Consider the following 47,242-nt stretch of genomic DNA (forward strand, 5'->3'; position numbering starts at 1 on the left):
ACCGCCGTCCGCCACGTCCTCGACGACCAGGGCCGACAGCCCGGAAAACACCGTCCCCACAAGGGAGTTGACATCCACCACAAGACCATGATCAAGGACGGCTACTCAACGTCACCACCGACTACGGGCCAGAGCCGAAGACCGTACAGACCCGAGGTAGGAGGCGACGAGGACGACGGCGATGCCCGCGGCGGAGGCGATCTCGAAGACGAGGCCGGTCTTCGCGGAGATGCTCACCCCGCGGAGCGGGATGTAGAGCGCCACCGCGGTGGCCAGGACCAGCAGGAGCACCTTGAACACCACGTGGTCGGTGTGGAGCCCGATCTGCTGGAGGAACGAGTTGAAGTAGAGCACCGCGCCGAGCACGCCGCCCGCGGCGAAGCCGATGTAGCCGATGATCAGTGCCCAGCCGGTCACAAAGGCCGCGACCGGTCCGAGGCCATTGCCGGCATAGGTGCCGAGCGAACCCGAAGAAACGGTTCTTCGGGCTTGCAGCGAGATCACCGCGGCGATCAGGTAGACGATGGCGCCGCCGACGATCGCCACCCAGAAGGTGCCCTTGCCCGCTACGAGGAAGAGGGAGCCGGGCACGCTCGCCACGGCGACGCTGGGGGCTGCCGCGGCCAGGCCCTGGGAGAAGACGCCGAGTCCCGAGACGGCGTCGCGCGGCAGCCCTGCCGCGCCGTCCGCCGGGGGCGTCGGCGCCGGTGCGGTGTCGCCGTCGATGACGGCTCTGTCAGTGGTCATGGTGATGGGGATGCCTTTCGAATCAAACCGGGGAATGGGCGGGTCCGGTCCCGCCACAGCGCGTCGGGGCGCGAGGGAGCGCACCGGGGCGGGACGGACTACTCGCACGAGCGCAGGGCAGGGGGCACGGATGCGCGCCACCGTTGCGGGCCTGGACGGGCCGCCGCGTCAGGGGTGTTGGCGGGGCGCCGGGCAGGCCGAGCCGGCGGGGAGGGGAGCCTCGTAGGGGACGGGAGGGAGCGGCATGTTCGCTCGGCGGCGGACCACCGGCGCTCGGAACTGCATGAGGAGGGCGGGCCGGGCCCGGGACCGCGGGGGCAGCCCGACGGCCCCTCACTGCGGCACAGGAGGAGGCACCGAGCGCGTCAGAGGCCGACGGGCACGGTGTCAGGTGGCAGTGTCAAGGGCTTACGACGGCGGAACCGCGTCCGCGCCCGGGGCGCGCACCGGTCGTTGCCGGAGCCACGGTTCGAGTCAGTGACAACAGAACGCGCTGGCAACGTGCGCCAGGTCGATATGGCGTCGTCGGGTGAAGTTGAGCTGCGCGTTCATGCAATGCACCTCACCAGACAACCGAAGTGCGGGTCAAGACGTCGCAGACAGCGTTCACGTTGCGGACACAAGATACGATCTCCGCACAGCCGGGCGGTGATCGGCCCATTCCGGATCCCGCCCGTCATCCGTCCACGGAGAAGAGCGGCCGGGCAGCCGTGGCGCGGTGGGCCCGGGCTTCGACCCGGTCGAGTTCGGCGACAGCCGTACGCGGCACGTCGCGGGCCTGCGCCGGGCAGCCGTCGGCGATCAGTGCTGCGCCGTGGCCGCGCCTCGGCCCGAGCCGACCGGCTCACCCGGCCCCGGGACTCCTGCCGCGCCCCGAGGTCCTCGATCGTGAACCAGGCGACCGCCATCCCGGCTTCGACCGCGGCCTGGCCGAGCGCCTCGGTGAAGTGGCTCTTCCCGGTGCCGGTGGTGAGGGCGATCGACTGCAACATCTTCGTGCGGTCCTGCCGTGTGAGATGAGGGTCGTCGCAAGGACGCATCCGTTGTTCGGGAAGTTGCTGCTGGAGAAGTTGTTCAAGCGGTGGAACGATGTGTTGCTGCCGGTGGTCGACCTGCCGGACGGTTCGCCGGGCATGATCCGGTCGGACGTCGCCGACGTCATGGGGCCTGGAACGGAGGCGGTCGGGGGCGGCATGGTGCTGGATGCGGCCGGGCTGCGGGAGTTCTGTCGACTCGCGCACCAGCTGGCAACCTCACGCAGCAGGACGATGCGATCACGTCAGGGCGAGTAGGTGCGCCTCGTCCTGATCGCGCCGACGTTTCGAGAGAGGCGAACCCACTCGCGTGCCATGAGAGTGGCGACCCGCCCCAACTTTCCCTCGGCCTGGGCGATGTGCCGAGTCCGGAGGGCCGCCGGCAGGACCTTCCCGAAGCCGCCCGCGGCCAGGCCCTCGTGCTGCCGGCCCCCATCGAAGCTGCCACCAACAGGTGGCGGTGTCGGTTGTAGTGCTGTGCGTATTCGTTGACGACGAGGTGGGACCTCCCGCATGACCCGCAGGTCGGGCAGCCGCCCGTAGACGCTGTGCTCCTGAGCGCGGGCCATCGCCGGCGCGCGTGCTCGCCCGGCAACCCTCGACCCGCTGGAGCACCGGATGGCCGACGCAGCAGGAGTAGTCGGCGCGTCCGGCCATGGCCCGGCCGACCTTGTCGGGCCGCCACGCCTGCCCGGCCTGCCGTCCGACACGATCACCGCGAACCGCCTGGGCCGACAGCACACCACCGCGCGGGTACGGGGAGAGCGAGCCGCCCTGTCGGCCGGGGAGGGCAGATCGCGTCCAGCACCCCGGCACCGAACCCTCCTTCCCGATGGATCTCGTCGCGCACGGTGTGAAGCCCCCGTCCCAGGGCGAATTGCAGGGGCCGGAACTCCACACCTGACGTCCGGTGCGGCGGACCTCGAAGAAGCGACGTCGGGGGGTGGCGAACCGGGCGGTGGGGGCTCCAGGCCGTGGTCAGGAAAGCGATCATGCCTGCCCTGCGGAGATGGTCGCGTCGTGGCGGACAACAGAGGCGCACTGGGCGACCCGGCGTCCCGGCGTCCCGGCGTCCCGGCGTCCCGGCGTCCCGGCGTCCCGGCGTCCCGGCGTCCCGGCGTCCCGGCGTCCCGTCAGATCGTGCCCGGGCGGTCGGGCCTGCGTTCCCCGCCAGGCTGCAGCGTGTAGCGCCGGCACAGTTCGATGAAGCGGTTGACGACCGGCGAGCGGGTGGAGCCGGGAAGCCAGGAGACGACCAGGGTCGTGGTCGGAGCAGGTGACACAAACGGTCGTACCCGCACCCCCGGAGGGCAGTGGCGGGCGGCCCGGTGCTCGTCCAGCACCGCAATGCCAACCCCGTGGGCGACCTCGCGCAGGATGTGCTCCGCCTCGGGCTGCTCCACGACGACGTTCTGCGGCATGTCGCCCCAGATCTGCCGTCTGATCTCGTCGTAGTAGGCGTGCCCCTGCGATCGCGGCCAGTGCACCAGGGGCAGATCGACGATGTCGGCGCAGCTGACGTGTTCCCTGGCCGCCAGGGGATGGTTCTCGGGGAACGCGACCACGAGTTCCTCGGTCGCGATCACCATGGAGTCCACAGCCCGGTCGCGCACGATGGACCGGGCGAACGCGATGTCCGCCTCCCCCGCCTCCAGCAGTTCCAGATTGCGGCTGGTCCAGGCCGAGGTCAGCAGGAGCTGGACGCCCGGGTACTCGCTCCGGAACTGCTCGACGATCTCGTGCATGTTCAGATCGGCTCCGGAACGGGTGTAGGCGACCCGCAGGGTGCCGGTAGGCCGCTCGACAGCCGCCCGTACCCGCTTCGTGCACAGGTCCACCTGGGCGAGGACCAGCTCGCCCTGCTCACGCAGCACCTCGCCGGGCGTGGTCAGGGAGATCGGCTTGGTGCTGCGGTCGAAGAGATCCACTCCCAGTTCGTGTTCGAGAACCCTGATCTGCTGGGACAGCCCCGGCTGCGAAATGTGCAGCTTGGCGGCCGCCCGTCCGAAGTGCTGCAGCCTGGCGAGGGCCAGGAAGTACTCCAGTCTTCTCAAGTCCATCGAAACCCCACTGTTCAGCCGCCTTGTGAAATCACCGTGACCCTGCCCGCAACCCCTCGGGCGAAGCACGGAAAGCAGCCGCCGGGCGGGACCTGGTCCGCCCGCTCGGACGGCCGCCATGTGAGGATCGGGCCTACAGCCGGGCCGCGGTCTGCTGGGCGCTGTCGTCGTCCGGACCGTTCCCTCCTTCGAGGCGGTGCTGCTCACCATGGTCGACGCTCTGCTGGAGAGCCGTACCCCCCGTTTCCTTGAGGAAGAAGAATATGACCAGGCCGGCGATGAGAGCGATGGACGAGGCGTAGACGGCGGGTGAGACCAGCAGACCGGTCAGGGACACCAGCCACGCGGCGACGAAGGGCGCGGTTCCCGCGAACACCGTGTAGGCGAGGTTGTAGCTCATCGAGTTGCAGCTGTAGCGGACGGTTGTCGGGAACAGTTCGGCCGACAGCACCGGCACGACACCCGACACCGGGGCGATGCACAGGCAGAACAGGATCTGGCCGAACAGCACGCCCGCCAGGTTGCCCGTCTGGATCAGGAAGAACGCCGGCACGCCGAGGACCACCAGTGCGGTCAGGCCCGTCATGATGACCGGCCTGCGGCCGAACCGGTCGGCGGCGCGGCCCGCCAGGAGCACCGAGGCACAGAAGATGACGATGGCGGTGCCGTTCATGAACAGGGAGACGTCCCTGCCGATGCCCAGCTCGGTCTCCGTGTAGGTGACCATGTACGAGTTCAGGATGTAGTAGGAGGACGCGGTGACCGCCGCGCCGCAGAAGACCAGGAGCATCTTGCGCCACTGGGTGCGGATACCGGTCAGCAGCGGGTTGCGCGGCGCGACGCCGGCCGCCTTCATGTCGGTGAACACCTCCGGCTCCGCGAGCCGCAGCCGCAGGTACAGGCCGACCAGTCCGAGGGGAGCGCCGAGCAGGAACGGGATCCGCCAGCCCCATGAGGTGAAGGCGTTGTCGTCGAGCAGCAGAGAGACGCTGAGGATGACGATGGCGGCGATCACGGTGGGGATGGCCGAGGAGACCGTGACGGTGCTGACGTAAGAGGCTCGTTTGTGCTGCGGGGCCGATTCGGCGAGGTAGGAGGTGGCGCCGGCGAACTCGCCTCCGTTGGAGACGCTCTGCAGACAGCGACAGATCAGCAGCAGCACGGGCGAGAGCAGGCCGACGCTGGTATAGGTGGGGAGCAGACCGATCGCGGTGGTCGCCGCGGCCATCAGGAGAATGGCGGCCGTCAGGGCCCTGGTGCGGCCGAGCTTGTCCCCGAAGTACCCGAAGACGAAACCGCCGAGGGGGCGGAAGAGGAAGCCGAGGGCGAAGACGACGAAGGTGCTCAGCAGCGCGGCGGCGGGGTCGCTCGCGGGGAAGAACTGGCTGGCGATGGTCGGGGCGAGCAGGCCGTAGATGGCGAAGTCGTAGTACTCGGTGAGGGTTCCGACGGCGCCTCCGAGGATCGCGCGACGGTTGCCGGGACGGCCTGGCGAAGTCACTGCGGTAGCGGTCATGGTTGGTCCTTCTGGTCGCCGAAGCGGCGACGGCGTCGCTGGGCCCGTGGTGGCGCCTTCCGAATGGGGAACGGTTCGTGCGGGTGTCACATGGGGGGGGTCTGCGAGGGCCTGGTGTCCCGGACCGTGCTGGTCCGGGGCACCAGGCCCTGGAACGTCGGGTCAGCGGGCCGCCGGGACCCCTTCACGCAGGTCCGCGCGGGCCGTGGCGGTGGCGGACCAGTCGATGACGAGGTCCTCGCCGCTGCCGGTGATCACGACGCCGTACACCTCCCGCGCGTGCCCGACGGTCTCCCACCGGGCCCGCACGTCGTCCAGGACGCGCTTGGGATCACGGTCGAGGGGATCGCCGTAACCACCGCCGGAGCACTCCACCCCGCGGACCGCCTGACCGGTGTCGAGGGTGACCACGGCGTTGTTGGGCAGCAGGGTCTCGGTGCCGTCGGTATCGATCAGCCAGCCGGCGGCCAGGGCGCCGTCCTGCCCGCCGAGGACACCCCGCGGCGGGACCAGCTGTCCATCGCACGGGTAGATGACCGAGACACCGTCTTCCTTCGATTCGAAGGCCAGGTCGACGGTGCAGCCGCCGCGGTGCCGACCGGCGCCGCCGGAGTCGGCCATCATCCTGATGTGCCGGTACTGGATCGGCATCTTCAGCTCGTCGATCTCAACGGAGTCCCGGTAGGTCAGGCCGGCCGTGCTGGGCACGTTCCAGGTCAGCCAGCCGTCCGCCGTGGCGCTGCCCGGGCCACCGGCGGCGCCCATCAGCAGCTGATTGACAAACCGGTCGCCGGTACGGGAGTCGTGGCCGGAGACCACCGCGTGCGGCACGCCCATGCCGATCGGGCCCTCGGCGATCCCGAAGGGCTCGCCGAGCTGGGCGAAGGCGGCGCCTACACAGTTGGTGAGCCGGTCGGCGACGTTGGTGGTGGCGACCGAGCAGCTGTGCGGGAACTCGGGGATACCGACGGCGGCGCCCTTCTTCAGCTTGACCTCGACGCGCCGGAAGGCGCCGGAGTTCTTCGGCACCTGCCCGGACAGCCCGTGGAAGATGCCGCTGTACACGGCGGCGAGCGTGGTCGCCTTGGTGAGGTTGAGCCCGCAGTCGACGTTGGGGACGTTGTCGGTCAGGTCGACGACGATCCGGCCCGCTTGCGGGTCGATGTCGATGTCGACCTGGAACTCCAGCCCGTCGGGCAGGTACGGCTGGAACGGATCGTGCTTGCCGGTGTTGTGCAACCGGGCCTGGGGCAGCTGCTCGATCGTCTTGTGCATGAGGTCTTCGGAGTAGTCGAACCAGCTCCGGATGAACTGCTTGACCTGCTCCTTGCCGTACTTGGCGCACAGCTCCTTGAGCCGGCGCTCGGCGATGCGCGCGGCGCCGAGGGAGGCGAGGAAGTCGCCATGCCACTGCTGCGGCACCCGGATGCGCGCCATGCACATCCGCACGATGTCCTCGATGGTCGTGTAGTCGCGCTGGACGCGGACCGCGGGGAAGATCAAGGAGCCTTCCTCGTACACATCCTTGGCGCCGGCGAAGTAGGTGGTGGGCAGCGAGTTGCCGGTGTCGGCCTGGTGCGCCTTGGCCACCGCGGTGAACAGGTGTTCGCCGTCGATGAAGACGGGCACCAGCACGGAGTGATCGGCAGCGTGGGAGTTGCCCCCGTAGGGGTTGTTGTCCAGGTAGGCGTCGCCCTCGGCGAGGTCCGGGTGGGCGGCGAGCACCTCCTCCGCCTGGAGCTGCACGCCGAAGATGTGCACCGGCAGGCCCTCCGCCGCGGCGAGCAGCTGGTTGTCCGCGGTGGCGATGGCGCAGGAGAAGTCCCGTCCGCTGTTGATGACCGCGGAGCGCGCGGAGCGCAGCAGTGTGGTGGTCATCTCGCGCACGATGCCGTCCAGGCGGTTGGCGAGGATGGCGGTCAGGATCGGGTCGAACCCGCCGCCGTCGGCTGCGCGCGTGGTGTCGTCGGCCGTCATCAGTTGCCCCTCTGCGAGGTGGTCACGTGCAGGATGTAGTTGCCGGAGGCGCTGACCTCGGTGGACATGCCGGGGTAGACGACCAGGGTGGTGGTCGGCTCCTGGATGATCGCGGGGCCGGCCACGAACTGGCCCGGGCGCAGATCCCGCGGCAGGTACACAGGGGTCTGCGTGTGGCCGTCCCGGCCGAAGTAGCACTGCCGCGTCCTGGAGGCGGTGCCTTCGGTACGGGGCACCGCCGGGACCTGGGAGTGGGCGGTCTGCAGGTCGGCGGTGAGCCGTGCCTTCCAGCTGATGAACTCCAGGTCCGCCGACTCGTCGTAGAAGGCGAAGAGGCGCTCGTGCTCGGCGTCGAACGCCTTGCGGAGCCGGGTGATGTCCTCGTCGTCGCGGAACTCGTGGGTGGGCAGCGCGGTGACGATGTCCCAGACCTGCGCCTCGTAGCGGGCCTCGGTGAAGTACTCGATGACGTAGTCGTCCTCGCCGAGTCCGACCCGGCCGGCGAAGGCGACGAGCTTCTCGCGCAGCCGCTCCAGTGCCTGGTTGACTCCGTCATGGTCGAAGGTGGAGCCGCGGGTGATCAACGGTGCGGACTCCTCCTTGACGATGTCCGCGAAGTGCATGCCGGCCGCCGAGAGGGCGCCCGCGGTCTTGGGCAGGATCACTCGGCTGCTGCCCAGTTCCGCGCCGATCTGCATGATGTTGATGCCGGCGGCCCCGCCGCCGGCGACGACGGTGCTCTCCTTGGGGTCCAGGCCCTGGGAGATGGTCATGTCGTAGACGGCCTTGACCATGTGGTCGGTGGCCAGGGTGAGGATGCCCCAAGCCGTCTCCTCGACGGCGCGGCCCAGCTTCTCGGCGACCAGGCCGACGGCCCGGCGGGCCGCCTCGGTGTCCAGGTCCATCCGGCCGCCGAGGAAGAAGTCCGGGTCGAAGAAGCCCAGGACGCACGCGGCGTCGGAGAGCGTGGCGGCGGTGCCGCCGCGGCCGTAGCAGGCGGGGCCGGGTTCGGAGCCGGCGGACTGGGGGCCGACGCGGAGCAGACCGCCGTCGTCGACCCAGGCGATGGATCCGCCGCCGGAGCCGATGGAGCGGATGTCGACGGAGGAGATGCCAAGGAGGTCGCCCTCCCACTCGCCACCGAGCCAGGTCTCGCGGGTGTAGACGAGGTTGGAGTCGTGGGAGAGGCCGACATCGAAGGTGGTGCCGCCGGTGTCGCACACGATGGTGTCGCCGCCGAGGCCCTCGGCCAGGGAGAAGTTGACGGCAGCGACGGGCGCCATCGCCGGGCCGGACTTCGCGGCGTTGATCGGCGCGGCGATCATCTCCTCGACGGTCATGACACCGCCGATGCTGGAGGAGATCAGCAGCTGGCCGGTGTAGCCGAAGGCGCGCAGATCTGCCTCCAGGCCGCGGAAGTGGCTCTGCATCAGCGGCTTGAGGGAGGCGTCGATGGCGGCGGCCGAGGCGCGGCGGTACTCGCGGACGATGGGCGCGATCTGGTGCGCGAGGGTGTAGGGGACCCCGGGGAGGATCTCCTCGGCCAGTTCACCGATGCGCAGTTCGTGGGCGGGCTCGACGACCGACCAGAGCAGGGAGACCGCGACGGCCTCGTAGTCCTCCTCGCGCAGCCGGTACAGGATCTCGCGCACGGCCTGCTCGTCCAGGGGCGTGGTGACGCGGCCCTCCGAGCTGATCCGCTCGGGCACCTCGAAGGTGCGCCGGCGGGGGATGTAGGGCTCGGGGTACTCGGTGCCGTAGTCGAAGACGTCGCGTTTGCCGCCCTCCTTCAGCACCAGGATGTCGGGGAAACCCTCGGTGGTGAGCAGGGCGGTCTTGGCCACCCTGCGGGTCACGATCGCGTTGGTGGCCCGCGTGGTCCCGTAGATGAACAGGTCCGTGTGGGCGATGAGGCTCTGGGCGGTCGTCCCGAGGTCGGTGGCTATTCCCTCCAGGGCTTCGCGCATTCCGTCGAAGACCTGACCGTGGGTGGTGAGCGCCTTGCCGACGTAGTGGTTGTTCTCCTCGTCGCGTACGACGACATCGATGAAGGTGCCGCCGGTGTCGGCGGAGACGGAGTATCGCATGAGTGCCTTTCGGATGAGCGGCAGCGGGGAGGAGGCGTCCGCTGAAGCCGGGTCCGGCACGTCCGCCAGGACCTCGGCGGGGGCCGGGGCCGGGCGGGCGCCGGTCAGCGAGAGCCGCTGTGGAGTCGTCGGGTGACCTCCGCCAGCGCCCGGTCGACGGCGGTGAGTGTGCGCTCCACGTCCTCGTCGGTGTGGGCAGCGGAGACATACCACAGACCGGTCTCCCGGGCGTGGACGCCGCCGCGGAGGATCTCCTCGGAGAGCAGGCGGAGCGGTTCGGTACGGCCGGCCAGCGCGTCCGCGTAGGTGCGCAGCGGCGTCGGCGCGTCCCAGTGGAGCCTGATCAGGGCGCCCGCGCGCAGGGCCTGGAGCGGCGCTCCGTGCCGGGCTGCGAGTTCCTCGAAGCCGTCGGCGAGCCGACCGGTCAGCTCTTCGAGAAGGGGGTAGAGGGTGTCCCGTCCGTTCTCCAGGGTGTCGAGCGTGGCGTTGGCCGCCACGACCGACAGCGCGTTGCCGTTGTAGGTGCCGGCGTGTCCGATGCGCTCGGCAACCCGCATGACCTCGGCGCGTCCGGCCACCGCGCTGATCGGGTGACCGGAGCCGAGGGCCTTGGCCAGGACGGTGAGGTCGGGGGTGACCCCGGTGCGCTGCTGGGCGCCGCCGGGGCCCAGCCGGAACCCGGTGACGACCTCGTCGAAGACGAGCAGACAGCCGTACCGGTCGCAGAGCCGGCGGGCGGTGGCGAGGTAGCCGTCGTCGGCCCAGAGGTTGCCGCCGTTGACGGCGACGGGCTCCATGATGACCGCGGCGATCTCGTCGCCGTGCCGCTCCAGCAGGGCGGCCAGGGCCTCCGGGTCGTTCCACGGGCAGATCAGCAGTTCGGGGCCCACGAGCTGGTGATCCGCGGCGAGGACCGGGCGGGGTGCCGGGCCCGAACCTGCGGCGCTGCCGGGCCCGTTGGCGGTGACCGGGTCGATCCAGCCGTGGTAGTGGCCCTCGAACTTGACGGTCCTGCGGCGGCCGGTGGCGGCGCGGGCGATGCGCAGCGCCGCCTGGGCGGCCTCGCTGCCGGTGACGTTGAGCAGGACCGACTCGGCGCTGGGCACCATCCGCACGATGCGTTCGGCCAGTTCGGCCTCCGCCTCGTGCTGGCCGCCGTACAGGACCCCGACGTCGACCTGTTTACGGACGGCTTCCGTCACCTGGGGCGGCTGGTGTCCGAGGAGCATCGGGCCGTATCCGGCGACGTAGTCGACGTACTCGTTGCCGTCGACGTCGGTGATCCGGCTCCCGGACGCGGAGACGAAGGTGAGCGGGGTGGGCCGCAGCACGGCCCGGCGGGAGGAGTTGACACCGAGGGGGATGAGCTTTTGGGCGCGTCTGAGATATGCCTCGGAGCCGGCGAAGGAGGGTTCGGTCACAGGTCGGCTCCGGCGGTCAGTTCACCCAGGGTGGCGTCGCCGTCCCAGGCGGAGATCGGGGGGAAGGCGTCGGCGGCGGTCACCACGTCGATGACGGTGACGGCGCCGGAGCCGACGGCCTCGCGCAGGGCGGGGGCGAGGGCGTCCGCGGAGTCGACCCGCACGCCCCGGGCGCCACATGCCTCGGCGATGGCGGCGTGGTCGATCTGCGTGATGTCGATGGCGCTGGTGTGCTCGGCGAACTGATACAGCTCGGAGTGCTTCTGGTAGCCGAGGATGGCGTTGTTCAGCACGATCACGGTGAGCGGCAGGTTCATCCGCACGGCGGTCTCGATCTCGGACCAGCAGTGCGCGAAGCCGCCGTCGCCGGCGATGGCGACCACGGGGCTGTCGGGGCTCGCGGCCTTGGCGCCGATGGCCATGGGCACGCCCCAGCCGAGTCCGGCCAGGCCCCGGGGGGACAGGAAACGCTGGCCGGCGCCGCGGGCGCGCAGGTAATTGGCCATCCAGACGGAGCTGTAACTGGCGTCCGCCACCACGATGGTCTCCGGCGTCAGCAGGGCGTCGAGCTCCTTCATGATCCGCTCGGGCCGGATCGGCGAGCCGTCCGCGGTGGCCCGGGGCTCGATGGCCTGCCGGTGCCGTTCCTTGGCCTCGGCGATCTGCGCGATCACCTGGTCACGGGCGGCCTCACGGGTGTCGAGGGAGCGGGACTTCAGCTCGTCCACGATCGCACGCAGGGTGAGCTTGGCGTCGCCGACCAGGCGTACGGCCTCGTAGTTGCGGCCCACCTCGACGGGGTCCATGTCGATGTGGACGTACGTCGCGGTCGGCGGGAACAGGCGCCAGGCGTCAGTGGCGTTCTCGTTGGTCCGGGTCCCCACGAAAACGATGAGGTCGGCGTCTTCGACCAGGGGGCGGGCGTGATGCGTCGCCGCGTAGGCTCCCATGGCGTAGCCGATCACGCCGATGGAGAGGGGGTCGGTCTCGTCCACCGAGCCCTTGCCCATGGGCGTGGTCGCCACCGGCAACCCGACGAGCTGCTGGAGCTCGCCGAGTTCGGCGACGGCCCCGGAGACGTGGACGCCTCCGCCGGCCACCACCAGGGGCCGCTGGGCACCGGCGATCAGGTCGGCGACCTCCTTGATGCGGTCGGGGGCGGGCTGGTAGCGGTCGAGAGGGAAAGTTCCGTAGGAGGCGGTGCGGGTGCCGGTCCCGGAGAGCGGGGCGGCGAGCACGTCCTTGGGGAGAAGGAGTACGACGGGGCCGGGTCGGCCGGAGGTCGCCTCGGTGACGGCCGCGTCCACGTAGTCGTCCACGCGCGCGGGGTCGTCGATGCGGTGGATCGCCTTGGCGCAGGACGCGAACAGCTTGACGTGGTCCAGCTCCTGGAAGGCGTTGCGGTCCCGGGCCGCCTGCGGGACCTCCTGGACGATGGCGATCAGCGGTACGGACGCCTTGAGCGCCTCGGCCATCGGCGGCACCAGCAGGGTCGCGGCGGGGCCGTTCTGCGCGGCCACAACACCAATACGGTTCGACACCCGCGCGTAGCCGTCCGCCATCGCCCCGCCGGCGTTCTCGGTGCGGTAGACGATCTGGCGGATCGATTCTTCAGGAGCGGCCAGGAAGAACAGCGATGGCAGGCTCTGACCGAACACATCACTGACGCGGTGACGCCTCAGCGCCGCCGCCAACCCTCGTGCGACCGTGCTTCCCATCTGCTGGCTCCTCTGTTCGCCGACTGTTCACGGAGTGCATCACGCACGAGATTCACCGGTCCAATAGATGAAATGTTTTCTTTCATAACCAGCACTTATCGAGTGCGGGGCCGCAGCAGGGCCACCTGTGAGGTGTGAAGGGACCGGATCGATCAGGTGAATATCGGATCTCGCTCCCGACCACCGGGCACCCCCGCTCACCTCGCGCGGAACAAGACACGGGGCTCCGTCGGCCCGACTCGCCTGTTTCCGTGGGTGAGACAAGAAGGGTTTGTTCTCCGCCGCCACGGAACCGGAGGAATGTGCCGCATATGAGAATGCCGCAGCCTGCGAGTCCGTCAGAAAGCTCGCGTGATTCCGTTATGCAAAGGTCGGCCTGGGCCCGGTTCCCGGGCCTTGATCAGCCGGGACGGACACCATACGACGGACAACGGGGGTTGCCACGCCACGCGGACCTGAAGGTTCTCCCCGAGTTGTCTCCGCATCCACCGCGTGCGCCTCGTGCGCCGCGGTGAACGGCACGTCCTCCGCGCACCGCAGGGACCCCGCGTGCTTGCTCGCGCCGGCACGTTCCGTTCGGCAGCCAGCATGGACAGCGACAGCAGGACCGCAGGTCGGCAGGTCGGCAGGTCGGCAGGTCGGCAGTCGTGATGATCAGCACCGTCTCCACCGGACGGAGCTGATGCTCAGCTGTGCCCGGTCCACTCCCGCAACGCCGCGGCCGGGGCACGCACGTCCATGTGCCCGGCGCACACCTGGTCGGCGAGGTCTGCGGCCTCCTTGGCGGTGAACCGTACGGGCACACCGGACGTGTGCAGGTAGCCGGCCGCGACCGTCGCTCCGAAGAGTTCGTTGCTGTGTTCCAGGGCCAGCACTCGGGCAAGCGAGTGGAAGAGCGCGGCGGCCCTGTGATGCGGCCTCGGGTATACGGGTTCGTCCAGCACGTGGAAGGCATGCCGTGCGCGGGCCGCCTCGAGCGCTCCCCAGTCCGTCACGTCCGGGTCACCCAACTGTGTGCGGACGATCTCCAGCAACGATGGAAGATCTACCGAGAGGTCCACTGCGTCGCTGCCTGCCTTACGCTGCGGACGCGGCCGTGCCGGGCTGCGGGCCGAACCGGCCGGCGAATTCCTCGCGGACACCGGGCGTGCTGAGGAAGAAAGTGCTGCCCTCGAGGAACCGCGCCTGTTGAGTTCCTGGGCCAGAACGCGTCCGGCGTACACCTGAAACCGAGACCGGCCGAGCCACCCCCGCAGGTGCGGGGACGGCTCGGCCGACAGTGCGCCCGCTCGGTAGAGCCTTGATGTCGAGGTCGGCCCACCGAGTCACCAGCCGGCCTGGCTAGAGGTCTCGTTCGAGCAGGAAGGCACGCAGCGCCGCGACAAATCCCTCCGGGTTCTCCACGGCGCTGTAATGCGCCGCATCGGGGACGCGGTACACCCGTGCGCCGTCCAGCGCATCGCACAGGTTGGCCTGGTCCGTGTCGCTGCACAGGGCATCCTCGGTGCCCACGATCACGCCGCCGGGCAGCCCGCAGTCGCGCAGGGCGGCACGGCCGTCGATTCGTGCGGCCATGGCCTGCAGGGTCCACGCCACGCCCTCCGGGTCGGCGGCGCGGACCATCTGCTGCGTCGCCGCAAGCGCGTCCGGCCGGGTGCTCTCGCCGTGGCAGGCCGGCAGGTAGTCGGTGACGAGCGATTCCAGGTGCCTGTCCGCGCGGATCCGTTCGGCCTGCGTGGCCCGGCGTGCCACTTCCGCGGCGGAGTCGGCGGTCGCCCGCGTGTCGGCGAACACCAGGCCGGCCAGCAGGTCCGGGCGGCGGCGGACCAGCTCGACCATGACGTACCCGCCCAGTGACAGGCCGACGGCGATGACCGGGCCGGTGCGGCGGTTGTCCAGTTCGGCTGCGACATCGTCGGCGAACACCGCCAGATCCGGTTCGCCGACGGCTGCGGGGCGCCCGCCGAAGCCGGGATAGTCCAGGGCCAGCACCTCACGCTCCGGTGCCAACCCGGCGATGACGCCGTCCCACATCGCCGCCGACAGCGGGAAAGCGTGCAACAGCACTATGGGCGGCCGGGCGCCGCTGATCCGGACACCATGCTGGGTCATCCGAGGGTCCTCATTCGTGAGTAGGTGTGCGCAGCAGCCCCGTTGGGGGGCAGCCGGATCGGTTGCCGACGGGGATCGGTCCTCGTCAGGTTTTCCAGACCTGGTTCGACCGGTTTGATTCCACACGACAGTCAGGCAGAGCCGCCTTGCCTCGCTGCCCCGAGCCGTGCCCCGCTGAGCGCCGAGGGATGCGGGACGGGTCGATGATGCGCGAGTGGCGGTGACCGCACTTCCGCCCCTGTTCTCCGGACTGATGCCGCAGTGTCACAGGGGCGCGTGATCCACTAGGTGTTTCGGCGAGGGCCGGGGGAACCGGCACGGAGGGCTCGGCGCATACGGGAGCCTGCCTCGCTGACGTCGTGTCGTCGCAGTGCCGCCTCAGTGGCAACTGTCCAGGATCTGCGGGGCCCAGTCGCGGGCGAGGACGTCCACCAACCCGAGATCGGTGATCTTCACGGTCGGTGAGACGGCCAGGGTGAGCGTCGAGACACTCATGAAGGGATTGCGGTGCCGCCAGCCCCACTCGCCGAGCTCGTGCCGTACCCGCCGGGAGGCGTCGGCCACGTGGGCGGTGGGTGCCGCGGACATGACGCCGCCGACGCCGAGGGGCAGTCGGGCGGTGACCGCCCCCTGGCGGGCGACGGCCACGCCACCGTCGTCGGCGAGCACCGCCTCGGCCGCAGCCCTCATCGACCGGATGGTGGTGCCGAGGGTGACGAGGTTGTGGCTGTCGTGGGCATAGGTGGTGGTGACCGCGCCGTCGCCGAGGTCCATGCCGGTCACCGGTACGCAGGCGGTGTGGTCGCGACCGTGCCGATTGCGCACCCAGCACAGGGCCGTGTGCCCCTCCCAGCCGACGAAGCCGTCGGCGACGTCGAGTTCGATCTCGGTCGGTTCGGTGTAGGTGTCGACCGGGTTGACGCGCAGCGCCCGGAAGCGGTGCCGGCCGTCGGGCAGGTCCACGCGCCACCGGTACTCGTCGTCGGGGAGCCCGGAGACATGGACCGAACCCGCGAACGGGTGGTCGCCCGGGTGCGGCTCCTCGTAAGTCGCGCGGCCCCCGGTGGCGACGAGGCGGCCGCCTGCGATCACCGAGTCGACCGCGAAGTCCTCCAACCGCCCGTCGAGCAGCACCAGATCGGCGCGCTTGCCCGGTGCGACGACACCGCGGTCGGGCAGCCGCAGCCGCTGGGCGGGCGTCCAGGTCAGCGCACGCAGCACGTCGAGCGCGGGCAGACCTGCCGCCACGGCGGTACGCGCGATGTGGTCCAGATGCCCCTCGGCGACGATGTGGTCGGCCGCCAGGTCGTCGGTGACCAGGCAGAGGGGAGGAAGTTGCGGCAGGGCGTGCAGGGCCTCGACGACTTCGGGCTCCAGACACTTCTCCTGGAGCATGACGGTCATGCCGAGGCGGGCCTTCTCCACCACGACCTCGGGCGAGTTCTTGGTGTGGTCGGAGTCGATGCCAGTGGCCATGTAGCGGCTGAGCTCCTCCCCGGCCAGGCCGGGGCAGTGCCCGTCCAGGATCACGCTCTGGTTCCGGGCCGCCGCGATGATCGAGTGCATCCGCGGGTCGCCGGAGACGACCGCGCGGTAGTCCATGACTTCGGCCAGCGCCCGTACCCCGTCCCAGCGCAGGAGTTCGTCGACGTCGGCGGCGTCCAGGTGGGCGCCGGAGTGCTCGAAGCCGGCGAGGGCTGGCACGCAGGACGGCACGCCCCACAGCTGCGTCTGCGGGGTCGCCTGCCCGGCGTCGATCATCCACCGCATCGCCGTGCGGCCGGCGACGTTGACGATCTCGTGCGGGTCGGCGAGCACGGTGGTGGTGCCGCGAGGCAGCGTGAGCCAGGCGAACGCGGCCGGGGTGAGGAACGAGCTCTCGACGTGCATGTGGGCGTCGAGGAACCCGGGGACGATCAACCGCCCGGTGGCGTCGATCTGTTCGACGGCCGGACCGCCGGTACCCGGCGGAACCACTCCGCTGATGATCGAGCCGGTGATGAGGACGTCGGCGGCGAAGACCTCACCGGTGAAGACGGAGGCAACCATGCCCCCGGATACGCGGATGTCGTGCACGTGGACTTCCGATCAGTGGACGATGGGGAATCAGTGGACGGAGGTGTGGAAGAAGTAGAGGAGGAACGGCAGCATGATCCACAGGCCGATGTGGATCTCCTTGAAGCGCCCTGCCACGGCCTTGATCAGCACGTAGGAGGTCAGGCCGGCGGCGATGCCGGTGCCGAAGTTGCCCCAGAACAGCGTGCAGGCCACCACCAGGGCCGCCGGGATCGCGTCGGTGGGATCGGACATGTCGACCTTGCGCAGCCCGGCCAGCATGGACAGCCCGATGAAGATCAGCACCGGAGCGGTCGCCGACGGCGGGATCATGGTCGCGAGCGGGGTGAACAGCAGAAGCAGAGCGAACAGCCCACCGGTCACGACCGAGGTGAGGCCCGTGCGGCCGCCGCTGTCGGCTCCCGCCGCGGACTCCAGGTACGTCGTCACGCTCGGACCGCCGATCGCCGAGCCGCCGATCACACTGACCGAGTCGACCAGGAACGGCTTGTTGACGTTCGGGATCTGACCCTTGTCGTCGGCGATTCCGATCCGCTGCCCCACGGCCATCATGACGCCCGTGGCGGAGAAGAACTCCGCGGCGAAGAGCGCGAACAGGTACGGCAGGTACTCGGGCTTCAGCGCCCCGAGCAGATCCAGATCGAACGCGACCGGACCGAGGCCGTCGGGCAGCTCGAACCAGGCACTGGGCAACTCGGCGACACCGAGCGGGATCGCCGCGACGGTCAGCACTCCCATGGTGATCAACAGCGCACCGGGCGTCTTGCGGGAGGCCAGGGCGGTGACCAGAACCAGGCCCGCGAGGGCAAGCAGAGCGGCCGCAGACGTGAGCTCACCGATCTTCATGCCCTTGGGTCCGAACTCGATGAGCCCGGCCGAGCGGAAGCCCAGCATCGCGATGTACAGCCCGATGGCGGAACCGATCGCCAGACGCACACAGTCGGGGATGACGCGGGTGACCAGCTGGCGCACGCCGAGCAGGGTCAGCAACAGGAACGCCACGCCCGACCAGAACACCATGCCCATGGCCACGGGGTAGGGCACATGGCCTTGCTGGATCAAGGTCACGGTCACCAGCGCCACACCGCCCAGGCCGGGCGCCAGGACGAACGGCAGGTTGGCGTAGAGCCCCATGAACAGGGTGGCGACCACAACCGTGACGAGCACGCCGGTGGTTGCCGCAGCGTGGGGCACGCCGGCCGAGGCGAGCATGCCGGGTACCACGACGACCACATAGGCCGAGGCGAGGAACATGCTCACACCCGCGAGCACTTCCGTGCGCACGGAGGTGCCGCGCTCCCGCAACCCGAATATCCGGTCGACTCTCGAGGTTCTTCCGGACTCGGTTCTCGACGCGGTTTCCGTTGTCATCACCCCTCCTCATCAATGCAATCGTTTGCAGCATGCGTTTGCACGGTAGGCTAACTACAGGCCCAGGAGCTGTAAAGAGTTCATGGAGGAGCAACGGAATGGTTCGACTGGAGGACGTGGCCCGAGCGGCCGGTGTTTCGGCGTCCACCGTATCGCGCGCGCTGAGCCGCCCGGACATGGTCTCCGAGGCCACCGTCTCCCGGGTGCTGGCCGCGGCCGAGCAGCTGGGCTACCGGCACAACGCCGCCGCCCGCGCGCTGGTCACCGGCAGGACCGGGCTGCTCGCCTTCAGCGTCCCCAGCCTGGCCAACCCGTTCTACGCGCCCGTCATAGCCGGGGCCCAGGAGGCCGCTGAGGAGGCGGGATGCGAGCTGATCGTGGTGGTGACCGACGGTTCGCCCAAGCGGGAGGACGCGCTGTTCGGCCGGCTGGCGGACCGGGTGGACGGGTTCGCGGCCGCCGGCCCCCGGTCCCCCGCCGCCCGACTGGCCGCCGTGGCCGGCCGTCTGCCGCTGGTCACACTGGACCGGCGGGTACGCGGGGTCAGTTCGGTGGTCATCGACACCCCTGCCGGGATGAGCCGTCTCGGCGCCCACCTCGCCGGACTCGGCCACCGCCGGATCGCCTACCTGGGTGGCCCCGAGGGGTCCTGGCTGGACCCGCGGCGGCTGCGCGGCCTGCGCGAAGCCGTGCCCGAGTGCGAGGTGCTCCCTCTGGGGCCGTACCCACCGGAATTCGAAGCCGGCGTCCGTGCCGTGGCGGCGATCCTCGACACCGGGTGCACGGCCGTCGTCGCCTACAGCAGTACGCTGCTGCTCGGGCTGCTGCACGGGATGACCATGCTGGGCATGAGCGCCCCCAGGGACGTCAGTCTGGCCTGCGCCGATGACCTGTCCGCGGCGGGTTTGGCGATGCCCGACGTCACGGCGCTGCACATGCCGGCCGCCGAGGCCGGGCGGCGCACCGTGGTACGCCTTCTGAACCTGGTGGCCTCCCGGCCCGAGGGTGCCACCCACCAGCTACTGCCGGTAGAACTGCTCACCAGGAGGTCAACGGGGCGGCCCTGATGTGATGCGCCGGAAACCGAAGCTGTAAATCGCAGGCTGTTTTCCTGTCGCATCGGGGTCCGCGTGCTGTCGAGGCCGTGCTGTCCGAGGAGGAGCGCGCCGAGTTGCCGCGTCGGGCGGGCGGTGGGGCGGGATCTCGTTCGACCGAGCGTGCTCGGATCGTCCTGTCTTGTGCGGATGGTGCGTCAAGTTCTCAGGGGGCGGCCGGCCTGAGCGTGAACGTGCCCACGGTGCGCAAGTGGCGCTCCCGGTTCGCGGCTCACCGGCCGGCGGGCCCGGCCGACGAGCCGCGGCCGGGCCGGAGCAGGCCGGACCTGGTGCTCACCGAGGCCGAGCACCCACAGTTGACGCGCTGGGCGCGGCGGGAGGAGATCGAGAGGTAACGGCCCGGGACGGCCAGGTTGAGCTGCGGCATCCCGCCAGCGTGCCGGAACCACCGCGCTCCCACCGCTGGCGCAGCTCCGACAGCAACCGCCGCATCCTCACTGGTCAAGCCCTTGGCGATCTCGCCCCAGAACAGCCGCTCGATCTCCCGCCGAGTTGAGGGCCGCCCCGGCGACTTCATCGGTGATCGCCCCGTCAACTCCGTCATCCAACCCGCTGGTCGTCCCACAACACACCTCTCTGATCAGGAGTGTTGCTACGACTGATGGACTGCACCACGCCGGGGCGGGTCCACGTTTCCAGGGGATTGACACTCCGCCAGCGACCAAGAATCGGCGAGAGACCCAAGCCCGCGATTTCCGGCGCATCACACTTCGGGAGGCTGCGAAGTCGAACTCCTCCAGGGCCAGCCGCTGCTCGGACTTCGCCCGGGCAAGGCGGCGTTGGAGGGCGACGGTCCCGGCGGGTGATCCCGCCCTGGCAGAGCGTCCGCAGGAATGCGAGGTGTCCGAGTTCGCCGCCGTGGGTCTGGGCGAGACGGGCGTCAGGGTCTCCGGCATGCTGGAGAACTTCAGCGCACGAACCCGTCGCGCAGGGCGGTTTCCAGCGACTACCGGCTGGACAGCATGCCGTTCGGCGGCCCCAAAGGATCAAGCCTCGGCCGCGAAGAAGTCCGCGACACCCTGCTGGCCATGACCCAGCCGAAGATCGTGGCCATCCGCAAGGGACCGACCCCATGAAGAGTGCGGATGCTTGCGCGGTCACGCTCAGCCGTGTTGACCCCCCACTGCCGACGGGCCGACGCCGAGCCGGGTCGCCCTGCCGACGGACCCGAGAAGGGCAAGGGCCGTGAGCGCGACGCCAGTGCGACGCATGGACGGACGCCTACACGTCGCGCTCACTGCTGGCCTTGGGCGCGGTGGTGTTCCCGCTCGCCGGATCCCTTACGCTGCTCGTCCCCGGCTTCAGCCGCTACGGCGCGGCCGGGGCCGGCGTGCTCTCGCCGCGGTGAACGCGCGGCGAGAGCAGGCGAAGGCAGACGGCAGGGCGGTGGCTGGGCGTGTTTTGCGAGGAAGGGGCTACGGGCGCCCCTGCGTTACGGCGCCGCTGTCGCATGCCGCTCGCCGTGCTGCGTCCACAGCGGCCTTCTGGTGAGCCGCGAGGGGTTGCTCCGGTGAACTGTCCATTCCGGCGAATGGATCGGTGACCAAACCGGTCACACCGAGCAGGACGCTCAAGGTCTGGGCACCGCAGAACGGCACGTGCAATGCGGAGTATCCCCCCTCCTGGGCAAGGACGAGCCGACCGTCGCACAGTTCGTCGGCCAGTTGCAGCAGGCGCCCGGTCAGTGTGCCGAACGCCGTGGCCGACAAGGCCATGCGGCCGTTCGGGTCCAGACCGCCGGCGTCGAAGCCACAGGCGACCGCGATGAGGTCCGGCCGGAAGGCTCGCAGAGCCGGCTCCACAACCTTGGCAAAAGCATATTCATATGCGCCCAGGCCGCTCCCGGCCGGGAGCGGCAGATTCACCGTCGTGCCGACGGCGTTACCGGTGCCGGTCTCCGTGATCATGCCGGAGTCGTGCGGGTAGAGCCGCTCCTGATGCAATGACACTGCGAGCACGTCGGGATCATCGTAGAAGATGCTCTGTGTGCCGTTGCCGTGGTGGACGTCCCAGTCCACCACGGCAACCCGCCGCAGTCCCTGCTCTGCGCGGGCCTTGAGGATGGCGATGGGCAGGTTCGCGAGCAGACAGTAGCCACGGGCGCGGTCCCGCTCCGCGTGGTGTCCCGGCGGCCGTACCAGGGCGTACGCGGTGTCCACCTCCTCAGCCGCGACGGCGCGAACCGCTTCGGCCACACCGCCCGCGCTCAGAACGGCGACGTCGAAGGAGCCGGAGCCGAACCCGGCGAAGTCCCCGAGTTCGCCGCCCTGGGCCGCGGAGAGCCGTTCGAAAGCATCGATGTAGTCGGCACTGTGCGCGCGGAGGAGATCCGCACGCTCCAGCACGAGGGGCTGGAGGGGATGTGTCAGGGACAACAGGCCCGACTTCGTGAGCAAGTTCAGCAGACGACGGCGGGGCGTGGGGGTCTCCAGTTCGGCCCCCGGCTCGATGTCGCCACCCACGGCGACGATGGATTGGTGCCAGTAATACTGCTCATGGCTGACGAAGCCGACCCGCCGGGCGGCGCCGTTTTGATCGCTGTGCATGGTTCTCCATGGGGTAGAGCCTTCAGGAGCCGGTGGCGGTGCCGCGGCGCAGTTCGTCGATGTCGCTGCTGCCGATCCGCAGACACGAGACTGCGCCGGGCCCCCCGGTGAACAGCTCTCGCGTGACGGGTCGTCCCGGCAGCGCCGTCCACGGGTCGACGCCGGCGGCTGCTTCGGGGACATAGTCGGGGAAGTTGCTGCTCATGATGTCCAGGGCTATCCGGTGTCCCTCGCGCAGGCGGTAGGCGACGCTCTGCAGATCGACGGGGACGAGCTCGCCGTGCACGTCGGTGTCGAGACGCACCTGTCCGTAGGCGATCAGGTACGCCTGTCCGCCGGAGGTCACGTCCAGCAGGCGGGCGTGGATGGTCGCGCCCTCGGGTGCTTCCAGCCGTAGCGTCAGTGTCACGGCGCCGATCAGGTCGGTGCCCCGGTCGGCGACCGGGCCGGTGAAGCGCAGGACATCGTCCCGCTTCGCGACGGGGGCCAGATCGGCGCGGTCGAACAGCATGGCGAACGGGTTGGCGCCGGCGGACGGAACGGGATGGGACGGAGCGTGCGTCCAGGCCAGCCGGCCCTTCTCGACCTCCGGCTCCTCGGTGAGGATGCCCGGTGCGAGGCGGTACTCAAGGTGTGCGGCCTCGGGCGGGGGCCAGGCCGTGCTGGTGTGCCAGTCGCCATGGCACACCTCGTAGCACACCCGCGGGGGCATACTGGCGGATCGGCCCAGGACAGCGTCGAAGAACTCGACCGAGGGATCCAGATACCGGGGCAGCATGCGCTCCAGGGCGCCCGGCTCGGTGTTGTGATCGTTTTCAGGACGGACAGGCGCGTGGCCGAGCCAGTAGTTCTCGTGGTCGATGGCCTCCAGACGCAGGTAGAGATGCGCGGCCCACGCCGGGTTGCGAACCAGGGCGCGCACGTCGGCCCACGACCAGACGGCGCAGTTGTCGAACCAGCCGATCGTGTAGAGGGCGGGTACGGGCGTGCTGCCGACCAGACTCTTCACCGGCGGCGGAACGAAGCGGGAGTCGCCGGTGAATTCGGCGTCGAAGTTTGCCGAGCGCTTGCCTATCCGGTCGAAGAAGGGCTCAAGGGCGTCGCGCAGCGGCCGGATGCTCCAGTCGGGCTCCCACTCGTAGTGGTCGGCGTCCACGTAGTGGGTGGTGAAGTAGCGCTTTCGCGAGGTCTGTTCGACGTCGCGGGTGCCGTCACCGTGCCGGAGCGTCATCGAGAGCTGCGAGCCGGTGACGCGTGGCGAGATCGCCTTGAGCGCGGGGTGACCGCTGATCGCGGCGGCGATTGCGGTATGGCCGTAGTAGGAGTCACCCCACGCCACCACGTTGCCGTCGCACCAGTGCTGCTCGCTGATCCACTGGATGGTGTCGTAGCCGTCGTCGGGCTCGTTGACCCCGAACTGAGGCTCGCCCTCGGAGCGGTACTTGCCGCGGACGTCCTGTACCAGGACGTGGTATCCGTGAGCGGTGAAATAGCGGCTGACGGTTGGCATGAAGCAGTAGGAGCCGTCTTTGTCGTACGGCAGCCGTACGAGGATGACGGGCCCGGGGCTGTCGGGGGCCGCCAGGTAGAGGTCGGCGGCCAGCCTGACGCCGTCCCGCATCGGGATCATGATCTGGTCGGCGTCGAGGGGCACGGGACCGGGGCCGACATGGGTGACGCTCAACATGCTTCTTCTCCGTAACTGTCCAGTGCGCGGCGGTCTTCCGCCACCCGGTCGAGATCCCATCCGGGCGCCGGTATGGAGTCCAACAGCAGTCGGGTGTAGGGGTGCTCGGGGCTTCTCAGCAGTTGCTCCGTCGGCCCGCGTTCGACGACTCGGCCGTGGCGCATGACGATGGCCGAGTCGGTGATGTAGCGGACCACCGCCAGGTCGTGGCTGACGAACACGTAGGAGATGCCGGTCTCGCGACGCAGTTCGTCGAGCAGGGTCAGGATCTGGGCCTGGATCGACACATCGAGCGCGGCCACGGCCTCGTCGAGCACCAGGACGCGCGGTTCGACGGCCAGCGCGCGTGCGATCGCCGCCCGCTGTCGCTGACCGCCCGACAGGTCCCGTGGCCGGGACTGTCCCGCCCGAGTGCTCAGACCGACCTGGTCCAAGAGCTCGACGACCCGCTCCTGTCGGCGGTTGGAGCCTGTCCTGTGCAGGTGCAGCGGCTCGGCGATGGACTCGGCGATGGTCAGACGGGGATCGAAGGAGGCGTACGGATCCTGGAAGATCATCTGCAGCCTGCGGGCGTGCTTCAGCCGGTCCTGGCGGGACCGGGCCGCGACTTCCTCCCCGTCGAAGCTGACCACCCCCGAGGTGGCCTGCTCCAGCCCCGCGAGGATGCGGGCGGTGGTGGTCTTGCCGGAGCCGGACTCGCCGACGATGCCGAGCGAGGCGCCGGGCATCAGCTCGAAGCTCACGTCCTGGACCGCGGTGAAGTCTTTGAACTTCTTCACCAGGTTCGTCGCACTGAGTACGGGTGTGGTCATGGTGCCACCTGTTCCGGGCGGAGACACGCCGCGAGCGACGTCCCATGAGAACGAAGAGGGGGAACCTGCGTGGCACAGTCGTCGTCCGCCAGCGGACATCGATCGCGGAACGCACAGCCCTGCGGGGCTTCGGCCAGTGCACGCGGGCGTCCCTCGATGGCCTTGATCGTCGCCTTCTCGCCGTGCACCGAGGGGCTCGCCTCCAGCAGAGCCTTCGTGTACGGGTGTGACGGTGCCACGAAGAGACGGTCGCTGGCGGCCTCCTCGACGATGCGGCCCGCGTACATGACGTAGATCCGATCGCAGATGGCGGCGGCCAGATCGAGGGCGTGGGTCACGAACAGCATCCCGGTGCCATGCGTCTGCTGCATGCGCCTGAGCAGCGTGACGACCTCGGCCTGGGTGGTGACGTCGAGTGCCGTGGTCGGCTCGTCGGCCAGCAGCATCTGCGGTTCGATCGACAGGGCGCCCGCGATCATCACTCGCTGCAGCATGCCGCCCGAGAACTCGTGCGGGTAACGCCGAAGCGCCCCCTTCGGATCGCGGATACCGACCTGATCCAGCAGCTCCAGCACCCGGTCGGTCGCCTCGCCCGCGGACGTGCCGCGGGCCCGAAGCCCCTCGGTGAGGTAGTCGCCGATCCGGCGCACGGGATTGATGGAGGACCGCGGGTCCTGAAAGATCATCGATACCCGGGTCCGCCGGAGTTCCCGGAGCGCCCCTCGGCTCGCCGTGAGCACGTCGAGGCCGGCCACCCTGACGTCACCGGTGGCGGTTGCTTTACGGGGCAGCATCCCCAGAGCGGCCCTTGAGGTGAGGGACTTGCCCGAGCCGGACTCGCCGACCAGACCCACCGTCTCGCCGCGCGCCACCCGCACGCTGACGTCGGCCAGCAAGGGCGTCGCGCCGAGGGACAGGTTCAGACCCGTGATGTCGAGCGCGGTCTCGCGCGCCGTGTGTTTCTCCTCGGTGAGCACCGTCATGCCCTTTCACTCCCCTTACGGCCGATGGAGGCGCCGATGTGCTCACCGATGACGTTCACACTGACCACCGTCAGGAGCACCGCCACGCCGGGCACCAGCCCGGCCCAGGCCGAGCCTTGCAGGATGGCGCTCTGCGCCTCGTTGATCATGGAGCCCCAGTCCGAGGCCGGCGGGCGCACACCCAGCCCCAGGTACGACAGCGACGCGAGGTCCACCAGCGCATACCCGAAGGACAGGGCGCTCTGCGCGATCACCACCGGCAGTACGTTGGGCAGCAGATGACGCAGTGTCACCCAGATCTCCCCGAACCCCATGACGCGGTAGCTCTCCAGGTACGGTTTGGCGCTCTCCTGGAGCGCCACACTGCGTACGACCCGCCCGATGAAAGGCGTGTAACTGACGGCAAGGGCACAGACCGGCGCCAGGACTCCCGGCCCGAAGACCGCGACGACCAGCATGGCCAGCAGCAGGCTGGGGAAGGCGAACACGATGTCCATGCCGCGCGACAGCACGGCATCGGCCCATCCGCCGGCCCGCGCGGCCAGCAGGCCGATCGTGGTGCCGAGCAGCCCGGACAGCAGCACCACGCCCAGCGGTGCGAGCAGGGACAGCCGGGCCCCGTACATGAGCCGGGACAGCACGTCCCGTCCGGTGGAGTCGGTGCCGAGCAGATGGCCTGGGCCACCCGGTGGCAGCAGGGAGTCCAGCAGGCTTGTGGCGTCGGGTGAGTAGGGCGCCAGCACGGGCGCGAGCAGGCCGGTCAAGGCCGCGAGGACGAGGAAACCGGCGGCCAGAACGAGGCTGAGCGGCTGACGGGCGCGCTTGCGTGCGGCCTTGGCCCGCAGAGCGGGAACGGTGAACGTCATCGGCCCGGACCTCCGCTCGTCACGCGCGGGTCGACGAAGGGCGTCACCAGATCCACCAGGGTGTTGACGACGACGAACAGGCCGACCGCGATGAGGGCGATGCCCTGCACCACGGGGAAGTCCCGCCGGTTCACCGCCTTGACGAGCAGGGAACCGACGCCGTCCAGCCCGAACGCGGTCTCGACGACGGCGGTGCCGACGAAGAGGGTCGCTACGAGCAGGCCGATGACGGTGAGGAGGGGTGGCAGGGCGTTGCGCACCACATGGCGTGCGATCACCGCGCCACCGCCGATCCCGCGGCTGCGTGCGACCTCGACGTGCTCGCGGGACAGTTCCTCCGCGAACGCCACGTTGGCGAGCCTGGCGAGGACACCGAAGACCGCGACCGCCATGGCGACGGCGGGCAGGGTCAGATGCCACAACCGGTCGCTGAGGCCGGTGCCCGCACCGGTCGCCGGGAACCAGCCCAGGTTGACGGAGAACAGCGTCAGCAGCCCGATGGCCGCGAGGAAGGTCGGCGTCGCGGTGGTGACGGAGGCCAGCACGGATGCGGCGCGGTTCACCACTCCCCCCTTGACCGCCGACAACAGTCCCACTCCGAGCCCGAACACGGTGGCCAGGAGGGCTGCGTACAGGATGAGCAGGCCGGACACGCCGAGCCTGCTGGTGATCAGCGAGGTGACGGAGGTCTGGTAGACGAGCGACCTGCCGAAGTCGAGATGGAACGCGTCCGCCATCCAGGCCAGATACCCCTGGGCGAATCCCTGGTCGAGGCCGTAGCCGTGTCGCAGGGCCGCAATCTGTGCCTCGTTCAGGCGGCGGCCGCCGGCCAGCGCCAGTACCGGGTCGCCGGGGACGAGCCGCAGCGTGCTGTAGATGAGAACCGATGCGACCAGCAGGGTCAGCACGGCGCCGAGAAGGCGCCGGCCCGCCCAGGGAGCGATGCCGCGCAGCATGACTCACGCACCGCCCAGGCTGGTGGCCCACGGGGTGTAGAAGTAGTTCTGTCGCGGCACGAGCCCGGTGAGGCCCTTGCGGTAGTAGACGTTGATGTACTGCGTGGCGATCGGAATGTTGATCAGGTCCTTCGCCATGACCGCCTGCGCCTTGCTCACCAGTTGGGCACGCTTGGTGTCGTCCTCGGTCGACCATGCGGCCTTGATGGCGGCGTCGTACTCCGTGCTCCGGTAGCCGACGAAGTTGTAGAAGTTCCCCGTCGTGAAGAACGCGTAGTAGGTCACAGGCTCGGGGAATTCCAGGTAGCCGGTCACCAGGAAGATGTCCAGCCCGGCCCGCGCCTGGGCCGAGGAGAAGATGGAGCTGAACTGCTCGGCCGTGAGCGGCTTCAGCTCGATTCTCATGCCCACCTGCGTGGCGGCGTCGGCTATCGCCGTGGCGATCTTGGTCTCCTCCTGGTTCGCCGACGTATAACCCAAGACGATCTTCTGCTTGGCCTTGGCCGACCCGCTGACCAGCGACTTGGCCTTCTTCAGGTTCTGGGCGGGCGCGGGCAGCTTGTCATAGGCAGTCTTGTAGACGTCCTTGCCGTACCCCCACGCCGCCGGCGGGACCAGGGCGCGCAGCGCCTGTGCGGTTCCCCCGTAGACGGACTTGACGATGCCCTGGTAGTCGATCAGGTTCTGCAGCGCCTGGCGGGTGGCGGGGTCGGAGAGGGCTCCCTTGGAGTTGAGCACCGACAGGAACGTCGGGGAAAGGCTCTTGCCGTACAGCATGCTGCCGTTGCTCGCCAGCTGCTGGTGGGCGGCCCGCGGTACCGAGTACTCACCGTCGATGTCGCCGCCGGCCAGGGCGGCGGTCTGGGCGGAGGGGTCGGAGATGAAACTGAAGCGCAGGGTCTTCACCTTCGGTTCGACCGAGGTGTTCCACCACGCGTCGTTGCGCGTCAGGACGATGTTGCGGCCCTGGGACCAGCGGGTCAGCTGGTAGGGGCCGGTACACATGACCCCGCCCTCGGCGGTTCCGAAATCCTTGCCGGCTGCCTCGGCGAACGCCTTCTCCACGACCGCGAACGCGGGCATGGCGAAGTAGTCGGTTACGAGGGCGTCGGCCTTCTTCAGCTTGATCGTGATCTCGCCGACGCCGGTGATCTTGATGGTGTCCAGGTTGGTCGACCAGGTGATCCACGACGAACCGGTCTTCGGGTCGAGCACTCGATGGATGCTGTAGAGGACGTCTTCGGCGGTGACCGGCTTGCCGTCCCAGAACTTGACGCCGTCGCGCAAGTGGACCACATAGGTCAGGGAGTCCGGGTGGTCGATCTTCTCGGCCAGCGCCGGCTGGGGCTTGGAGTCCTTGTCGAGGGTGAACAGGGACTCACACATGTTGCCGACCACGGTGCTGACTTCCTCGGTGGCCGACAGCGCCGGGTCGAGTGTCGAGGGCTCGCCGGTGCCGAGGTTCCAGTTGACGGTGTCGACCTTCTTGGTCGCGTCCGGGACGGAGGTGGTGACGGCTTGGGTCTGCGTCTGCTTTCCGGCCGAGTTGCTCTTGCCTACGCATCCGGTGAGGAGGCATGCACCGACGAGGGTGGCGGCCACTGATGCCGTGTAGGACGTTTTCATGGGTGGACCCTTCGATGCGCTGATGCGGGCCGGGGGATGCGGGTGCCGGGAGGGCGGGGAGTCGCCCGGGGGCTGACCGCCCGGTGGAGTGACGGTTGGCCGAAATGTTCGTTGCGGGCGGTCGAACCTGCGGGGTGCCAGCGTCTGCGTTGTCTTGATTCTTTGTCAATGGTGACGACGAAAAGGATGGTGCTTCACAAGTCACGGGGAGGACGCGCAGCTCCAAGCGGCTCTGCAGCGCGTCTCACGTAGGATCTACTACTAGTACGGGTTCGGATGCTGACACCGGAAACACGCCTTGGCCTCCCTACCCTGACCGTTCCACAGTTCTTTGTCTATAGTGACAAGAAACGATCTGAGGGGGTCAGGTGGGAAGGCCCAGCCTTGCCGGCCAGCGGCGGGCAGAGATCTTGAAGGCCGCCGCTCAGTCGGTGGCCACGTACGGTCTGGCGGCGAGCACGCTGGAGCGGATTGCGGCCGTGGCCGGAATGAGTCGTTCACACATCCGGCACTACGTGGGCAACCGCGACCAGCTCATCGACGCGCTGTGGGACCACATCATGACGCCGTACTTCACCTCCATGCGCGAGGTCCTGGCGGATCGGGAACCCGGTACGGCGTTGCCCGCGCTGGTGGACTTCCTCTTCGGGCCGCAGATGGCCCGCGGCGAGGACGATCCCGTCATCGAGGCGCTGATCAGCGGCTCGATGCAGGACGTTCGACTGCGCGGCCGCATCTATGACAGTTACAGCCGCCTGGAACGCGAGATCGCCAAGGTTGTCCGCGACTCCGTTCCCGGCTGCGGCTCGGCCGAGAGCCTGCAACTCGCCTATGCCCTGATCTGTATGGCGTTCGGGCACTCGGCTCTGACCGGGTTGCCGTTTCCGGCCTCCCGGCAAGCGGGGATGAAGAACCTGGCGCTGGGGATGGTCCTGTCGCTCCAGCTCGCGTCGCGCCCCGCGGCCCGACGGGACGGCAACGGAGATGGTGCTGATAAGGGTTCCTGATGAGGTGGTCCGGGTTCACGGCCGAGTCCTTCGATCGCCTTACGTGCGCAGGGCGTTGAGCGCGTCGCGGGAGCGGCAGGCAGAGGGCCCGGCCCATGAGCAGAGGTAGCTGCTCCCTGGGGATGTCCTGCAGCGTGTTCCGACGAGTCTGCAGGGGGGCGGCCACGAACGCGACCGGGTGTTTCGTCAGGCGGGACGCCCCATCCCGCGCTCAAGGCGCGAAACCCGGCTGCGGCGAGGGGCGCGATGCGCTGGTGCATGGACGTCCTTTCGGCTGAACGGGCCCGGGGCCAGGGCGCCCCCTCGGCGGGCACCCTGGCGCGGTCTTCACGCCCCGGGAACCCGGTCGAGATCGGGATCGGTCGGGGTCGCCCAGGCCGGCTCCCAGGTCAGCAGGGAGCATTCGGCGGAGCCGAGATCCACGTCGACGACGTACCGGAAGCCCGCGGATTCCGCCGCGGCGATGCGGGTGCCATCGGCCGCGGATGTCACGAGAACAAGGCGCCGGCACCGGGGGTCCGCCCTGCTGACCGCATCGATGAGTGCGGTGAGCAGGTGCGGGAGGGCCTCGTTGGCGCAGTCGTCCGCCTGGACCTCGATGTCGTGCAGTGCCACGGGGTAGGCGTCGCGCAGGCGGCCGGCCGCACAGCGCTCCAGGTGGATGCCGAAAGCGCGGGTCTCTTTCGCCCCCCGCAGGTCCTGGGCGTGGCGGCCGCGACGCACCGGCGCGGCGTTCCACCGCGCGGGGAGAAGCACCTTGGGAAGTTCCGGGACCGGAATCATGTCACTGCTCCCCGGCCGCGACCCGTCGGATGGCGGGTTTGTTCAGCTTGCCGGAGCCGTTGCGCGGCACGGTCTCGACGACCTTCAGTCGCCGCGGCAGCTTGTAGCGGGCCAGGTACTGTGCCGTGTGGTCGCGCACGTCGTCAAGGGTGATCCGGACATCTTGGGCCACGGAGATCACCGCGGCGACGGTCTCGCCCCACTGCGGGTCGGGGACGCCTACCACGGCGACGTCCAGGACACCCGGCATGGTGGCGAGGGCGTGCTCGACCTCGGCGGGGTACACGTTCTCCCCACCGCTGATGATCATGTCTTTGAGGCGGTCGACGACGTACAGGTAGCCGTCGTCGTCGAGGTAACCGATGTCCCCGGAGTGGAACCATCCCTCGTCGTCGTACGCGGCGGCGGTGGCTTCGGCGTTGTTCCAGTAGCCGACGGACACATTCGGTCCGCGGACGACGATCTCGCCCCGGATTCCAGGACCCACGAGTTCCTTGGTGAGGACATCGACTACGCGCACCTGTGTGTGGGGCATGGGGATGCCCGCCGAGCCGATCTTGTCGAGGGTGTGCTCGACCGGGAGGTGTGTGGCGAACGGCGCGGTCTCGGTCAGGCCCCACGCCTGCTGGAGCAGCAGGCCGCGGTCGGCGTACTGCCGGACCAGCGAGGGCGGCACGGGGGCGCCCGCCACCACGACGGCCCGCAACCCGCTCAGGTCGTTGTCGAAGACCCCGGGCACCCGGGCCAGCGCGGTGAACATCTGGGGCACGCCGAACATGGAGTTGACCTTCAGGCGCACCAGGTCGTCGGCGCACTGCTGGGGGGCGAAGGAACGGCGGACCGCCACGGTGCCGCCGCGTGTGAGGGTACGCAGCGCGAAGCTGTTGAGGGCTCCGATGTGGAAGAGCGGAGCTGCCGCGTAGGTGATGTCGCCGCGTCGGGTGTCGAGTTGGAGTTCGACGTTGACCGAGTTCCACCAGGCGTTGCCGTGGGTGAGGACGACGCCTTTGGGCGTTCCGGTGGTGCCGGAGGTGAACATCAGGATGGCGGGGTCGTCGGTGTGTCTGGGTGCGATCGTGCAAGTCGGCTCGGCGCCGGCGATAAGCGCTGCCCAGGGTTCCCAGCCGTCCGACGCCGTGCCCGCCGGCACAGTGGGGTCGTCGTCGACCAGCAGGAGGCGGCGAAGGCTGGTCTTGTCCCGTACCCGGTCGACGCTCGCGCGGTGACCTTCTTCGCAGACGATGACCTGGGAGCCGCTGCTTTCGAGGAGCTGGGTGAGTTCGGGGTCGGCAAGGCGGAAGTTCACCGGGACGAACAGCGCGCCGAGGCGGAAGGCGGCGAGCATGGTGACGAAGAAGGCGGTGCTGTTCAGCCCGAGGTAGGCGACGCGGTCCCCGTCACGGGTGCCGTCGGCGGTGAGCACGGTGGCCAGCCTGGCGGCCTTGTCGTCGAGCTCACGGAAGGTGAGGTCGCCGCCCGGGTAGTCGAGGACGACGGTGTCCCCGTGATACCGGGCGTTGCGGGCGACGGCCGCGGCGGGGTTCAGATCGACCGTGAGGCCGGAGTTGTGCGGGTGGGGCGTGGTCACGGTGGGCTCCTCGTCGGGCTCAGAGGTGGTCGCCGCCTGCGGCGGTGGCGAAACCACGGACGCCGATCCCGCCGTCGACGGAGATCGCCTGGCCTGTGATGGGGCCGCTTTGTTCGCGTGCGGCCAGCAGGACGTACGGCCCGGTGAAGTCGCGTGGGTCGGTGCTGGAGTCGTGCAGGGGAATGGGGGGCGGCGGGGCGTCCGGGCTCTTCCTCGCGAAGGAGGCCGACAGGGAACGCCCGTTGAGGTCGAGGGCCTGCGGGCCGCGCAGGTCGGTGTTCATGCCGCCGCAGGCGACGCCGTTGACGCGGACCTTGGGGGCGAGTTCGTAGGCGAGTTCCCGCATCAGGCCGAGGCAGGCGTGCTTGCTGGCAGTGTAGAGGGGGCCGCCGCCGTTCACGTAGAAGGAGGCGTTGGACAAGGTCATGACGATGCTGCCGCGTGTCCTGACCAGTTCCGGCCAGGCGGCTTCCGCCGCCAGCAGGTATCCCTTGACGTTGATGGAGAAAATCTCGTCGAAGGCCGTATCGAGTTCCTGCGCCGTCAGGCGGGTGAGCGGACGCTGGTAGTCCCACACGCCCGCGTTGGCGACGAGGGTGTCGAGCTTGCCGAAGCGTTCGACGGTGGCGGCGACGGCGGCGTGCAGCGCCTCGGGGTCACGCACGTCGCCGACGACGGTGTGGAAGCGATCCGGCGCCTGGAAGCCCTGGGCGACCTCGTCGAGGCGGGACTTGTCCCGGCCGATGATGGTGACGGACGCGCCTTCCGCCACGAAGCGCTGGGCGACCGCGCGTCCGATGCCGGAGCCGCCGCCGGTGATCAGCGCGCTGTACCCCTCCAGCCAACCGCGGCTCATGACATCTCCTCGGTGAGGAAGCCGGTGACGAGCTGCTCGAACTCGCGCCGCCGCTCCAGCTGAACCCAGTGGCCGCAGCGGCCGAAGACGTGCAACTGGACGTCCCTGATCTGCTTGAGCATCAGCTGGGCGCCGTCGAGGGTGATGGTGCGGTCGTCGCGCCCCCACAGCAGCAGGGTCGGGGAATTGATCTTGTGCAGGTCGCGCCAGAGGGGGTCCATGCCGCCGCGCTCGGCGAAGGCGGCGTTGTAGCGGTGGTAGAAGGCGATGTGGCTCTCGTCGAGGGATGCCTCGTAGCGGGCCTTGACGACATCGGCGCCGAACTGCTTGTGGTCGAAGACCATGGTGCGGATGAACGCGCCCATCTTCTTCTCGCTGGGGCCGGTCCCGTGGTAGTAGCGGAACATCTCCTTCTGGCCCTCGGTGGGGGTCGGGCCGAAGGGCAGCCAGCCGCCGCCGGGGGCCATGAGCACCAGGCGGGTCACCCGGTCGGCGCGCTGCTGGGCCATGGCGAGGGCGGCGGCTCCGCCGAGGCTGTTGCCCAGCAGGTGGAAAGTGCCGACGCCGAGCGAGTCCAGGGCCTGGAAGAGGGCGTCGACCGTGATCCGGGTGATGGACCGCTCCTCGAGGTCCTGCTCCGTGGGACGGTAGCTGTCGCCGAATCCGGGCTGGTCCGGCAGCAGGACACGGAAATGCCGCGCGAACTCCGGCAGGTTCTGGTGGTAGTTGCTGACGCCGGAGGCACCGGGGCCGCCGCCGTGCAGCATGACGAGCACCGGCCCCTGGCCGGTCTCCGCGACGGCGATCTCGCCGAGCGAGGTGGCCACACGGTGCTGCTTGAGTTCGAGGTCGGTCACAACGGTTCCCCTCGGGAAGAAGGCGGCGGATCAGAAGAAGGTGGAGATGTTCTTCGCCTGAAGGATGTTCTGGTCGAGGAGGATGGTGCGGCGAGCCACGCGCAGTCCGTCCGGCGTGCGGCGCAGGATGTCGGTGCGGCTGCCGGCGAAGACGTTCTCCTCGCGCTCCAACCGGTTGCGGTAGACCAGGAAGGCGGAGCTCACCAGGAGGTCGTCCTCGGTGAAGTCCGTGTTCTCCTCCGGATCGATGTGCCGGACGAGGACGTTGGTGACCAGGTGCCGGGTACGTGACGGCGGGTCCTCGGCCCAGGCCATGCCGGAGTCGAACCGGCGGATGCGCCAGGCCAGACTCTCCTTGGTCTCGTCGTAGAAGGCGGCCTCACCCCGGGCGGCGACGGACAGCGCCTGCTGACGGCGCAGCCGGTTGGTGCGCGTCGGCATCCAGTAGTCGAGGTCCTCGGCCAGCAACTCGAGCCAGTCGGTGAAGCGGCCGGCGTCCAGGAGTTCGGCCTCCTCGTAGTAGAACTGCTCGACCTCGAAGTGGGTGTCGCGGTCGGCCCGCGCTCCCGCACGGGAGGGGGCCGGTTCGGTGCTGGCGCTCACAGTGTCCTTCGATCCCTTCTGCGCATGCGGTCGGTACGGGCCAGTTCCGTTCTGCGGCACATCAGCCCCGCAGGAGGGCGCGGAGGCCGACGGACGGGTCGGCCAGCCGCCCCGGATCGGCCGCGATCCGGCGGTCGATCATCCGGCGGGCCGCGCGTACGACGGCGGAGTCGTCGACGGCGGCCGCGGCGACCACGAGCCCGTCCCGCATTCCGAACACGGCGAAGGACGGGTCGTCGAAGGAGCCGCGGACGACGGTGTCGCAGGCGCGGGCCATGTGTCCCACGCACTCGATGTGCCGGTCGTGCCGGTCGGTCCAGAACCAGGGGGCCGTCGCAGCCGGCCGTGGTGTCCCGAGGATGGTCGCCGCCGCCCGGGCGCCGTCGGTCTGCGCCGCCTCCCAGTGCTCGGCACGGGGCAGAAGCACGCCCTTGTCGTCCCGGGTCCTCGCAGGATCCCCCACGGCAAGGACGGCCGGGTTCGACGTCACCTGGCCGGAGTCCACGACGACACCTCGGCCGACTTCGAGTCCGGCCTGCTCGGCGAGACCAGTGTGCGGCACCATGCCGACACCCAGCAGTACGGCGTCGTAGGTACGTGCCGGGCTGCCGTCGGCCGGCCGGGCTTCGATGCCGGCGTCACCGAGGTCGGTGAAGGACGCCACGGCCGTCTGCCGGGTCGTGATGCCGTTGCGGGCGTGCAGGCCATGCACCCACTCGGCGAGCTCGGGTCCGAGGACCGCGGTGAGCGGTACGGCCACCGGGTCGAGGAGAGTGACTTCACAGCCCAGACGTACGGCCGTTGAGGCGCTCTCCGCACCGATGAGCCCGGCGCCCACGACCAGGATCCGGGCGCCGGGGACCAGGGCGGTGCGCAGCCGGTCGGCGTCGTCGGCGGTGCGCAGGACGTGCACGCGCGGGCTGCCCGCGCCGGGAACCGGCGGGCGGGCGGCGCCCGCTCCGGTGGCCAGCACGACGCGGTCGGCGCTGAGCAGGGCTCCGTCGGACAGTTCCAGCTTGGCTTCGCCAGGGCGCAACGCGGTGACGGTAGCGCGGTTGACCAGGCGCACCCGCTGGTCGTCGTACCAGGACGGCGGCTGGAGAGCGATCTGCTCCAGGGTCCTGGAGCCGGCGAGGAAGTCCTTCGACAGCGGCGGCCTGTCGTAGGGGAACTCCCCGGCGTCGACGAGGGTGACCTCACCGTCGAACCCCTGGGAGCGCAGGGCGGCGGCGGTGCTCACCCCCGCGATACCGCCGCCCACGATCACCACGCTCGTGCTCACGGAGTCTCCCCGGGGAACAGGTAGATCTCGCCGTCGCGTACCTCGACGCGGTGCGGGCACACGTTCTTGGTCGCCGGCAACCCCTGGACCTCGCCGCTCTTGAGGCAGAACTTGCTGGAGTGCAGAGGGCACTCGACGAAGCCGTCCTCCACCCAGCCCTCGGCCAGCGAGGCGGTCTCGTGGGTACAGGTGTCGTTCAGCGCGTACACGGTGTCGTCGATGTCGCGCAGCAGGGCGATGTTGTCGTCGGTGCCCGTGACGGCCTTGTCGACGGCGATGCCCTCGCCCTGCGGGATCTGATCCAGGGACGCGACGCGGACGCCGTCGCTCATGCCTGCTCCTCGTGCCATGCGGGGGTGTTCATCAGCTCGCGCCAGCGCCCGTAGAACGCCCGGCCGGCGGCGTCGCTGTACAGTTCGCTGGTGGTTCCCGGGTAACGGCCGTCGTTACGCTCCGAGCCCAGGCCCATCTGGTAGTTGAGGGCGATCCCGTTGGTGATGAAGCCGCGGGAAATGGCCTGCACCTCGCTCCAGTTCTCGCCGTCGTCCTGCTCGAAGATCCCGCTGGGGCTGAAGGTGCGCAGGTTGTAGAGGCGCTGGGCCTCACGGACCTCCTCGGGCATCGACTTGTCGACGATCGTCCACGCCCACACCTCCATGCGGTCCGGGCCCTTGGGGTGCCAGACGCGCAGGGAGCCGTTGACGGGCAGGTAGGAGAAGTTAGGGAAGACGGTGGCGTGCCCGTTGGTCAGCGGGCCCTCCACCCGCGCCTCGCCGAGGCGCTCGCGCAGGGCGTCGTAGTCCGTCCACGTGTGCACGGTCTGGGCGTCGAACCGGTTCTTGGGGTGGACCGGGAAGCCCGCGCCGTTGCCGTTCGCATCGGAGTACTGGCGGCCGGCGCGGTGCACGACTTCGTCCTTGGGCTTCCTGGCGGACGGCGAGAGCACCATGAGGGCCGAGGCGTGGCTCATGTTCACGTGGTACCAGTCGGTGGCGAACTGCTCGGCCGCCAGCTTCCAGTTGCCCTCCAGCACCCATTTGTGGACGCCGCCCACCACCACGGTGCCCTGTTCGTCATGGTCGAGCATGGCGTCCATGTACCAGGCCATGTCGCCCAGCGACTCGCGCAGCGGAACCGGGTCGGGGTTCCAGGTGCCGAAGATCAGCCCGTGATAGCTCTCCACGTGCGCCACCTCGGCCAGGCCCCACCGCCCTTCGTCGAAGTCGCCGGGGTAGCCGTCCTTGTTCGGCACGCTCGCCAGGGAGCCATCGAGGTTGAAGGACCAGCCGTGGTAGGTGCACGTGAAGTTGCGGGTGGTGCCGAAGTCCGCACGGCACACCCGAGCGCCCCGGTGGCGGCAGGAGTTGAGGTAGGCGCGTACGCGTCGGTCACGGTCGAGGGTGACGATGACCGGGTCCTCACCCATGTACGTGGTGAAGAAGTCGCCCGGCTGGTGGAACTGATCCGTGTGGGCCAGGAACAGCCAGCTGGGTGCGAAGATGCGGCGCAGTTCCTGCTGGTACAGCTCCTGGTCGGTGAAGACGACGCGATCCAGCAGTCCGCCCTCGGTGTCGACGAGCCCGGAGACGTCGAGGGTGTGTGCCAGGTCTGCCGGGCGCCGCAGGGCCCCGCGCGGGGCCGCAGTGGCCGCGCCCTCGGGTTCGATCGTCGAGGTCATGCCCCCAGGCAACAGCAGCAGGTCACACCACTTCCATCCGTCGTTCCGCAGAGCGGCACACGCGCTGTCGGCGAGGTGACCGGCCAAGCGAGCGTGAAACCATGCTTGCTGCAACCGCCGTCTCCCAGAGCGCGAGCGACCCGCTGGCCGGGCTCGTGCTCGGGGACGTTCCCAAGCCCGAGCCGAGGCCCGGCTGGTCCCTGGTCCGTGTCGTCGCCTCGTCGCTGAACATGCACGATGTGTGGACGCTGCGCGGTGTGGGCCACCCAGCCGAGCGGCTGCCCGTCATCCTCGGCTGCGACGCCGCCGGGTACGACGAGAACGGCAACGAAGTCCTCGTCCACCCCGTGATCGCCGACCCGAACGCGGGTCTGGGCGACGAGACCCTCGACCCGGGCCGTGCCCTGCTGTCCGAGCAGCACGACGGCGCCTTCGCCGAGTACCTCTCGGTGCCCACCCGCAACCTGATCCCGAAGCCGTCCTGGCTGTCGTTCGACGAGGCCGCCTGTCTACCGGTCGCCTGGGGTACCGCCTACCGGATGCTGTTCACCCAGGCGGGACTCCGGGCCGGTGACCGTGTTCTGGTACAGGGGGCGGGCGGGGGTGTCGCCTCGGCCGCGATCAAGCTCTCTGTGGCCGCGGGAGCCGTGGTGTACGCCACGAGCCGCAGCCAGGACAAGCGCGAGCAGGCTCTGTCCTGGGGTGCGCGGGCCGCCGTGGCGAGTGGAGAACGGCTGCCGGGGCGTGTGGACGTGGTGATCGAGACGGTCGGCGAAGCCACCTGGTCGCACTCGCTGAAGTCGCTCCGCCCCGGCGGCACGATCGTGATCGCGGGCGCCACCTCCGGCACCAATCCGCCCGCCGACCTCGGCCGGGTCTTCTACCTCCAGCAGCGCATCCTCGGTTCCACCGGCTGCACCCGCAGCGAACTGGTGTCCCTGCTGAAGCTGATGGACGCCACCGGTCTGCGCCCGGTCATCGACCGCACGCTGCCGCTCACGGAGATCTACAAGGGGATCCAGCTCATGCTCGACGGGCGGCTGACCGGGAAGCTCGTCATCCACCCGACCGACGACTCCCCCCGGTGAGGAGCACCGCCATGACCGCCGCAGCAGTCGGCCTCTCGCACTCCCCGCTGATCGGTGCCAACGACCCCGCGCAGGAGGTGGTCGCCGCTGTCGACACGGCCGTGGACGAGGCCCGCTCCTTCGTCCAGGATTTCGACCCGGAACTGGTCGTCCTGTACGCCCCGGACCACTACAACGGCTTCTTCTACAAGGAGATGCCTCCCTTCTGCCTGGCCACCGAGGCGCATGCCGTCGGCGACTTCGGTTCCGCCGCCGGGCCGCTGTCCGTCGACACCGAGGCGGCGCGGAGACTGGCACAAGGGGTGCTCGACCGAGGTGTCGACCTGACCGTCTCCGCCCGGATGACCGTCGACCACGGGTTCGTGCAGCCGCTGGAGGTGCTGTTCGGGGGCATCGACAAGATCCCGGTGGTGCCGGTCTTCGTCAACGGGGTAGCCACCCCGCTCGGCCCGGTCAGGCGGGTCAGGGCCCTGGGCACCGCGATCGGCGAGGCCGCGGCCGAGCTGGACCGGCGGGTGCTGTTCCTGGCGTCCGGTGGCCTCTCCCACGACCCGCCGGTCCCGGTGCTGGAGGGGGCGCCGCCCCGCGTCGCCGACGCCCTCATCGAGGGCCGTCCGCCCACGCCCGAGCAACGGGCCAGGGGCGAACAGCGCGTGATCCAGGCCGGCCGTGACTACGCCGCCGGGTCGAGTTCGATGATCCCGATCAACCCCGAGTGGGACAACCTGGTCCTCGACACCCTGGCGGAGATCAAGTCGGCCGACGTCGACGCCTGGAGCACCGAGTGGATGGGGGCCGAGGGAGGCGGATCCGCCCACGAGGTCCGCACCTGGATCGCCGCCTTCGCGTCCCTCGCCGTCGTCGGCGACTACCGCTTCACCTCCCGCTTCTACCGGCCCATCCCGGAATGGATTGCCGGATTCGCCGTGGTGACGGCGCAGTTGAAGGCGGTCCGATGACACAGAACGAGGGCGAGCGCGATCAAGCGGTCGTGGAGACCCCGAGCCGGCCGGCGTCCGCCGCCGAAGGGCGCACACCGTGCGCCCGGTCGGGTCCTGCCGGGCACCGGCGACCTCGCATCCGCCTACCAGGTCCAGCAGATGCTGGTGGACCGCGGCGGAGCGCCGGATCCCGCGTCACCGATCGGAGGATCGGTCTCACCTCCCCGCGGTCCAGCGGCAACTCGGCGTCGACCGGCCCGACTTCGGCGTTCTCTTCGACGACAGGGGCCTTTCCGGACGTGAGGTGCCCACCGGGCTGCTGCTGCGGCCCAAGGCGAAGGCCGAGATCGCGTTCGGCCTCGGCGCCGACCTCGACTCGGCCGAGCCGACCCCGGCCGGCGTACGCGCCGCGGTCGCCCATGCCGTGCCGGCCCTGGAGATCGTGGACGGTCGCATCGCAGGCTGGGCATCACCCTTGTCGACACGGTCGCGGACAACGCCTCCTGCGGTCTGTACGTCCTCGGCGACCCCCGCCTCACGCTCGAGGAGTTCGAACGGTGGCCAGGACGGCGCCGGCCGGGGAATGCTGCTGGACCCACATGCCCGCACGCCCGCGCTGCGTGTTCTGTGTCTCGGCCAGGCCCGGGATCAGGGCAAGGGGGTCATGCCTCGACGCGGCGCGGGCTCCGCCGCCACCGCGTCCGGGTCGGCCAGGCTCGGGACGCCTCGGCGGCGACCCGTCGGACCTCGACGCTGAGTCGCCGAGTGTCGGTACTGCCCCTTTGTCCTGCTATCGACAGGGCAGCCACGGGCAGACCGCCTCGATCCAGTACCGGCGCGGCCACACAGACCAAGCCGGGCTGGTACTCCTCGTCGTCGAATGCGACACCGGTACAACGGATCCTGTCCAGTTCTGCGGCCAGTTCGTCCGGTGCTGAGATGGTGCGCGGCGTGAACCGGGCAAGGGGCCCGGTCACGACCTGTTCGGCGGCCCGGGAGTCATAGGCCAGGAGAACCTTTCCGACCGCCGTGGCGTGGGCGGGAAGGCGGCCACCGATCCGCGAGGGTACGGGGGCATTGCGGTGACCGTAGAGTTTGGCCAGGTAGACGACGTGCGTGTCATGGAGCACGGACAGGTGAACGGTCTCCCGGGCCACCTCGTACAGATCGGCCAGGTAGGGCAACAACAGGTCGCGGACCACCTCGGATCCTGGTGCATACACCGCACGGCCGAGGTGATGCAGGCGCTCCCCGAGCCGGTAGTCGGTCCCGATGCGCTCCACGACGCCATTGCGCTCCAACATGCCCAGGACACGATGCGCGGTGGACTTGCTCAGTTGCGCTCGGCGGGCCAGTTCACTGACGCCCGCCCCGGAGCTGGTGCGCTCGCCCAGGGCGATGAGTAGGCTGATGGCCTTGTCGACGGATGCTCGATCGTCACGCGGAGGGGCAGCAAGAGTGGCAGTCATCCTTTTCACCTCGGCTTCAGGGCAAGGGCGTCACTTTCAATGAACGCTTCGCAAGTTTTACGTGACAAGCATGCGAAAACATCCAGGTGTTCGTCAATAATGACGAGATGACTATTAAAAGTGACGCCCTCGCCCACGAGAACGATCTCGTGACCCGCAACGTGCGACGTTTCCGGCTGGAGCGGGCCATGTCGCTCGGGGAACTGGCGCGGCGCTCCGGCCTGTCCAAGCAGACGCTGTCGAAGATCGAGCAGGGATTGGGCAACCCGACCGTGGAGACCCTGTCTCTGCTCGGTGCCGCCCTGGACGTACCCGCGCGGCGGCTGCTGACCGAGTGGGGGACACCCGTCTACGTGCAGCGCCAGAGCGAGGGTGAGTGGCGGCAGGCGACCAACTGGACGGAACGCGTGCTCGATGAGACCTACGGCTCCGGATACGTCCGCACACTCGTCCTGCGTCTGGAGCGCGGCAACAAGGACCCGCAGCCGGTTCAACCGCACGCAGCGGGAACGCTGCACCATCTGTACATCGTCACAGGGAAGCTGCGCACAGGCCCGCTCAGCGAACCGGTCGAGCTGGCCGCCGGCGACTTCGCACGCTTCCCCGGCGATGTCACGCACCGGCATGTCTGCCTGAGCGAACGGGTGGTCGCCCACATGGTCACCACAGTTCCCCAAGTACGCCAGTTCGGCCCCACCATCGTGAAGGGCACTCCGGAGTCCGGCACAGGGTGAAACCGTTCGCCCAGCGGACGTCATCGCTCCGGCTCCGCTCTTTGCTCGTATCCGCACGTCGTCCCACGACAGGGAGGAGCACCGCTAGCAGCGTGATCGGGGGTCCGGCAGTCGGACGGCGGAGCCTTTCTGGATGCGACAGGCTCCGGGGACGCAGTACCCGGCACTCGACACCTTCCGGATCGGCCAGGGCGAGTTCCCCGCCATCCTCGGTGAGTCCGGCTCGAAGCAGGAGATCGGCTCCTGCATCGACGAGATGCCTACGGCTGCACACCGATCTTGACGCGCCCTGGGAGGTCCGCGCGCGTGGCCCTGCTCGCGCAGGTCCAACTCCCGCTCGCGCTCGCGCAGTCGTTGCCGAAACCGTGGTCCGGCGGGCAGCGGCAGCAAACTCACCAGGCCAATCGGACAACAGCGCTACGCGAAGCTGAGCGACCCAGGTTTGAACGGGGCGAAGGCGGCGCGTACAAGACCCTCGTCTCCACGAGGCCCGACAGCGCGGTCGACATGTTCGTCGGGCACTTCCCGCCCGGGGCGTCGAACGGCGCCGCCTACACACACGGAAACTCGTCCGAAGTCCTGCCGGTGCTGCAGGGGAGCGTTCTCGCCTCGGTGGACGGCCAGGAATACCTGATGACGGTCGGTACGAGCCTCAAGTACCGCACATCGGTTCCGCACCAACTCCGCAACGCGTCCACCGGCCACGCCTCCGTCCTGTGGGCTGTCAGCCCACCCACCTCCGGGACATGACGGATGACATCGACCAAGGAGAGCCAGTGCCCGACCAGACCGAACCCAGCCCTACGACTGTTTTCCTCGGCCGCCTGTTCGACCCGCGGTCGGCGCTGACCCACGAAGCGGCGGCCGTACGGGACGGCAGGATCACCGCTGTCGGGCCCGCGGTGGAGGTGACCGCCGCGGCCGCACCGGAGCATGTGGTGGACCTGCGTGATCACGGCGTGATCGTCCCGGGCTTCGTCGACGCCCACACGCACTTGCAGACCGGGGCCCGGGTACTGGGTCTCAACGTCGGCGTGCACACACCACCGACGCGCTCGATCGAGGACATCATCGCCACACTGCGGCGTGCCGACGAGGAAAGGCCGGGCACCGGCTGGCTCGAAGGCCAGGGCAACCTCGGCCAGAGTCAGCGGCTCGCCGACCGGCGTTACCCCACACGGCACGAGCTCGACACGGTCAGCACGACCAGACCTGTCGTCGTCCGCTTCGGTGTACACGTCTGGTCCCTCAACTCAAGGGCCCTCGCGCTGCTGGGGATCGACCGCGACACCGTCCTTCCCAGCCCGGCCCGCGTCGAGTGCGACGAGTCCGGTGAGCCGACCGGCGTGGTGAACGACCTCTTCATAGTCCGCCACAAGCTGCCGCACCTGTCGCTGCCCGAGCCCGGCGACGACAGCTTCGAGGAGGTGCTGGTCTCGGCCGCGAGCACGTACTTCACCGCGCGGGGCGTGACGACCATCGGCGAGATGACCGACGGGCTGGCAGAGCTCGGCGTGGTGCGCAGGCGCATCGTGGACGGATCGATCGCACTGCGGCTGAAGCTGTACGCGCTGGGCCGGGACTCCGTCGAGGCCGTCGAGGCCGGTACGTTCGCCGACGTTCTCGGACTCGACGCACCCGAGGTCGCCGACCGGCTGGTTTTCGGTGGCATCAAGCTCATGGGAGACGGCGGGGTCTCGGCCCGGGAAGCTGCGGTCTGGCAGGCATACCCGGACCGTCCCGGGTACACCGGCCAACTCGGCCTGGCCGAGGGCGACGTCGAGCGCACCGTCCAACTGGCCGAGGAACGCGGCTTCCAGCTCCTGGTGCACACCGCGGGTGACCGTGCGATGGACTTCGTCCTCGATGCTTTCGAACGCGCCGGGCAGAAGCTGGGCGGTGACGATGGAACGCCGGTCTGGACGCGTCGCCACCGTATGGAGCATCTCGGCAACATGTTCGCCACTCGCGAAAGGATCGCTCGCAGCAGGGATCTCGGCATCATGCCGGTGGCCAACATCGGGTTTCTGCACGGGATCGGCGACTCGATGCGTGGAGTGGTGGGCGAAGGTTTCGAGTCCGCGCCGATGTACCCGCTCAAGACCATCCTGGCCCACGGGTTCCCGGCGGCGGGTGCGAGCGACTTCGCCGGGGGACTGCCCGAGATCTCCGATCCCCTGTTCCTGATGCGCGTCATGCGCGAGCGCAAGACGTTCGCGGGCCTCACCCTCAGCCCCGAAGAGGCGCTCTCCCCGGTCGAAGCCCTCCGAGCGGTCACCTGTGACGCGGCGGTGGCGATGGAGATGGAGCGCCTGGTCGGTGGGATCCGCGCCGGGTGCCTGGCTGATTTCGCCGTACTCTCCGGTGATCCGCTCACGGCGGAGCCCGCGCACCTCACCGACGGCACGGTCCGGGTACTCGAGACCTGGCTCGGCGGCAAGCAGGTCTGGCAGTACGACGAGGCTTGAGTCCAAGAACGCGCCGCGACGGACCTCCTTGGCCCGCAGGCTGTCGCGGACTTCCTGGTAGCGGTCTTGCCTGGCAAGTGCTACGGCGGCTTTCCCGGCCTGCGCGTTTTTCTTGCAGCGGTGTCCGCGTCTTGATCGAAACGCGAAAGTGCCTTCTGAGCTGGGATGATGAGGCTTGCCGAAGGTCTCTGTCATCCAGCAGGACGGCACTTTCTGCGTGAACCTCACCCGGTCACGTCCCAAGCTCGTCGTGCCGGCCGACGGTCACGGGGTGGTCAGCCACGCCGGATCCCGCCTGCTGGCCAACCTCTCCGAATCACCGGACTGACCAGCACCTTCACGGACGCACTGAGCCAGCTGCGACCGCGAGGCACCGGGCAGGACCCCGGCCGGATCGCGGTCGATCTCGCGGTCATGCTTGCCGACGGCGACGAGGCAATAGCGGACCTGGTTCTGCTGCGCGACCAGACGGAGATGTTCGTCCCCGTCGCCTCCACACCGACCGCCCGACGCCTGCTGGCCGGCATCGACTCGGTTGCGCACTCGCCCGCCTGCGCACGGCGAGGGCCACCGCCCGGGAGGTCGCATGGCGGCAAGCTGCCGAGACCAGGGCAGGGATACCCGCAGCCCGCGCGGGCGGACGCAACCTGCCCGGTCTTGTCCTGGACCTCGACTCCACCCTGGTCACCTGCCACTCCGAGAAAGAGCAGGCAGCGGCGACCTACAAGCGCGGCTTCGGCGACCACCCGCTGCTGTGCCTCCTGGACAACACCGGCGAAGCCCTGGCCGGCCTGCTGCGGCCCGGCAACGCCGGTGCCGACACCGCCGCCGACCACATCACCGTCCTCGACCAGGCGCTGGCCCAGATCTCCCCAGCCCCGCAGCACGCAGTGGAGGCCGGCGACCACGGCGGTCACCGGCCGTTCAGCCTTCGAAATGGCGGTCGCCGCCCGGACCTTGTCCCGCAGCACCCGCATCGCTCTGGCAGAGGGCACCGTTGCAAGTAACACTTGCCCCGCCATTTCCACGACTCCGCTTTCCGGTGTGGAAGTCGAGGAAATCGAAGCCCTGCCCGCCCTCGTACTCAAGGAGATCGAGAAGATGGTGAGCGCGCAGGGCTGACACGGCGACCTCCGTGGACACGGCACAACCTTCGCCTCCGCGAGCTTCTCCGCCTCGCCGATGGACCGCTGGCTGGGCACGGCGTCTCCCTCACATCGACATCGGATGGCAGGCTCGCACGGCCTGCGATCGTTCGACATCAAATTGTACGAGCGTGGCGACCGGGACGGTGCGGTGTGGTCCACGGTCTCAGGGGCTCGCCTCCAGTGCCGGCCCATCCCGTAGGCCGCGCTGCACATCCGATGCGCGATGACGTGCGCCATCGCCTCCGGGCACGGACTCGGGGCTACCGCGATCCACGGATCTCCCGGCTCGGGCTGCTGAAGCCGGTCGGTGTGCTTCGCCCGGCCGGAACGACGCCCGGGGACGGGAGATCCGTGCTGCGTCCGGAGATGCACATCACCGCCGGTTGGTGAACCCGGCGTCCACCGGCAACATGTTCCCAGTCACGTACCTTGCCTCGGCGGATGCCGACCACAGGACGGCGTTGGAGATGTCGACCTGTTCTCCTGCCTGATCTGTGCCGGTTGTCATCGGCGTGCTCACTTGCCGCCCAGCAGCGCCGCCCAGGGCGACTGCACATAGGTGAAGGTGGTCGGTGCCCCGGTGAGCTCGGTGTTTTCCCAGACGGTGACGCGGGGGGCGGTCAGCGGGATCAGGGGGAGGTCCTTGAGGAACTGGTCATGGGCGCGAAGAAGGCTGCTGTCGCGCTTGGCCGGGTCGGTCCGGGTGCGGGCGTCCGCAAGGGCGCTTTGGACCACCGGGTTGTCGTAGCCGTTGAAGTTGTAGACCCCGTCGGCGGCGATCAGGTCGTTGAGGTACACGATCGGGTCGTGCACGATCGGTGCGTACACGGTGAAGAAGAGGTCGACGCCCTTACGGGTTTCCGGGTCGGCGAACAGCTGGGAGTACTGGTTCGGCTCCATCGGCTTGAGGTTGATCTTGAAGCCGGCCGCCGCTGCCTCGCTCTGGACGGCGACCGCGGTCGGGGTCGCCAGCGCGTCGCCGGCGGGCAGAGCCAGAGTCAGCGTCGGGGCGGGCTTTCCGGTTTCAGCGATGAGCCGCTTGGCGCCCGCGACATCCTGCGCAGTGGAGATCTGGCCGGTGGACCTCTTCAGCGGGCTGCTGTCCTTGCTGATCGAGCCTGGCGGGATCAAGCCGCCCAGTGGGTCCGCAGCGCCGTTGTAGATCTTGGCCGCGATGGCGTTGCGGTCGATTGCCTTCGAGAGGGCTTGCCGGACCTTCGGGGCGGCGAGGCTGCCCTCGGTGGTGCTGCCGACGACCAGCCCGTACATCTGCACCGCATTGCCGGAGCTGCCGACGGTCATGCTGCCCGTGCCTGATCGCTGCAGGGTGGGAACGATGGACGGCGGGATGTTCCAGCCGCCGTCCAGGGTGCCGCCGCGGAAGGCGTTGGCGAGCGTGGTGGGGTCCTGTGGCCAGGAGAAGGCGACCGATCGCACCAGTGGTTTGAAGTCGGGCCCCCAGTACTTGTCGTTCCGGACGATCTCCAGCGAACTTGCCGGATCCCACTTCCCGGTCTTGTACGGACCGGTACACATGACCCCGGCGGCGGGAAGACCCCAGTTCCGGCCGGCTGCAAGTGCCTGCTTCTTCTGGTAGATTTTGCCGGCGCTGCCGGCGAGTTGCTTGTTGAAGATGATGTCCGGCGCTTTGAGCGTGACGGTGACCGTGTCGGATGCGGTCGCCTTGATCGACTTGATTTCCTTGCCGAGGGTGGCATTCTGCGCGCCGGTCGACCCAGTGGTATTGGCCTTGATGCTGAAGATGATGTCGGCGGTCGTCACCGGCGAATCGTCCCAGAATTTCGCGCCCGGTCGGATCTTGTAGGTGAAGACCGTGCTGTCGGCGTTGACGGTGAAGGTCGTCAAGCCCGGCTTGATCGAGTAATCCGGGTCGAGTCGGACGACGCTCTCGCACAGGTTAGCGTTGACCATCAGCCTCGATTCTTCGGTGGGGTTTGGTCGTTGGGTGGCCAGGTGGTTCACCCGTATTGTCCCTCGCTGTGTGAGGGCGGGCCGTCGCGTGTCGCTGC

The 47,242-nt window shown here is 69.3% G+C and carries 41 protein-coding genes and 2 pseudogenes; 12 read left to right on the forward strand and 31 right to left on the reverse strand.

Annotation, left to right across the window (positions count from 1 at the left end):
* Positions 1-111 precede the first annotated feature (111 nt).
* Both ACWEKM_RS28330 and ACWEKM_RS28335 read right to left on the reverse strand, forming a co-directional pair.
* Complete coding sequence (locus ACWEKM_RS28330; protein WP_451624078.1) at positions 112-747, reverse strand: hypothetical protein; 636 nt, start codon at positions 745-747, stop codon at positions 112-114.
* A gap of 474 nt (positions 748-1,221) precedes the next feature.
* Positions 1,222-1,299 carry a putative leader peptide gene (locus ACWEKM_RS28335; protein ID WP_451624117.1) on the reverse strand — a complete coding sequence of 26 codons (78 nt, stop codon included), beginning with the start codon at positions 1,297-1,299 and terminating at the stop codon, positions 1,222-1,224.
* 491 nt (positions 1,300-1,790) lie between these two features.
* On the opposite strand from ACWEKM_RS28335, the gene ACWEKM_RS28340 reads away from it, so the two are divergent.
* Positions 1,791-2,039 carry a hypothetical protein gene (locus tag ACWEKM_RS28340; RefSeq protein ID WP_451624079.1) on the forward strand — a complete coding sequence of 83 codons (249 nt, stop codon included), beginning with the start codon at positions 1,791-1,793 and terminating at the stop codon, positions 2,037-2,039.
* Between the two features lie 875 nt (positions 2,040-2,914).
* Here ACWEKM_RS28340 and ACWEKM_RS28345 read toward each other — a convergent pair.
* The 10 genes from ACWEKM_RS28345 to ACWEKM_RS28390 all read right to left on the reverse strand — a co-directional run bounded on the left by ACWEKM_RS28345 (position 2,915) and on the right by ACWEKM_RS28390 (position 18,119).
* The gene (locus ACWEKM_RS28345) at positions 2,915-3,841 is read right to left on the reverse strand and encodes a LysR family transcriptional regulator (RefSeq protein ID WP_451624080.1); all 927 of its coding nucleotides are present in this window, start codon (positions 3,839-3,841) and stop codon (positions 2,915-2,917) included.
* A gap of 133 nt (positions 3,842-3,974) precedes the next feature.
* The gene (locus ACWEKM_RS28350) at positions 3,975-5,357 is read right to left on the reverse strand and encodes an MFS transporter (protein ID WP_451624081.1); all 1,383 of its coding nucleotides are present in this window, start codon (positions 5,355-5,357) and stop codon (positions 3,975-3,977) included.
* 162 nt (positions 5,358-5,519) lie between these two features.
* Positions 5,520-7,334: a hydantoinase B/oxoprolinase family protein gene (locus tag ACWEKM_RS28355; protein WP_451624082.1), complete on the reverse strand. Its 1,815-nt coding sequence runs from the start codon at positions 7,332-7,334 to the stop codon at positions 5,520-5,522.
* On the reverse strand, positions 7,334-9,421 hold the full coding sequence (locus ACWEKM_RS28360) for a hydantoinase/oxoprolinase family protein (RefSeq protein WP_451624083.1): 2,088 nt from the start codon (positions 9,419-9,421) through the stop codon (positions 7,334-7,336). Before ACWEKM_RS28360 ends, ACWEKM_RS28355 begins: the two co-directional genes overlap by 1 nt.
* Positions 9,422-9,525: 104 nt before the next feature.
* Positions 9,526-10,842, reverse strand: a complete 1,317-nt coding sequence (locus ACWEKM_RS28365) for an aspartate aminotransferase family protein (protein ID WP_451624084.1) — start codon at positions 10,840-10,842, stop codon at positions 9,526-9,528.
* The gene (locus ACWEKM_RS28370) at positions 10,839-12,560 is read right to left on the reverse strand and encodes an acetolactate synthase catalytic subunit (protein WP_451624085.1); all 1,722 of its coding nucleotides are present in this window, start codon (positions 12,558-12,560) and stop codon (positions 10,839-10,841) included. Before ACWEKM_RS28370 ends, ACWEKM_RS28365 begins: the two co-directional genes overlap by 4 nt.
* A 686-nt stretch (positions 12,561-13,246) precedes the next feature.
* A complete protein-coding gene (locus tag ACWEKM_RS28375; protein WP_451624086.1) occupies positions 13,247-13,594 on the reverse strand; it encodes a fic family toxin-antitoxin system, toxin component in 348 nt (115 codons plus the stop codon).
* Between the two features lie 307 nt (positions 13,595-13,901).
* The gene (locus tag ACWEKM_RS28380; RefSeq protein ID WP_451624087.1) at positions 13,902-14,672 is read right to left on the reverse strand and encodes an alpha/beta fold hydrolase; all 771 of its coding nucleotides are present in this window, start codon (positions 14,670-14,672) and stop codon (positions 13,902-13,904) included.
* A 378-nt stretch (positions 14,673-15,050) separates the two neighbouring features.
* Positions 15,051-16,721, reverse strand: a complete 1,671-nt coding sequence (locus ACWEKM_RS28385) for an adenine deaminase C-terminal domain-containing protein (protein ID WP_451624088.1) — start codon at positions 16,719-16,721, stop codon at positions 15,051-15,053.
* Between the two features lie 57 nt (positions 16,722-16,778).
* On the reverse strand, positions 16,779-18,119 hold the full coding sequence (locus ACWEKM_RS28390; protein ID WP_451624089.1) for an NCS2 family permease: 1,341 nt from the start codon (positions 18,117-18,119) through the stop codon (positions 16,779-16,781).
* Between the two features lie 98 nt (positions 18,120-18,217).
* On the opposite strand from ACWEKM_RS28390, the gene ACWEKM_RS28395 reads away from it, so the two are divergent.
* Complete coding sequence (locus ACWEKM_RS28395; RefSeq protein WP_451624090.1) at positions 18,218-19,186, forward strand: LacI family DNA-binding transcriptional regulator; 969 nt, start codon at positions 18,218-18,220, stop codon at positions 19,184-19,186.
* Between the two features lie 77 nt (positions 19,187-19,263).
* Positions 19,264-19,569, forward strand: coding sequence for a helix-turn-helix domain-containing protein (locus tag ACWEKM_RS28400; RefSeq protein ID WP_451624091.1), 306 nt, complete (start codon positions 19,264-19,266; stop codon positions 19,567-19,569).
* Here ACWEKM_RS28400 and ACWEKM_RS28405 read toward each other — a convergent pair.
* The 8 genes and pseudogenes from ACWEKM_RS28405 to ACWEKM_RS28440 all read right to left on the reverse strand — a co-directional run.
* Positions 19,553-19,778: pseudogene (locus tag ACWEKM_RS28405) on the reverse strand (IS30 family transposase); the annotation flags it as partial. The gene ACWEKM_RS28400 and the pseudogene ACWEKM_RS28405 overlap by 17 nt on opposite strands.
* A gap of 871 nt (positions 19,779-20,649) precedes the next feature.
* Positions 20,650-21,780 (reverse strand): class II histone deacetylase, encoded by a 1,131-nt coding sequence (locus tag ACWEKM_RS28410; protein ID WP_451624092.1) that lies wholly within the window; start codon positions 21,778-21,780, stop codon positions 20,650-20,652.
* 22 nt (positions 21,781-21,802) lie between these two features.
* The gene (locus ACWEKM_RS28415; RefSeq protein WP_451624093.1) at positions 21,803-23,467 is read right to left on the reverse strand and encodes a CocE/NonD family hydrolase; all 1,665 of its coding nucleotides are present in this window, start codon (positions 23,465-23,467) and stop codon (positions 21,803-21,805) included.
* The gene (locus ACWEKM_RS28420) at positions 23,461-24,279 is read right to left on the reverse strand and encodes an ABC transporter ATP-binding protein (protein ID WP_451624094.1); all 819 of its coding nucleotides are present in this window, start codon (positions 24,277-24,279) and stop codon (positions 23,461-23,463) included. The genes ACWEKM_RS28415 and ACWEKM_RS28420 overlap by 7 nt, the downstream gene beginning before the upstream one ends.
* Positions 24,276-25,262 carry an ABC transporter ATP-binding protein gene (locus tag ACWEKM_RS28425; RefSeq protein ID WP_451624095.1) on the reverse strand — a complete coding sequence of 329 codons (987 nt, stop codon included), beginning with the start codon at positions 25,260-25,262 and terminating at the stop codon, positions 24,276-24,278. Before ACWEKM_RS28425 ends, ACWEKM_RS28420 begins: the two co-directional genes overlap by 4 nt.
* On the reverse strand, positions 25,259-26,128 hold the full coding sequence (locus tag ACWEKM_RS28430) for an ABC transporter permease (RefSeq protein ID WP_451624096.1): 870 nt from the start codon (positions 26,126-26,128) through the stop codon (positions 25,259-25,261). The genes ACWEKM_RS28425 and ACWEKM_RS28430 overlap by 4 nt, the downstream gene beginning before the upstream one ends.
* Entirely contained in the window at positions 26,125-27,084 is a 960-nt protein-coding gene (locus ACWEKM_RS28435) for an ABC transporter permease (protein WP_451624097.1), read from the reverse strand. Before ACWEKM_RS28435 ends, ACWEKM_RS28430 begins: the two co-directional genes overlap by 4 nt.
* A 3-nt stretch (positions 27,085-27,087) precedes the next feature.
* Complete coding sequence (locus ACWEKM_RS28440) at positions 27,088-28,710, reverse strand: ABC transporter substrate-binding protein (RefSeq protein ID WP_451624098.1); 1,623 nt, start codon at positions 28,708-28,710, stop codon at positions 27,088-27,090.
* Between the two features lie 410 nt (positions 28,711-29,120).
* Between ACWEKM_RS28440 and ACWEKM_RS28445 the strand changes: the two genes are divergently transcribed.
* Complete coding sequence (locus tag ACWEKM_RS28445) at positions 29,121-29,717, forward strand: TetR/AcrR family transcriptional regulator (protein WP_451624099.1); 597 nt, start codon at positions 29,121-29,123, stop codon at positions 29,715-29,717.
* A 327-nt stretch (positions 29,718-30,044) separates the two neighbouring features.
* Here the strand turns inward: ACWEKM_RS28445 and ACWEKM_RS28450 are convergent, their stop codons facing one another.
* The 8 genes from ACWEKM_RS28450 to ACWEKM_RS28485 form a co-directional block, all read right to left on the reverse strand.
* A complete protein-coding gene (locus ACWEKM_RS28450; RefSeq protein WP_451624100.1) occupies positions 30,045-30,500 on the reverse strand; it encodes a hypothetical protein in 456 nt (151 codons plus the stop codon).
* A 1-nt stretch (position 30,501) separates the two neighbouring features.
* A complete protein-coding gene (locus ACWEKM_RS28455) occupies positions 30,502-32,088 on the reverse strand; it encodes an acyl-CoA synthetase (RefSeq protein ID WP_451624101.1) in 1,587 nt (528 codons plus the stop codon).
* A 19-nt stretch (positions 32,089-32,107) separates the two neighbouring features.
* Positions 32,108-32,944 (reverse strand): 3-(cis-5,6-dihydroxycyclohexa-1,3-dien-1-yl)propanoate dehydrogenase, encoded by an 837-nt coding sequence (gene hcaB, locus ACWEKM_RS28460; RefSeq protein WP_451624102.1) that lies wholly within the window; start codon positions 32,942-32,944, stop codon positions 32,108-32,110.
* On the reverse strand, positions 32,941-33,801 hold the full coding sequence (locus tag ACWEKM_RS28465; protein WP_451624103.1) for an alpha/beta fold hydrolase: 861 nt from the start codon (positions 33,799-33,801) through the stop codon (positions 32,941-32,943). Before ACWEKM_RS28465 ends, hcaB begins: the two co-directional genes overlap by 4 nt.
* 30 nt (positions 33,802-33,831) lie before the next feature.
* Positions 33,832-34,404 carry an aromatic-ring-hydroxylating dioxygenase subunit beta gene (locus ACWEKM_RS28470; protein WP_451624104.1) on the reverse strand — a complete coding sequence of 191 codons (573 nt, stop codon included), beginning with the start codon at positions 34,402-34,404 and terminating at the stop codon, positions 33,832-33,834.
* Positions 34,405-34,465: 61 nt separating this feature from the next.
* Positions 34,466-35,686: an NAD(P)/FAD-dependent oxidoreductase gene (locus ACWEKM_RS28475; protein WP_451624105.1), complete on the reverse strand. Its 1,221-nt coding sequence runs from the start codon at positions 35,684-35,686 to the stop codon at positions 34,466-34,468.
* Positions 35,683-36,018, reverse strand: coding sequence for a non-heme iron oxygenase ferredoxin subunit (locus tag ACWEKM_RS28480; protein WP_451624106.1), 336 nt, complete (start codon positions 36,016-36,018; stop codon positions 35,683-35,685). Before ACWEKM_RS28480 ends, ACWEKM_RS28475 begins: the two co-directional genes overlap by 4 nt.
* Positions 36,015-37,364 carry an SRPBCC family protein gene (locus ACWEKM_RS28485; RefSeq protein ID WP_451624107.1) on the reverse strand — a complete coding sequence of 450 codons (1,350 nt, stop codon included), beginning with the start codon at positions 37,362-37,364 and terminating at the stop codon, positions 36,015-36,017. Before ACWEKM_RS28485 ends, ACWEKM_RS28480 begins: the two co-directional genes overlap by 4 nt.
* 101 nt (positions 37,365-37,465) lie before the next feature.
* On the opposite strand from ACWEKM_RS28485, the gene ACWEKM_RS28490 reads away from it, so the two are divergent.
* Together ACWEKM_RS28490 and ACWEKM_RS28495 are read left to right on the forward strand one after the other, a co-directional pair.
* A complete protein-coding gene (locus ACWEKM_RS28490) occupies positions 37,466-38,452 on the forward strand; it encodes a zinc-binding dehydrogenase (protein ID WP_451624108.1) in 987 nt (328 codons plus the stop codon).
* An 11-nt stretch (positions 38,453-38,463) separates the two neighbouring features.
* Complete coding sequence (locus ACWEKM_RS28495; RefSeq protein WP_451624109.1) at positions 38,464-39,411, forward strand: 3-carboxyethylcatechol 2,3-dioxygenase; 948 nt, start codon at positions 38,464-38,466, stop codon at positions 39,409-39,411.
* Between the two features lie 644 nt (positions 39,412-40,055).
* Here the strand turns inward: ACWEKM_RS28495 and ACWEKM_RS28500 are convergent.
* Positions 40,056-40,862 (reverse strand): IclR family transcriptional regulator, encoded by an 807-nt coding sequence (locus ACWEKM_RS28500; RefSeq protein WP_451624110.1) that lies wholly within the window; start codon positions 40,860-40,862, stop codon positions 40,056-40,058.
* A 107-nt stretch (positions 40,863-40,969) separates the two neighbouring features.
* Between ACWEKM_RS28500 and ACWEKM_RS28505 the strand changes: the two genes are divergently transcribed.
* The 6 genes and pseudogenes from ACWEKM_RS28505 to ACWEKM_RS28530 all read left to right on the forward strand — a co-directional run bounded on the left by ACWEKM_RS28505 (position 40,970) and on the right by ACWEKM_RS28530 (position 45,186).
* Complete coding sequence (locus ACWEKM_RS28505; RefSeq protein WP_451624111.1) at positions 40,970-41,596, forward strand: helix-turn-helix domain-containing protein; 627 nt, start codon at positions 40,970-40,972, stop codon at positions 41,594-41,596.
* Positions 41,597-41,729: 133 nt separating this feature from the next.
* A complete protein-coding gene (locus tag ACWEKM_RS28510) occupies positions 41,730-41,879 on the forward strand; it encodes a hypothetical protein (RefSeq protein WP_451624112.1) in 150 nt (49 codons plus the stop codon).
* A 23-nt stretch (positions 41,880-41,902) separates the two neighbouring features.
* Complete coding sequence (locus tag ACWEKM_RS28515) at positions 41,903-42,346, forward strand: cupin domain-containing protein (protein WP_451624113.1); 444 nt, start codon at positions 41,903-41,905, stop codon at positions 42,344-42,346.
* A gap of 26 nt (positions 42,347-42,372) precedes the next feature.
* Complete coding sequence (locus tag ACWEKM_RS28520; protein ID WP_451624114.1) at positions 42,373-44,064, forward strand: amidohydrolase; 1,692 nt, start codon at positions 42,373-42,375, stop codon at positions 44,062-44,064.
* Between the two features lie 193 nt (positions 44,065-44,257).
* Positions 44,258-44,951, forward strand: a pseudogene (locus ACWEKM_RS28525) (transposase); the annotation flags it as partial.
* Positions 44,952-45,000: 49 nt separating this feature from the next.
* Positions 45,001-45,186: a hypothetical protein gene (locus ACWEKM_RS28530; protein ID WP_451624118.1), complete on the forward strand. Its 186-nt coding sequence runs from the start codon at positions 45,001-45,003 to the stop codon at positions 45,184-45,186.
* Positions 45,187-45,585: 399 nt separating this feature from the next.
* Here the strand turns inward: ACWEKM_RS28530 and ACWEKM_RS28535 are convergent, their stop codons facing one another.
* Positions 45,586-45,720 carry a hypothetical protein gene (locus ACWEKM_RS28535; protein ID WP_451624115.1) on the reverse strand — a complete coding sequence of 45 codons (135 nt, stop codon included), beginning with the start codon at positions 45,718-45,720 and terminating at the stop codon, positions 45,586-45,588.
* An 8-nt stretch (positions 45,721-45,728) separates the two neighbouring features.
* Positions 45,729-47,195: an ABC transporter substrate-binding protein gene (locus tag ACWEKM_RS28540; RefSeq protein WP_451624116.1), complete on the reverse strand. Its 1,467-nt coding sequence runs from the start codon at positions 47,193-47,195 to the stop codon at positions 45,729-45,731.
* Positions 47,196-47,242: the final 47 nt, after the last annotated feature.

It is taken from the genome of Streptomyces sp. NPDC004752 (genome assembly GCF_053601275.1).

Coding starts and splice junctions, on each gene's coding strand:
- ACWEKM_RS28415 (WP_451624093.1), bottom strand. CDS start 23,467: ATGTTGAGCGTCACCCATGTCGGCCCCGGTCCCGTGCCCCTCGACGCC.
- ACWEKM_RS28430 (WP_451624096.1), bottom strand. CDS start 26,128: ATGACGTTCACCGTTCCCGCTCTGCGGGCCAAGGCCGCACGCAAGCGC.
- ACWEKM_RS28535 (WP_451624115.1), bottom strand. CDS start 45,720: ATGACAACCGGCACAGATCAGGCAGGAGAACAGGTCGACATCTCCAAC.
- ACWEKM_RS28485 (WP_451624107.1), bottom strand. CDS start 37,364: ATGACCTCGACGATCGAACCCGAGGGCGCGGCCACTGCGGCCCCGCGC.
- ACWEKM_RS28385 (WP_451624088.1), bottom strand. CDS start 16,721: ATGGTTGCCTCCGTCTTCACCGGTGAGGTCTTCGCCGCCGACGTCCTC.
- ACWEKM_RS28490 (WP_451624108.1), top strand. CDS start 37,466: ATGCTTGCTGCAACCGCCGTCTCCCAGAGCGCGAGCGACCCGCTGGCC.
- ACWEKM_RS28360 (WP_451624083.1), bottom strand. CDS start 9,421: ATGCGATACTCCGTCTCCGCCGACACCGGCGGCACCTTCATCGATGTC.
- ACWEKM_RS28480 (WP_451624106.1), bottom strand. CDS start 36,018: ATGAGCGACGGCGTCCGCGTCGCGTCCCTGGATCAGATCCCGCAGGGC.
- ACWEKM_RS28335 (WP_451624117.1), bottom strand. CDS start 1,299: ATGAACGCGCAGCTCAACTTCACCCGACGACGCCATATCGACCTGGCG.
- ACWEKM_RS28500 (WP_451624110.1), bottom strand. CDS start 40,862: ATGACTGCCACTCTTGCTGCCCCTCCGCGTGACGATCGAGCATCCGTC.
- ACWEKM_RS28330 (WP_451624078.1), bottom strand. CDS start 747: ATGACCACTGACAGAGCCGTCATCGACGGCGACACCGCACCGGCGCCG.
- ACWEKM_RS28530 (WP_451624118.1), top strand. CDS start 45,001: ATGGCGGTCGCCGCCCGGACCTTGTCCCGCAGCACCCGCATCGCTCTG.
- ACWEKM_RS28505 (WP_451624111.1), top strand. CDS start 40,970: ATGACTATTAAAAGTGACGCCCTCGCCCACGAGAACGATCTCGTGACC.
- ACWEKM_RS28380 (WP_451624087.1), bottom strand. CDS start 14,672: ATGACCCAGCATGGTGTCCGGATCAGCGGCGCCCGGCCGCCCATAGTG.
- ACWEKM_RS28495 (WP_451624109.1), top strand. CDS start 38,464: ATGACCGCCGCAGCAGTCGGCCTCTCGCACTCCCCGCTGATCGGTGCC.
- ACWEKM_RS28510 (WP_451624112.1), top strand. CDS start 41,730: ATGCGACAGGCTCCGGGGACGCAGTACCCGGCACTCGACACCTTCCGG.
- ACWEKM_RS28440 (WP_451624098.1), bottom strand. CDS start 28,710: ATGAAAACGTCCTACACGGCATCAGTGGCCGCCACCCTCGTCGGTGCA.
- ACWEKM_RS28355 (WP_451624082.1), bottom strand. CDS start 7,334: ATGACGGCCGACGACACCACGCGCGCAGCCGACGGCGGCGGGTTCGAC.
- ACWEKM_RS28395 (WP_451624090.1), top strand. CDS start 18,218: ATGGTTCGACTGGAGGACGTGGCCCGAGCGGCCGGTGTTTCGGCGTCC.
- ACWEKM_RS28420 (WP_451624094.1), bottom strand. CDS start 24,279: ATGACCACACCCGTACTCAGTGCGACGAACCTGGTGAAGAAGTTCAAA.
- hcaB (WP_451624102.1), bottom strand. CDS start 32,944: ATGAGCCGCGGTTGGCTGGAGGGGTACAGCGCGCTGATCACCGGCGGC.
- ACWEKM_RS28370 (WP_451624085.1), bottom strand. CDS start 12,560: ATGGGAAGCACGGTCGCACGAGGGTTGGCGGCGGCGCTGAGGCGTCAC.
- ACWEKM_RS28450 (WP_451624100.1), bottom strand. CDS start 30,500: ATGATTCCGGTCCCGGAACTTCCCAAGGTGCTTCTCCCCGCGCGGTGG.
- ACWEKM_RS28425 (WP_451624095.1), bottom strand. CDS start 25,262: ATGACGGTGCTCACCGAGGAGAAACACACGGCGCGCGAGACCGCGCTC.
- ACWEKM_RS28435 (WP_451624097.1), bottom strand. CDS start 27,084: ATGCTGCGCGGCATCGCTCCCTGGGCGGGCCGGCGCCTTCTCGGCGCC.
- ACWEKM_RS28345 (WP_451624080.1), bottom strand. CDS start 3,841: ATGGACTTGAGAAGACTGGAGTACTTCCTGGCCCTCGCCAGGCTGCAG.
- ACWEKM_RS28390 (WP_451624089.1), bottom strand. CDS start 18,119: ATGACAACGGAAACCGCGTCGAGAACCGAGTCCGGAAGAACCTCGAGA.
- ACWEKM_RS28410 (WP_451624092.1), bottom strand. CDS start 21,780: ATGCACAGCGATCAAAACGGCGCCGCCCGGCGGGTCGGCTTCGTCAGC.
- ACWEKM_RS28350 (WP_451624081.1), bottom strand. CDS start 5,357: ATGACCGCTACCGCAGTGACTTCGCCAGGCCGTCCCGGCAACCGTCGC.